Here is a 56872-nt window from a genome sequence, read left to right as displayed (position 1 = left end):
GCATGGTTGCGCGGTGCCGCACCGCACGGGTTCAGTTCCCCGCCGGCGGAGGCGCGAGCACCTCGCGGGCGCCGTTGGTGCCCATGGTGGAGACAACCCCGGCCATCTCCATGGCCTCGACCAGGCGGGCGGCCCGGTTGTAGCCGATCTTGAAGCGGCGCTGCACCGCCGAGATGGAGGCCCGGCGCGACTCGGTGACGAAGGCCACCGCCTCGTCGTAGAGGGCATCCTGCTCGGCATCGTCGCCGTCGACACCTTCGGCCTCCAGGCCTGTGAGTGCCTCGGCGGAGACGCCGCCGGAGAGGATCTCGTCGATGTACTCCGGCTCGCCGCGACGCTTCCAGTCCTCCACCACCCGGTGCACCTCGTCATCGTCGACGAAGGCGCCGTGGACCCGGGTCGGCAGGCCGGACCCCGCCGGCAGGTAGAGCATGTCGCCGTGGCCCAGCAGGTTCTCGGCGCCGCCCTGGTCGAGGATGGTGCGCGAGTCGACCCGCGAGGAGACCTGGAAGGCCATGCGCGTGGGAATGTTGGCCTTGATCAGGCCGGTGACCACGTCCACCGAGGGACGCTGGGTGGCCAGTATCAGGTGGATGCCGGCGGCCCGGGCCTTCTGGGCCAGGCGCGCGATCAGTTCCTCGACCTTCTTGCCGACGATCATGAACATGTCGGCGAACTCGTCGATCACCACGACGATGTAGGGGAGCTTCTCGAGCACGGGTGGCGTCTGGTGCATCTCCCAGGGCTGGGGCTCCCACAGGGGGTCGGCCACCTGGGCCCCCGCCCGCTCGGCCTCGTCGAGCTTGGCGTTGAAGCCGGCGATGTTGCGCACGCCCATGGAGGCCATCAGCTTGTAGCGGCGCTCCATCTCGGCCACGCACCAGCGCAGGGCGTTGGCGGCCTCTTTCATGTCGGTGACCACCGGCGCCAGCAGATGCGGGATGCCGTCGTAGACCGAAAGTTCCAGCATCTTGGGGTCGACCATGATCATGCGCAGCTCGTCGGGGGTGGCCTTGAGCAGCATGGAGATCAGCATGGCGTTGACCCCCACCGACTTGCCCGAGCCGGTGGTGCCCGCCACCAGCAGGTGGGGCATCTTGCCCAGGTTGGCCACCACCGGGCCGCCGCCGATGTCCTGGCCCAGCGCCAGGGTCAGGGCCGAGGCCTCCTGCTGGTAGCGGTCGGAGTCGATCACCTCGCGCAGGCGGATCATCGCCCGCTTGGGGTTGGGAATCTCGATGCCCACCGTGGGCCGGCCGGGGATCACCTCCACCACGCGCACGCTCTTGACCATCAGCGAGCGCGCCAGGTCCTTGGCCAGGTTGCTGATCTTGGAGACCTTCACCCCCGCCGCGGGCTTGATCTCGAAGCGGGTGATCACCGGCCCCGGCCAGGTGTCGACCACCTCGGCCTTGACCCCGTATTCGCGCAGCCGCACCTCGAGCAACTCGGCCATCTCGGCCAGCTGCGCATCCGTGTAGTTGGGCTGGTGGGCCTGGGGCGGCGTCAGCAGGCGCAGGCTCGGCAGCTCGCCGTCGGGGTCGGGCAACTCGTCGAACAGCGGGCGCTGGCTCTGCAGGTGTTCCACGGTCCAGAGGGTGGGGCCATCGGGCTGGTCGGCCGCCTCGCGCCCCTGCTCGGCGGTGGCAACCCGCCCCGGGGTATCCGCCTCGGGGGCGTCCCTGCCGGCCACTCCCCCGGCATCGTCGGCGGGTGCAGCGGCGACCGTCGGCCCGGAGGTCGACAGTTCGTCCTCTTCCTGCGGCTCTTCCCAGCCCAGTCGCGGTTCGTCGCCGTCGTCCTCCCAGTCGGCCTCCTGCCAGTCGACCAGGCCCGGCTCACGCCGCCCGCCGTCGCGCACCGGCGAATGCGGGGACGAGCCCGAGGAGGCCCAGGCCGGCGGTGGCGGTTCGACCTCCGGGTCCGCGGCAGTAGAGGCAGGCGCCTCCCGCTGCTCGTCGACAGCGGCCGGGGCCGCCAGGGGGTCGTCGTCGCGGCTGGCCCGCAGCGACGGCCCGCTCCAGGCCGGGGGCGCCTCGTCGTCGTCGGGCAGCACCGGCTCGGGCACCGTCTCCGGCACCCGCCGGGGACCGCCGGCCTGGGACTCGCGGAAGGGATGGGCGGCACCGGGGCCAGATGCCGCCGCGGCGGCCGCTGACGCCGTGCCTGCGGCCACCCTGCCGTCCGGTGACGGGGCGGACGCACGGGCGCTGTAGGCCGCCTCCGGGCGCTTGGCGGAGGGGGTGTGCTCGGGCACCTCCCAGGGAATCTCGGTGTCGCCATCGTTGCCGAAGCCAGGCTCGCGGCGAGCCGCCCCCGCCAGCTCGAGGGCCGGCTCACCGCGGCGACCGGGCAGCAGGCGCTGCCACCAGCGTCGCCGAGACGGCAACTCCTCCTCGGTATCGGCCTCGGGCACCTCGGCCGGGGCCGCCCTGGCCTCGGCCTCGTCACGCTCGGCCTGACGCGGCTCGCGCCGGTCGGAGGAGAAGCCGAAGGGGACGGCCAGTCGCTGCCAGAGCCCCAGGGCTCGGTGGCCGAGCTCGTCCATCACCATGAACCATGACAGCCCGGTGAACAGCGGGAAGCCGCAGAGCATCGCCGCCAGCGCCATCAGGCCGGTGCCGCCGACCCCGACCAGCGGCACCAGGGCACCGACCAGCCCCTCGCCGAGGATGCCACCCGATGAGTAGGGCAACAGGCTGTCCGGGTTGTAGAAGTGCAACGCGCCGAGGCTGGTGGTGCCGAGCAGCAGCAGCACCAGGCCACCGCTGCGCACCGCCAGGGCGGTGGCGTCCCACTCCAGGTGCACCTGCCGGGAGCGGATCAGCCACCAGGCAGCGACGCCCAGCATGCCGGGCCACCACAGGGCACTGACGCCGAACAGCGAGTAGAGCACGTCGGCGAGCCAGGCACCGATCGGCCCCATCCAGTTGGCGACGTCGGTTTCCGGGCCGCTGCGCGACCAGCCCGGATCCCCGGGCTCGAAGCTGAACAGCGCCAGCAGCAGGAAGACACAGGTCGCCAGCAGCATGATCGCCACGCCTTCCCGTGCCGCCCCCTGCAGCCGCAGGCCGAAGCGCTTCGCCGTTTCCCTGGCATGGGCCGCACTCACGCGACGTGGCGAGACCTTCTTATTGACACTCAAGCGGCCATCCCCCTTGCGCCACAGTTGGCGTCTTCCGTTTCCATCGCACCAATCATACCGAGCAAGTGCTTGCCATCACAGGGGCCCGCGCCATCGCGAAGCATCTTGAGCCGTGTCGCGGCGGGCGTCACACTTGGGGTCCCAGTCCCGCGAGGATTCCATCCACGATGCTGCCCTGGCTTGCCGATCATCCCGTGCACTTCCCCCCCGTCGACCAGGCCCTGCGCGATCCCGACGGCCTGCTGGCCGTGGGGGGAGGCCTGAGCCCGGCCTGGCTGCTCGCCGCCTATCGCCGCGGGATCTTCCCCTGGTACAGCGACGACCAGCCGATCCTGTGGTGGAGCCCCGACCCGCGCATGGTGCTGTTCCCCGGCGAGATGCGCGTCCGCCGCAGCCTCGCCAAGCGGTTGCGCAACGGTGGCTTCCGTGTCACCGCCGACACCGCCTTCGACGAGGTGGTCGCGACCTGTGCCGGCCCCCGGCATCACCAGCCCGGCACCTGGATCACCGATGCCATGCGCGAGGCCTATGGACGCCTGCATCACCTCGGCGCGGCCCACTCGCTGGAGGTGTGGCGCGGCGAGCAGCTGGTGGGCGGTCTCTATGGCGTCGCGCTCGGCCCGGTGTTCTTCGGTGAATCGATGTTCTCCCGGGAGCCGGATGCCTCCAAGGTCGCCCTGGTGCACCTGGCCCGGGCCATGCAGGAGGGCGACGGCCGGCTGATCGACTGCCAGATGCACACCGCCCACCTGGCCAGCCTCGGTGCCAGGGACATCGCCCGGGCCGACTTCATCGGCTATCTTGAGAAGTGGCTGGGCAAGCCACCGGAGGTTGCGGAGGAAGGCGCCTCCATCATCCCGCCCCGCTGGTCATTCGAGCGCCTCGGTGCGGCACGCCAATCGACGCTAGAGAGGGGGTAGCCGTGAGCAGCAACACACCCCGGCAGCCGGTGCGAGACCTGCGCTTCTTCCTCACCGTGCCGCATGCCTGCAGCTATCTCGAGGGACGCGAGGCGACCACCCTGTTCCTCGATCCCCAGGAATCGCCCGGCCAGGGGGTCTACGACGCCCTGGCACTGCTGGGCTTCCGGCGCAGCGGGCGACACCTCTATCGCCCGCACTGCGAGGGCTGCAGCGCCTGTATCTCGGTGCGCATCCCGGTGGCCGACTTCGCCCCGAGCCGTAGCCAGCGCCGGCTCGCCCGGCGCAATGCCGACCTCAGCCTCCACGTGCGCCCGGCGATCTTCGACAGCGAGCACTACGCGCTCTACGCCCACTATATCCGCACCCGCCATGCCGATGGCGACATGTACCCCCCGAGCCACGAGCAGTACCGCACCTTCCTGACCCTCGACCAGGAGTATGCCCGGCTGCTGGAGTTTCGCCTCGACGGCCGGCTGGTGGCCGTGGCGGCCTACGACCAGCTGGAACACGGGCTCTCGGCGATCTACACCTTCTTCGATCCCGACCCGGAGATGGAGCGGCGCTCGCTGGGCACCTTCGCCGTGCTCTCGCTGGTGGAGCGGGCCCGCGCCCTGGGCCTGCCCCACGTCTACCTGGGCTACTGGATCCGCGAGTGCCGCAAGATGAACTACAAGCAGGCCTTCCGCCCGCTGGAGATGCTCGACGGACGCCACTGGCGGCGCACCATTCCCCTCTGACCGCCTTTCCGCGGCCCGCCGAGCCACGCTTTTTTGCCTTGGCGCCCGGCATGCGGCACAATACCGCGCTATTCTGTCGGCACGGGCATCTCATGCATGCCGCTGTCGCATCGCACCATCATCATCAGCGAGGAACCGCCTATATGGCACGTGAAGACCATATCGAAATGGAAGGCGTCGTCGTCGATACCCTTCCCAACACCATGTTCCGCGTGGAGCTGGAAAACGGCCACGTGGTGACTGCCCATATCTCGGGCAAGATGCGCAAGAACTACATCCGTATCCTCACCGGCGACAAGGTCAAGGTCGAGCTGACTCCCTACGACCTCTCCAAGGGTCGCATCGTCTACCGTTCACGCTGACCCTGCACGCCCGGCGCTGATCACCGCGCCTGCGCTCGCGACCACGAAACGAGCAGCGCCCCGTCCGCAGACAGGGCGCCGTGTCGTCGTGCAGCCGCACCGTGATCAGGGGGCGTCGGCAAGCTCCGCCTCGGTGGAGAGGTGCAGCTCGCCGTCCTCCAGGCTGACGTGCACCACCCCGCCGTGCTCGGAGAGCTCGCCGAACAGGATCATCTCCGCCAGCGGCTTCTTGAGCTTCTCCTGGATCAGGCGACCCATCGGGCGGGCCCCCATGTCGGGATCGTAGCCCTTCTCGGCCAGCCAGTCGCGAGCCGACTCGTCCACGTCGAGCTGGACCCGCTTCTCGTCGAGCTGTGCCTGCAGTTCCACCAGGAACTTGTCCACCACGCTGCGCACCACCGAGGTGGGCAGGGAGTGGAACTGGATGATGCCATCCAGGCGATTGCGGAACTCCGGCGAGAAGGTCTTGCGGATCGCCTCCATGGCGTCGGTGGAGTGATCCTGGTGCTGGAAGCCGATGGAGCGACGCGTGGCCAGCTCGACCCCGGCATTGGAGGTCATGATCAGGATCACGTGGCGGAAGTCCGCCTCGCGACCGTTGTTGTCGGTCAGGCGGCCGTGGTCCATCACCTGCAGCAGCAGGTTGAAGACTTCCGGATGCGCCTTCTCGATCTCGTCGAGCAGCAGCACGCAGTGCGGGTGCTTGGTGATCGCCTCGGTGAGCAGGCCGCCCTGGTCGTAGCCGACATAGCCCGGGGGCGCGCCGATCAGCCGTGACACCGTGTGGCGCTCCATGTACTCGGACATGTCGAAACGCACCAGCTCGATGCCCATGATCCTCGACAGCTGGCGAGCCACCTCGGTCTTGCCGACGCCGGTGGGACCGGCAAACAGGAAGCTGCCCACCGGCTTGTCCGGCGACTTGAGGCCGGCCCGCGACAGCTTGATGGCCGCCGCCAGGCTGTCGATCGCCTCGTCCTGGCCGAATACCAGCATCTTGAGGTCGCGATCGAGGTTCTCGAGCAGCTTGCGGTCGGAGCTGGAGACGCTCTTCGGCGGGATCCGCGCGATGGAGGCCACCACCGCCTCGACCTGGTCGACGTCGATGGTATCGACCCGCACCTCCGGCGGCAGCAGCCGCTGGTGGGCACCGGCCTCGTCGATCACGTCGATGGCCTTGTCGGGCAGGTGGCGGTCGTTGATGTAGCGATCCGCCAGGCGCGCCGCACTCTCCAGGGCCGCATCGGTGTACTTGAGCTGGTGGTGCTCCTCGAAGCGCGACCGCAGCCCCTTGAGGATACGGATGGTGTCCTCCACCGAGGGCGCCATGACATCGACCTTCTGGAAACGGCGCGCCAGCGCCCGGTCCTTCTCGAAGATGCCGCGGAACTCCTGGAAGGTGGTGGAGCCGATGCAGCGCAGCTCGCCGGAGGAGAGCAGCGGCTTGAGGAGGTTGGAGGCGTCCATCACCCCGCCCGAGGCCGCCCCGGCGCCGATCACCGTGTGAATCTCGTCGATGAAGAGGATGGCGTTGGGCTGCTTCTTGAGCTCGGCGAGCAGGCCCTTGAGCCGCTTCTCGAAATCGCCGCGATACTTGGTGCCGGCCAGCAGCGCACCCATGTCGAGGGCATAGACCACCCCATCGCCGATCACCTCGGGGACGTCCTCCTCGACGATGCGCTTGGCCAGCCCCTCGGCGATGGCCGTCTTGCCCACGCCGGCCTCGCCGACCAGCAGCGGGTTGTTCTTGCGCCGGCGCGCGAGGATCTGCACCACCCGCTCGAGCTCGTGCTCGCGACCGATCAGCGGGTCGATCTTGCCCATGCGGGCCTGCTCGTTGAGGTTGGTGGCATAGCCGGTCAGCGGGTTGGCGCTGGTCTCGCCATTGCCCTCCTCGGCCTCCTCGGACTCGGGAGAGGGGGACGAGGGGCTCTGGCCGTGGCCGGCCACCTTGGAGATACCATGGGCGATGTAGTTGACGGCATCGACCCGGGCCACGTTCTGCTGCTTGAGGAAGTAGACCGCCTGGCTCTCCTGCTCGGAGAAGATCGCCACCAGCACGTTGGCGCCGGTGACCTCGCTCTTGCCCGAGGACTGCACATGGAAGACGGCGCGCTGCAGCACGCGCTGGAAACCCAGGGTCGGCTGGGTCTCGCGATCACTCTGGTCCTCGGGGATCAGCGGTGTCGTGGAGTTGATGAAATCCTGCAGGTCGGACCGCAGCTTGTCGAGGTTGGCCCCGCAGGCCCTCAGCACATCCGCCGCGGAGGCATTGTCCAGCAGAGCCAGCAGCAGGTGCTCCACGGTCATGAACTCGTGGCGCTTGGAGCGCGCCACGGTGAAGGCCGTGTTCAGGGTCAGTTCAAGTTCTTTGCTCAGCATGGCAGTCCCCTTCTCGCCGCCTAGGGCTTGCGTCGGATCTTTCAAGGTCCGGCATCATCAACATCGGGCACAAACGCTGCCGTTGCAAGTCTCCTCGCCCAACGGCCCACATCCATCTCCCTTCGCGACCATGTCCGGGATCAGTCCACCGCCTCGATGTCGCTCAGCAGCGGATGCTGACACTCTCTTGCGTATTGATTGACCTGATGGCTTTTGGTTTCCGCGATGTCGCGGGTAAAGATGCCGCAGGTGGCCTTGCCCTGGGTGTGCACCGTCAGCATGACCTGCACCGCCGTCTCGCTGTCCATCTGGAAGAAGGTCTGCAACACCTCCACCACGAACTCCATGGGGGTGAAGTCATCGTTATGCAACACCACCTTGTACATCGGCGGGCGCGCCAGCTCCGGCTCGGCGCTCTGCACCGCCAGGTCGTCGTCGCCCTCCTCGCCGGGCTCGGGAGGACGGGTCATGCCTCCACGGATCGAAGCGTGCCACTCACGCCACGCTTCCCCTTCTGTCTTGAACATAAGAGCCACTATCCATCTCGACAAGCCGGCCGCCAGGGTAGGCCTCAACCGTGTTTGGACGCCACGGGGCCGACGGGGTTCACTCACCGGGGTTCAACGCAAAGGGCCCCCGCCCACCATGCGGCGGACGGGGGCCCCGGGCTCGACGCCGCGACTTACATGTTGTCGGCGACGGCCTGGCCGAACTCGGAGCACTTGAGAAGCTTGGCATCGTCCATCAGGCGATGGAAGTCATAGGTGACCTCGCCCTTGGAGATGGCCTTCTCCATGCCCTTGAGCACCAGGTCGGCGGCCTCGACCCAGCCCATGTGGCGCAGCATCATCTCGGCGGAGAGGATCAGCGAGCCCGGGTTGACCTTGTCCTGGCCGGCATACTTGGGTGCGGTGCCGTGGGTGGCCTCGAACATGGCCACGGCGTCGGAGAGGTTGGCGCCCGGCGCGATGCCGATACCGCCCACCTCGGCCGCCAGCGCGTCGGAGAGGTAGTCACCGTTGAGGTTCAGGGTGGCGATGACGTCGTACTCGGCCGGACGCAGCAGGATCTGCTGCAGCATGGCGTCGGCGATGACGTCCTTGATGACGATGTCCTTGCCGGTCTTGGGGTTCTTCATGGTCATCCAGGGGCCGCCGTCGAGCAGCTCGGCGCCGAACTCCTCCTTGGCGAGCTCGTAGCCCCAGTCCTTGAAGGACCCTTCGGTGAACTTCATGATGTTGCCCTTGTGCACCAGGGTCAGCGACTCACGGTCGTTGTCGATGGTGTACTGCAGGGCCTGGCGCACCAGACGCTTGGTGCCCTCGACGGAAACCGGCTTGACGCCGATGCCGCAGTTCTCGGGGAAGCGGATGTTGGTGACCCCCATCTCCTCGCGGAGGAACTTGATCACCTTGTCGGCTTCCGGGGTGCCGGCCTTCCACTCGATGCCGGCGTAGATGTCCTCGGAGTTCTCGCGGAAGATGACCATGTCCACGTCGGCCGGCTTCTTGACCGGGCTCGGCACGCCCTCGAACCAGCGCACCGGACGCTGGCAGACATAGAGGTCCAGCTTCTGGCGCAGGGCCACGTTCAGGGAACGGATGCCACCGCCCACGGGGGTGGTCAGCGGGCCCTTGATGGAGACGACGTAGTCCTTGACGGCTTCCAGGGTCTCTTCCGGCAGCCAGGTGTCGGCATCGTAGACCTGGGTAGCCTTCTCACCGGCGTAGACCTCCATCCAGTGAATCTTGCGCTCGCCGTTGTAGGCCTTCTGCACGGCGGAGTCGATGGCGATCTTCATGGCCGGCGTCACGTCGACGCCGATGCCGTCACCCTCGATGAACGGGATGACCGGCTCATTCGGCACGTTCAGGGTGTTGTCGGCGTTGACGGTGATCTTCTGGCCGCCCTCAGGGACGACGATTTTCTGGAACCCCATTGAGAACTCCCCTGTCTGGTCTGTTCAGTGGAGCGCGGAGTATAGCATTCACCCGATCGATCGGAGTAGGCTTGGAGGCAGATTTGTCGACAATCCATGGTAGCAAGACCTTGGTCGAATGAGCGCTCTCTATCTGCTGCACAAGCCCTATCGCATGCTCTCCCAGTTCACCGACCCCGGGGCCGGTGACGGCGAACGCCGCGCCACCCTGGCCGACGTGATCGACGTGCCCGGCATCTATGCCGCCGGCCGCCTCGACTACGACTCCGAGGGCCTGCTGCTGCTGTCCGACGACGGCGAGCTGATCCACCGCATCAGCGACCCCCGCCACAAGCAGCCCAAGACCTACCGGGTCCAGGTGGAAGGCCACCCCAGCGATGCCGCCCTGCAGGCGCTGCGCGACGGCGTACGGCTGAAGGATGGCCGCACCCGGCCGGCGAAGGTCCGACGCCTGGCGGCCGGAGGGCTCCCCGAGCGCGACCCGCCGCTGGAGGCGAAGCGCCACCCGGTCACCAGCTGGCTGGAGCTGACCATCAGCGAGGGGCGCAATCGCCAGGTGCGGCGCATGACCGCCCATGTCGGCCACCCCACCCTGCGCCTGGTGCGCGTGGCCATCGGCCCCTGGCGGCTCGACGGCCTGGCCCCCGGCGAGTGGCGCCGCGAGACCCTGCATGCACCCCGCGCCGGCAGGCCCCGTCCCGGCGGGACCACTCCGACACGCCACAGGGGAGGCCGCCGATGAGTCGCTGGCATCCCCATGTCACCGTGGCCTGCGTGGTGGAGCGCGCCGGCGCCTTCCTGATGGTCGAGGAGGATCATGGCGGCCCCCACACCCTCTTCAACCAGCCGGCGGGCCACCTCGAGCCCGGCGAACGCATCAAGGAGGCCGTCCTGCGGGAGGTGGGCGAGGAGACCGCCTGGCGGGTCGGGGTCACCGACTATCTCGGCATGTACGTCTTCGAGGCTCCCGACGGCAGCACCTTCCACAGCCATGGCTTCTTCGGCATGGCGCTGGCCCACCTCGGCAACGACCTGGACCCGGCCATCCACGCCGTGCACTGGCTGACCCTCGAAGAAGTCGAGGAGCTGGAACGCCAGGGGCGGCTGAGAAGCCCCCTGGTGCTGCGCCGCATCCGCGACGCCCTGGCCGGGAAGTTCTTTCCCATGGACGTGATCCACGAGCGCTAGCCGCGCCTCGCGCGGACCCGCATGATCGCGCCAACTCCGGGGTCAAGGTTTTTTCTTCCAGCTTCCAGGTGCGAAGCGCCGCTCTTACAGCTTCGAGCTTCACGCTCGATTCAGGTATAATCTCGCCCCATTTAGCATCCACCGATTCCGAGAGCGCCCATGACCGCCACCCCAGGCAAGGTGATCGTCGGCATGTCCGGCGGCGTCGACTCGTCCGTTTCCGCCCTGCTGCTGCTCGAGCAGGGCTACGACGTGGAAGGCCTGTTCATGAAGAACTGGGACGAGGACGACGGCACCGAGTACTGCACCGCCAAGGCCGACCTGGCCGACGCCGAGGCCGTCTGCGAGAAGCTCGGCATCCGGCTGCACACCGCCAACTTCGCCGCGGAGTACTGGGACAACGTCTTCGAGCACTTCCTGGCCGAGTACCAGGCGGGGCGCACGCCCAACCCGGATATCCTCTGCAACCGCGAGATCAAGTTCAAGGTGTTCCTCGAGTACGCCGAGATGCTCGGCGCCGAGAAGATCGCCACCGGCCACTATGTGCGCCAGGGGGTCAGGAATGGCCGTCCCCGGCTGCTCAAGGGCCTCGATGCCAACAAGGACCAGAGCTATTTCCTGCATGCCGTGCCCGAGGCCGCCATCGCCCGCACCCTCTTCCCGGTGGGCGAGCTGGAGAAGCCCGAGGTGCGCGCCATCGCCGAGCGCCACGACCTGGTGACCGCCAGGAAGAAGGATTCGACAGGCATCTGCTTCATCGGCGAGCGCCGCTTCCGCGACTTCCTGCAGCAGTACCTGCCGGCCCAGCCCGGCGTGATCGAGACCCCCGAGGGCGAGGTGATCGGCGAGCACATGGGGCTGATGTACTACACCCTGGGCCAGCGCCAGGGCCTGGGCATCGGCGGGCTCGCCAACCACCCCGAGGAGCCCTGGTACGTGGCCGCCAAGTACCTCGAGCGCAACGTGCTGGTCGCCGTGCAGGGCAAGCACCACCCGCTGCTCTACACCGACGCGCTGGCCACCGAGGCCATGGACTGGGTGGCCGGCGAGCCGCCCGCCACCGAGGGGCGCTTCACCGCCAAGACCCGCTACCGCCAGTCCGATGTGCCCTGCGCGATGCACACCCGGGACGATGGCGGCGTCGAGGTCCATTTCGACGCCCCGCAGCGCGCCGTGACCCCGGGCCAGTCCCTGGTGCTCTACGATGGCGAGATCTGCCTCGGCGGCGGGGTGATCCGTGACACCTGGAACGCCAAGGAGCGTGCCGAATGACCGCCTCGACCCCGATCCACCGCGCTCCCGACACCCCGGTGGCCAGGCAGGCCCTGGCCCTGGCCGGCGTCTTCCAGGCCGCCAGCCTGGTCGACGAGCTGGCCCGCACCGGCCAGGTCGACCCCCGCGCCTGGGAGACCCTGATCCGCGCCACCCTGGACACCAACCCCGACAGCTTCGAGGCGATCTACGGCGGTCACCCCAACAACCTGCGTCGCGGCCTCGAGGTCCTCGAGGCCGTGGTGGGCCGCAAGCAGGCCAATCCCGTGGTACTGCGCTACGGCTTCTCGCTGCTGCTGCTGATGAACAAGCTGCGCAGGAGCGATGCCATGATGAGCGACCTCGGCAGCCGCCTGACCCGCATCCAGGGCCAGGCCGAACACTTCGACGCGACCCACGAGAACGTCATCGCCAGCCTCGGCGAGGCCTACCAGGAGACGCTCTCGACCTTCAAGACCCGCATCGTGGTCCAGGGCGACCCGTCGCTGCTGCAGAGCCGCATGATGCCCGAGCGGGTCCGCGCCATCCTGCTCGCCGGCATCCGCTTCGCCCTGCTCTGGCACCAGCAGGGTGGCCGACGCTGGAAGCTGGTCTTCCAGCGCAGTGCCCTGAAGAAGGCCCTGGACCAGCTGGGCTGACCCCATTTCCCGAGCCCGTCCATCTCCACACCGCACCGGAAACCCGACCCATGCACCTGCCTCTCTCCGCCCTTACCGCCCTCTCCCCCGTCGACGGCCGCTACGCCGCCAAGGCCGAGACCCTGCGCGAGCACTTCAGCGAATTCGGCCTGATCCGCGCCCGGGTCATCGTCGAGATCCGCTGGCTCCAGCGCCTCGCCGAACTGCCAGGCATCACCGAGGTGCCGCCGCTCTCCGCCGAGGCCACCGCCTTCCTGGAGGCGATGATCCGCGACTTCTCGGTGGCGGATGCCGAACGCATCAAGGAGATCGAGCGCACCACCAACCACGACGTCAAGGCGGTGGAGTACTTCATCAAGGAGCGCATCGCCGAGTCCCCGGAGCTGCATGCGATCACCGAATTCGTGCACTTCGCCTGCACCAGCGAGGACATCAACAACCTCTCCCACGGCGTGATGCTGACCGACGGCCTGCGGAGCCTGCTGCCGGTGATGCACCGGGTGGCCGATGCCATCGCCACACTGGCCCACGAGCACGCCGCCCTGCCGATGCTCTCGCGGACCCACGGCCAGACGGCGAGCCCCACCACCCTGGGCAAGGAGATGGCCAACGTCGCCTATCGCCTGCGTCGCCAGCTCACGCTGATCGAGGGCGTCGAGATCCTCGGCAAGATCAACGGCGCGGTGGGCAACTACAATGCGCACCTGGCCACCTACCCGGAGGTGGACTGGGAGGCCAACGCCCGCACCTTCGTCGAGGGCCTGGGGCTGACCTTCAATCCCTACACCACCCAGATCGAGCCCCACGACTACATCGCCGAGCTGTTCGACGCCGTGTGTCGCTTCAACACCATCCTCATCGACTTCGATCGCGATGTCTGGGGCTATATCTCGCTGGGCTACTTCAAGCAGAAGACCGTCGAGGGCGAGATCGGCTCCTCGACCATGCCCCACAAGGTCAACCCCATCGACTTCGAGAACTCCGAGGGCAACCTGGGGCTGGCCAACGCCATCCTCGGCCACCTGGCCCAGAAGCTGCCGATCTCCCGCTGGCAGCGCGACCTCACCGACTCCACGGTGCTGCGCAACCTGGGCGTCGGCCTGGCCTACGGCCTGATCGCCTACGAGGCCTCGCTCAAGGGGATCGGCAAGCTCGAGGCCAACCCGGCGCGTATCGCCGAGGATCTGGACGCCAGCTGGGAGGTGCTCGCCGAGCCGATCCAGACGGTGATGCGCCGCTACGGCATCGAGAAGCCCTACGAGAAGCTCAAGGAGCTGACCCGCGGCAAGCGCATCGACCAGGCCGGCTTCGCCGCCTTCATCGATACGCTGGAACTGCCGGACGCGGTGAAGACCGAACTGAAGGCATTGAGCCCGGCGACCTACATCGGCAACGCCAGCGAGCAAGCTCGCAAGCTTTAAGCTGGAAGCTGGAAGCTGGAAGCTGGTGGCCATGGCATGCGGCGCCGGGGACAGGCCGAAGAGGAGGTCCGATTCCAGGAAAGGAATCGGTAGCGCCCAGGGATGGGTTCACAGCGCCTCCTCGAAGGCCTGTCGCCGGGAAAGCCGCGATTCTGAACACCCAAGCGGTTCAACATATCCCGGACACAGGTGGTCCTCATGTCCTCTGATTCGCCTCTCCCGATGCTCGGCGGCCTGAGCGCCGCCGAGTTCCTGCGCGACTACTGGCAGCAGAAGCCGCTGCTGATCCGCGGCGCCCTTGCCGACTTCGAATGCCCGCTGGACCCCGACGAGCTGGCCGGGCTCGCCTGCGAGGAGGGCATCGAGGCCCGCCTGGTGGAGGAGCACGGTGCCGACGGCCCCTGGCAGGTCCGCCACGGTCCCTTCGACGAGGGCACCTTCGCCCGGCTGCCCGAGCGGGACTGGACCCTGCTCGTGCAGGCCGTGGACCACTACGTGCCCGAGGTGGCCGAGCTGCTCGAGGCCTTCACCTTCCTGCCCCGCTGGCGCCTCGACGACATCATGATCAGCTACGCCCCGCCGGGCGGCAGCGTCGGCCCCCATGTCGACCAGTACGATGTCTTCCTGCTGCAGGGCAGTGGCCAGCGCCGCTGGCAGCTGGGCGGGCGGGTCGGCGACGACGCCCCGATCCTCGACGGCATCGACCTGCGCATCCTCGAGCGCTTCGCGGTGGAGGATGGCGACGACTGGGTGCTGGAACCCGGCGACCTGCTCTATCTGCCCCCCGGCTGGGCCCACCACGGCGTCAGCCAGTCCGACGACTGCCTGACCCTCTCGGTGGGCTTTCGCGCCCCCTCCGCCGACGAGGCGATCACCTCGTTTGCCGACTACCTGGGCGAGCAGCTGCCCGCTTCGAGGCGCTACTCCGACGCTGGCATGGCCCCGCCGATGGATCCGGCCGAGCTCGACGACGCCGCGGTCGCACGGATGCGTGCCCTGATCCTCGAGACCCTCGACGACCCGGCCCAGCTGGCCCAGTGGTTCGGCCGGGTGATGACCCAGCCCAAGTACGTCGACCAGCTCGTGGCCAGCGAAACGCCCACCGAGCCCGACGCGCTTGTTGCTGCACTACAGGAAGGCGAGGCACTGCAGCGCAGCCCCGGTTCGCGCTTCGCCTGGCGAGCCCTGGACGACGAGCACGCCACGCTGTTCGCCGACGGCGACGGCGTCGCCTGCGCCCTGCCGCTGGCCCGGCACCTGGCCTCCGACGCCCCGCTGGACGCCGAGACGCTGGCCCTGCCCGGTGCCGCCGAGCTGCTGGCCGCCCTGCTGGATGCCGGCAGCCTGGCCTGGGCGGACGAGTTCGAGGAGTGACGGCCTGCCACCGCATCAGCCCCGAGCATGCAGAGAGGTGAGAGATGGCGAAAACCGAGCTGGAGATCCACGAGGGTGACTGGGAGGCGCTCGGCGAGGCTGCCGGTGAGATACGCCGGGTGGTCTTTATCGAGGAGCAGCGCGTGCCCCTCGAGGAGGAGTGGGACGGCCGCGACGGTGACTGCCGCCACTTCCTGGCCCTGCTCGACGGCGCGCCGGTGGGTACCGCACGGCTGCTGCCCGACGCCCATATCGGCCGGGTCGCCGTGCTGGCCGAGGCCCGCGGCCAAGGCATCGGCGCGGCCCTGATGGCGGCCGCCATCGAGGCCGCCCGCCGCGACGGCCACGCCACCGTGGAGCTCGCCGCCCAGACCCACGCCCTGGCCTTCTACGCACGACTCGGCTTCACGGCCTTCGGTGACGCCTTCATGGACGCCGGAATTCCGCATCGCAACATGTCCCTGCCACTGACCGACGACTGACCCCACCCGCCCGACCTCAAACGAAAAATGACTACAGGATCAAGGTATCCCGACGCCGTCTTGTAGTCGGGTTACAACGCCTCCTCCCCCAAAGAGACCATTGTTGAAGCCCGCAGCCATGGGCCATAGTGCTTGCCAAGGCGATCAACAAAAACGACTGTTTGGTGATTCCCGAAAGGGGGACTCATACAATCGTTTCAAATCCGCCAGGGTTCGACCAAGGCAGCAGAGACAAGCTTCCAGCGATGGACGAACCTGAGCTTACTTCGCAGGTGCAGCATAGACGGCCACCGGCAAGCAATCGAACAGACCCGAGGGAGGATGGTTCCATGTCATACAAAGACGATATCAAGGCACTGACTCAACTGCGCGAGGCCATGCAGGGCAAGTGGGCCGACATCAGCCCCGAGAACGTCGCCCGCATGCGTGCCCAGAACCGCTTCAAGACCGGCCTGGACATCGCCAGGTACACCGCCAGGATCATGCGCGACGACATGGCCGCCTATGACGCCGACACGGCCCAGTACACCCAGTCGCTGGGCTGCTGGCACGGTTTCATCGGCCAGCAGAAGATGATCTCCATCAAGAAGCACTTCGGCAGCACCCGGCGCCGCTACCTCTACCTCTCCGGCTGGATGGTCGCCGCCCTGCGCTCCGAGTTCGGCCCGCTGCCCGACCAGTCCATGCACGAGAAGACCACCGTGCCGGGCCTGATCGAGGAGCTCTACACCTTCCTGCGCCAGGCCGACGCCTGGGAGCTCAACCACCTGTTCCGCGACCTGGAAGAGGCCAACAAGGCCGGTGACAGCGCCCGCGCCGAGGAGCTGATCACGAAGATCGACAACCACGAGACCCACGTGGTGCCGATCATCGCCGACATCGACGCCGGTTTCGGCAACGCCGAGGCCACCTACCTGCTGGCCAAGAAGATGATCGAGGCCGGTGCCTGCTGCATCCAGATCGAGAACCAGGTCTCCGACGAGAAGCAGTGCGGCCACCAGGCCGGCAAGGTCACCGTGCCCCACGAGGACTTCCTGGCCAAGATCAACGCCGTGCGCTACGCCTTCCTGGAGCTGGGCGTCGACGATGGCGTCATCGTCGCCCGCACCGACTCCCTGGGCGCCGGCCTGACCCAGAAGATCGCCGTGACCAACGAGCCGGGCGACCTGGGCGACCAGTACAACAGCTTCCTCGACGGCGAGGAGATCACCTCCGCCTCCGACATCGACAACGGCGACGTGGTCATCAAGCAGGAAGGCAAGCTGGTCAAGGTCAAGCGCCTGGCCTCCGGCCTCTACGAGTTCAAGCCGGGCACCGGCGAGGACCGCGTGGTGCTCGACTGCATCACCAGCCTGCAGAACGGTGCGGACCTGCTGTGGATCGAGACCGAGAAGCCCCATATCGGCCAGATCAAGGGCATGGTGGATCGCATTCGCGAGGTCTGCCCGGACGCCAAGCTGGTCTACAACAACTCGCCCTCCTTCAACTGGACCCTCAACTTCCGCCAGCAGGTGTTCGACGCCTGGGAGGTCGAAGGCAAGGACGTCTCCGCCTACGACCGCGCCAAGCTGATGAGCCCGGAGTACGACGACAGCGAACTGGCGGCCGTGGCCGACGAGTGGACCCGCAACTTCCAGCGCGACGCCTCCCGCGAGGCCGGCATCTTCCACCACCTGATCACTCTGCCGACCTACCACACGGCGGCGCTGTCCACCGACAACCTGGCCAAGGGCTACTTCGGCGACGAGGGCATGCTGGCCTACGTGGCGGGCGTGCAGCGCCGCGAGATCCGCGAGGGCATCGCCACCGTGAAGCACCAGGACATGGCCGGCTCCAACATCGGTGACGACCACAAGGAGTTCTTCCACGGCGAGGCGGCCCTCAAGGCCGGCGGCAAGGACAACACCATGAACCAGTTCGGCTGAGCGACGCATGGTGTCTCGGTAGAATGACTGGAACCCTTGGGGAGGCTGACGCCTCCCCTTTTTTGTGCGTTCCGGATTTCACATTGTTTGCCCATCTCACACGCTACACTGGTGGGCACTCATACTCGGGTGACTGGTCAAACAGGTCACGGTTCGGTAGATTGGCAAACGGTGTTCTGTAACAGTTGCGATTCCCGACAGGATGTCGACGGGCTGTCCCGACGAGCGCCCAGCATGAATCCCCCAGGAGGTCACACATGAAACGTCTTCTTCCCATTCTGGCCATGAGCGCCCTGACCCTGGCCGGCTGTGCCAACACCGCCCCCTATGGCGGCGATGTCTATCGCGGCAGCCAGGCAGGTACCGGCCAGACGGTCACCTTCGGCACCATCACCGCCCTGCGCCAGGTGCAGATCCAGGCCGACAGCCGCGCCGGCGGCATCATCGGCACCGGCGGCGGCGCCGTCATCGGCGGCCTGCTGGGTCGCCAGGTGGGTGGCGGCTCCGGTCGTGACCTGGCCACCGCGGCCGGTGTCATCGGTGGTGCTGTGGCCGGCAGCAACATCGAGGAGTCCGCCAACCGCGTGGCCGCCTGGGAGATGGAGATCCGCCGCGACGACGGCCAGAACATCGTCGTGGTACAGAAGGCCGACCGTCAGTTCCAGACCGGCCAGCGCGTGCGCCTGATCGGCAGCGGGGCCAACCTGACCGTCGCCCCCTACTGAACGAGCCCCTCGAGAACCAGGGTGCCTTGCCCATGCAGAGGGCCCGCGGAGTGATCCGCGGGCCCTCTGTCTGGTTCGATGGTCGGGGTGCCGGGCACCGGTCGGCTACATGTCGACCTTGTTCATGGCCCAGCCGGCGAGTTTCCTGCCGACCAGCACCAGCAGTGCGATGACGATCACGGTCAGCAGCATGTCCACCGGACGAACCAGGGTCGTGGCACCCAGCACCGCCAGGGCCAGGCTCCATACCAGACGGTTGTCGCCATGGGTCTTCATCACCGCCGGCAGCACCTTGTCGAGACCGGGGCTGACGCTGGTGTCCCAGCGGTGGTAGCAAAGGAACAGGATCGCGACGAAGGCGATCAGCCAGATCAGGAAAATGGTCATCGGCGTTCTCCGGAAGAGGGTGAGTGCAGTGGGCAATAAGGGTGTGTCGCAAGGGTATCCCTGCCCGCGGAGGCACGCAACTGTCCAAAAGTCAGCCGGGCCGCAAGGCGTGAATGTGTCTCAGGATCGACGCATGCATCCTGAAATTCACCCATCCCCCTGACAGCCCCCCGACCGGCGCGTTACCATGGCTTCTACATGCACTCACCGAAAGGTTCATCAATGCAGATTGCGCAGAATTCCGTTGTCGCGTTCCACTACACCCTGACAAACGACGCAGGTGAAGTGCTGGACAGCTCGGAAGGCCGCGAGCCGCTGACCTACCTCCACGGCGCCGGCAACATCATTCCGGGCCTCGAGAAGGAGCTTGAAGGCCGCGCCGCCGGCGACAAGCTCACCGCCACCGTGGAGCCCGCCGAAGGCTATGGCGAGCAGCAGCCGCAACTGGTGCAGGAAGTGCCGTACGATGCCTTCCAGGGCGTCGACAACGTCGAGCCCGGCATGCAGTTCCAGGCCCAGACCCAGGGTGGTCCGCTGATGGTCACCGTGACCAAGGTGGAAGGCGACACCGTCACCGTCGACGGCAATCACCCGCTGGCCGGCCAGACCCTGAACTTCGACGTCGAGATTGCCGAGGTACGCGAGGCCAGCCAGGAAGAGATCGAGCACGGTCATGTGCATGGCGCCGGTGGCGTCGAGCACTGAACGCGGCCAACGGTCGATCGGGAAAGGGGCAGCCGGTGGCTGCCCCTTTTTCGTTTCACCGGGACGGCGACCGCTCGAAGGCACGCAGGGTATGGTAGCCGCCCCACAGGCGGGTGGCGGCGGTGACCAGGCAGGCCAGGGCGAAGAGCACCGCGAGCAGCGGGAATTGTGCCGGCCAGAGGCAGAATGCCACGAAGGCCAGGATCGTTTCGGTCCCCTCGGTCAGCCCGTGCAGGTAGTAGAAGGCCTTCTGCTGGAAACGCGGCCGCGTGAGACCATGGCGGGTGGCCATGATGGCAAAGGCCAGGAAGGAGGTGCCGGTGCCGATGAAGGCGAACAGCAGGAAGACCGCCGCCAGCGCATTGGCGCCGGGAGCGGCCAGGGCGAAGCCGAGCACCACGGCCGCGTAGAAGACGAAGTCCAGTCCGATGTCGAGGAAGCCTCCGGCATCGCTGGCCCGGCCCGCCAGCCTGGCCAGGGCACCATCGATGCCATCGCCCAGCCGATTGACCAGGATGGCCACCAGTGCCGGCAGGTACCACTCCAGCGCCAGCAGCGGCAGGGCCAGCATGCCCACCAGGAAGGCCGCCACCGTCACCTGGTCGGGGCGAATCCCCCCGGCATGCAATCGCCTGGCCAGCCAGGTCAGCGACGGCTGGGTCAACGGCATGGTCCAGCGATCAAGCATTCTGGCGCCTCGTCGATCCTGCCGACTCACGGCGCTTCCCCTCCCGCCGCCAGTTGAAATAGCGCGCCAGCCACCCCAGCAGCCGTTCCGGCTTGTGGGCATTCTTCCAGACGCCCGCCGCGGCCTTCACCGCCTCGCTGCGGGTCGGGTAGGCATGGATGGTCCCGAGGAGCTTGTTCAGCCCGATGCCGCGGGTCATGGCCAGGGTGAACTCGGCGAGCATCTCGCCTGCCCCGTGACCGACGATCGTGGCGCCGAGGATCCGGTCCTTGCCGGGCGGCGTGAGGACCTTGACGAAGCCGTCGGTCTCGCCTTCGGCAATGGCCCGGTCCAGCTCGGCGAGATCGAAGCGCGTCACCTCGACCTCCACGCCCCTCTCCCGGGCCTCGCGCTCGTTGAGTCCCACCCGGGCCACCTCGGGGTCGGTGAAGGTCACCGCCGGGAGGGCACGATAGCTGACCCGGAAGCGCTTGAGCTCGCCGAACAGGGCATTGACGGTGGCATGCCAGGCCTGGTGCGCGCTGGCATGGGTGAGCTGGAAGGGGCCGGCCACGTCGCCGCAGGCCCAGACGTTGGGCAACACGCTCTGCAGTGTCTCGTCCACGGCCAGGGTGCCGTCGTGGCGCGTCGCCACGCCCAGCGCCTCGAGCCCCATGCCCTCGACATTGGCCTGGCGCCCCACGGCCACCAGCAGGTGCGTGAAGGGCAGCCGCTCCGTGACGGCCTCCCCGGCGGCATCGCGGTGCTCTACCTCCAGAGCATGGTCTCCCTGCCCGGTGGCCACCACACCCAGGGCCCGAGTGGCGAGATGCAGCTCGACCCCTTCCGCCCGGAAACGGGCCTCCACCTCGGCCGCCACCTCGCGGTCCTCCCGGGGCAGCAGTTGCCCGCCCATCTCGACCAGAGCCACCCGGCTTCCCAGGCGGGCGAAGCTCTGGCCAAGCTCGCAACCGATGGGGCCACCGCCCAGCACCACCAGGCGCCCGGGGAGTGACTCGAGCTGCCAGAGATTGTCCGAGGTCAGCACCTCGATCCCGTCGAGCCCGGGCAGGTCGGGCATCCGCGGCCGCGCCCCGCTGGCGATGATCACGTGGCGGGTGGTCAGCAGCCGCTCGCCGACACGTACCCGCCAGGGGTCCTCGAGGCAGGCGTCACCGGCGATGACCTCGACGCCGAGCCCCTCGTAGCGCTCGCGGCTGTCGTGGGGTTCGACATCGCGGATCGCCCGGTGGACATGGCCCATCACGGCGGGAAAGTCCACCCGGGGCTCGCCGGCCGTGACACCGTAGCGAGAGGCCCCGCGGATCTCGCTGACCAGACGCGCAGCACGAATCAGGGCCTTGGAGGGTACGCAGCCGGTATTGAGGCAGTCGCCGCCCAGGCGGTCACGCTCCACCAGCGCCACCTTCGCCCTCACCGCCGCGGCGATGTAGCTCGCCACCAGGCCCGCGGAGCCCCCGCCGATCACCACGATATCGTGGTCGAAACGGGTGGGCCGATGATGCCGCCTGGCCAGGCGCCGCCGCTTGGCCACTGCCACCAGGCCACGCGCCAGCCAGGGGAAGAGCCCGATCAGGACGAAGGAGCCGATCAGCCCCGGGGACAGGATGCCCGAGAGCGACGTGAGGTTGCCGAGCTCGCGGCCCGCGTTCACGAACACCGCCGTCCCGGGCAGCATGCCGACCTGGCTGACCCAGTAGAAGGTCCCCAGGCGCATCCGCGTGAGCCCCACCACCAGGTTGATCACGAAGAAGGGGAAGAGCGGAATCAACCGCAGCGTGAACAGGTAGAAGGCCCCCTCGCGCTCGATGCCGGCATTGATGCGCTCGAACTGGGGGGCGAAGCGTCGCTCCAGCGGGGCCCGGGCCAGGGTGCGGGCGACGAGCGCTGCCAGGGTGGCCCCCAGGGCACTCGCGAAGGAGATGATCAGCAGGCCCCAGCCGAAGCCGAACAGGGCGCCGCCGAGTACCGTGAGCAGCGTTGCCCCGGGCAGCGAGACGGCGGCCATGACCACGTAGATCAGGAAGAAGCCCCCGGCGACCGTCCACGGCTCCGCGGCCAGCCAGTCCCTGAAGCGGGACTGCTCGGCCTGCAGGTTCTGCAGGGTCAGGGCCTCGTCGGCCCCGCTTAGGAAGTAGGCCGCGACGATCATGGCGATCACGGCCGCGAGTATCAGGCGACGTGGTGTCAAGGGAAGGCTCCTGGTGGTGGCCACAGCCGGGTGGCGAACGAGTGCGCCCTTGTGTCGTCGCCGGCCGAGACTCCTTACAGCCTGGGCAGGATTAAACAGGTGTTGTACGGAACCCCAGCCATGCGACAACCTCCAATCTATCACCCCTGCATGATGGAGCCACCCCCGATGCCCACGCCTGCTGCCCTGCCCATCCGCTGGTTCGCCCTGCTCGCCCTTCCACTCGGGCTTCCCGGCCATCTGGTCGCCGATGAACACATCGCCAGCGCCGTGTTCGCCGGCGGCTGCTTCTGGTGCGTCGAGGAGGCCTTCGACCCGGTCGACGGGGTGATCGCCACCACCTCGGGCTTCAGCGGCGGCCATGTCGAGAATCCCAGCTACAACCAGGTGGTGGCCGGAGGAACCGGTCACGCCGAAGTGGTGAAGGTGGAGTACGATCCCGAGGTGGTCGACTATCGGTCGCTGCTGCACGTCTTCTGGCGCAACATCGACCCCTTCGCCGTGAATCGCCAGTTCTGCGATGCCGGCGAACCCTACCGCAGCGCGATCTTTCCCATGAACGACGCGGAACGCGAGCTGGCCGAAGCCGGCCGGGAGGCCTTGGCCGAACGCTTCGGCCGCGAGATCGCCACCGAGATCAATGACTTCGAGGCCTTCTACCCGGCCGAGGAGTACCACCAGGGCTACTATCGCAAGAACCCGGTACGCTACAACTTCTACAAGTCGGCCTGTCGCCGCGAGGAGCGGCTCAAGGAGGTCTGGGGCGACGAGGCCGGCGGCCTAGCCGGCGACCTGGCGACAGCCCGCTGAACGCTCGCGCTGCCACAGCCAGGCGGCGATGCCCAGGGTGCCCCCCAGCACCAGCCAGGAGCCGAGTGCGACCCCGGGCCAGGCGGCCAGCTGCCAGAAGGGCTCGAGCCAGAAGCCCCCGAGGCTGGCACCGCTGTAGTAGAACACCAGGTAGAGTGCCGAGGCGCTGCCCCGGGCCCGCTCGGCGTGGCGCCCCACCCAGCTCGAGGCCATGGAGTGGGCCAGGAAGAAGCCGAAGGCATTGATGGTAAGGCCGACGATGATCAGCGACAGCGCCCCGGCCAGGGTCACCAGGGTGCCGGCCATCAGGATCAGGATGCCGATCATCATGCAGGCCGGCTGCGACAGCGAACGGGCCAGCCGACCGGAGAGCATCGAACCGAAGGTGCCACCCAGGTAGGTGAGGAAGATCAGTCCCAGCAGGCTCGCCCCCAGCCCGAAGGGGGCATCGGCCAGGCGAAAGGTGATGTAGCTGTACTGGTTGATGAAGATGAGGAAGTTGAGACCGCCGAGCAGGTAGGCCGACAGCAGCAGCGGGTTGCGCAGGTGGCCGGCCAGGTCGGCCAGGGCACCCCGCAGCTCGAAGCGCCGCGGGCTGAAGGCCCGGGCGGGCGGCAGCAGCTTCCAGAACAGGACCACGCCTACCAGCGTCATGGCGCCCACCACCAGGAAGCTGGCCGGGGCTCCCCCCACCTCGGCCACGGCCCCGCCGATGACCCTGCCGCTGATGCCGCCCAGGGTGTTGCCGCTGATGTAGATTCCCACCGCCGAGAGCAGCGCCGGACGCTCGAACTCGTCACCCATCCAGGCGATGGCCACCGCGGGCAGCCCGCCCAGCACGAACCCCTGCACGGCCCTCAGCAGCAGCAGGCTCTCGAAGTTCGGCGCCAGCGCCAGGGCCAGCGAGAGCGCGCCCGCCGCCAGCAGCGTCAGTCGCATGATGCCGGCGCGGCCGATGGCATCCGACAACGGGCCGAAGACCAGCAACGAGACCGCCAGCGACAGCGTCGCCACCGACATCACCAGTCCCGCCGCCAGGGTGGATACCCCATGGTCGGCGCGCAGCTCCGGCAGCAGCGGCTGGGGCGCATAGAGATTGATGAAGACGAGGAAGGACCCCAGACACAGGGCCAGGGTGGCGCGCCACCAGGCGCGGGAATGCACTTCGATCATGTTGCCCTCCAGCTTGGCAAGGCATGATCCCCCGCGCACAATGATAAGCCAAACAGAATATCCAGATACGAACGATCTGAATTGCTTATGGCCAGCATCCATCCCCTGGAGTACCGATGAGCCTGCCCTTCGACCTGCGTGCCCTGCGGGTCTTCCTGACCGTGGCCGACCGGGGTGGCTTCAGCGCCGCGGCACGGGAGCTGCACGTGGCCCAGTCGGCGGTGAGCCAGACCATCGCCAACCTGGAGAAGCGCCTGGAGCTGACCCTCTTCCAGCGCCATGAGCGGCGCATCAGCCTGACGCCGGAGGGCGAGAGCCTGCGCCAGCACGCCCGGGAGCTGCTGGACCGGGCCGAGGCCACCCATCTGGCCATGCGCGAGTTGCACGGCCTGGTCAAGGGGGAGCTGCGCATCGGCATTCCCTCGATGCTCGGCTCCTACTACTTCCCGCCCCTGCTGATGGGGTTCAAGGCCCGTCACCCCGGGATTCGCCTGACGGTGGTGGAGGCCGGTGCCCGGCGGCTGCAGCGCATGATCGCCGACGGCGAACTGGACCTGGGGGTGGTGATCGACGACGAGGCGAGCCACCACCTGGAGCGACGGCCGCTGATCCGCGAGGAGATGGTGGTCTGTGTGCCACAGGGGCACCCCTTCGCCGGGTGCCGGAGGGTGACGGCAGAGGCGTTCTTCCGTGAGCCGCTGGTGCTGTTCCAGGACGGCTACTTCCATCGCGAGTTCGTCGATGCCCTGTCACGACAGACCGGGCACACCGCGGACATCGCCTTCCAGTCGAACCTGATCCCGCTGACCAAGGCGATCGTGCGCCAGGGCTTCGGCATCACCACCTTCCTGCGTCGCGTGGTGGACGAACCGGAGCTGGCCGCCGTCTCGTTCGACCCGCCGGCCTGGCTGGACCTGTCGCTGGCCTGGGCCCGCGGCGCCTACCTGTCCCGCGCCGAGCAGGCCTTCGTGGACTTCGTCATGGCTCACCGCGAGGTGCTCTGACCCTCAACCCTCGCCGGAGGCCACGACGCGCTGTGCCAGCCGGGTCGGTTCCAGCGCACGCCGGGCCTGCCAGTAGTGGCGGCGCCAGTAGCCATTGTCGAGTTTCGAGAGCTTCACCCCCTGCGACGTGGAGGCATGGAGGAAGTAACCGTCGCCGACGTAGATGCCGACATGGTCATAGGCGCCCGGCGGACGGAAGAAGACCAGGTCACCGGCCTGCAGCTCGTCGCGCGGTATGGACGTGCCTTCGTGGACCTGCTCGCCGGTCGAGCGCGGCAGTGCCAGGCGGAAGGTATCATTGAAGACATGCTGGACCAGCGCCGAACAGTCGATGCCACTCTCGCCGCTGCCTCCCAGGCGATAGGGAGTGCCCACCCAGCGCTCGTGCTGGGCCAGCAGGGCCTGGCGAACCAGTACCGGTGGCGGGGCATGCAGGCTGCGTACCTGGCGAACGGGATTGTCCACCGGGGACATCATCGGGTCCCAGCCCCCGGGCAGCCCCGGTAGCTGGCGAGCGAAGTAGTCGTCGGGCGCCTGGGGCGCGGTGTCCCGCGAAGGGGCGGCACAACCGGCCGACAGGACCAGCGAGACGATGACCAACAGGCTACGACACGACCGCGTGACGACCATCCTGCGACGACCTCATTCCCTGAGCCGCACCCGTCCCGGGCAACAGCCGCTGGGCTGTTCCGGGCCACCGGGTTGTCGCTGTGGGAGTGACGCCTGACGCCCTCGTCGGTATCACTGCCAGAGCGGCCGGCCTGCGGCTCGCTGAGTGGCTGGGGCCCCGCCGGGGAGGCGCCCCATCATCAAACCCGATGACTATAAACCAGCCTTCCGGCTCATGGCGAGCCCCATGTGGTGCCGACGGCACCCGACACCTCCGGAAGCGCTCAGTGGAGCGTCCGGCTGTCCCCCGGCAGGGTATCGATATGCAGCGGCGCCCAGTGGCGTGGCCGGGCGCCGGGGAAATCGAGGCTCGCCCAGGGACCGGCCAGCGGTGGCGCCCCGGCCAGCCAGGCCACCAGCGCCTGGCGGAAGCCGGCCAGGAAACTCTCGCGTTCCGGCGTCTCCCCCATGAAGAAGGAGAAGCCGGCATACAGGCCCCGGGCATACTCCTCCCAGCCGGCATAATGCGCCGCCGCGAGGGCGTGGGCACGCTCGAGGATGCGGGCGAAGGCCGACGCCTCGAGCCAGCCCAACTGGCGCCCGGCGATGGCCAGGTCGACGGCCTGGGCGATGTCCCAGGCCGCCAGGTCGGTGTCGTTGCAGCCATCCTCGTTATCGCGCACCCGTTGCAGCCGTAACAGGTGGCTGCGCTCCTCCTCGCTGCACTCGCCGGATTCCAGGGTGGCGATCTCCGAGCCCAGGCGAGCATCGTTGAGGGTATAGGGAGCGTAGTTGATCTGGTACTCCTGGCGATCGCCGGCCTCGAGCAGGAAGTCGAGGAACTCGGCAAGCTCGGCCGCCGCATGCAGGCCATAGTGGCCATCGACCCAGTCACGGATCGCGGCGCACTCGCGCTCGCTCTCCGGCTGCGGCAGGCTCCAGGCGGGACCGTTGAGCGGGCCGACCAGGGCCATCGCGGTGAAGTGGGGCAGGCTGGGCCGCCGGCCCGGCTCCTGCCACTCCCCGGCGCGCCAGTCGAGCCAGTGGAAGGGGCTGCCGGGATCCTCCAGGTGCCAGCGAATCTCGCCGGTCAATGGCGGCTGCTGTTCCTCGGGCAGCAGCGACTCCCAGCTCGCCCAGGCGTCCAGCAGGCGGCGGGCATCGGGATAGAAGCGGCACAGCGACCCCTGCAGCGCCTCGGCCAAGGCCTCGAGCCCGGCGGCATCGAAGGCCTCGCTGTCCATGGCCATCTGCAGGTAGAAGGCGTACTTCTCGGCCATATGGATGGTGGCGGAGTGACGGCTCGCCCGGCGCAGGCCATCGCGCTGGGCGAGGTCGTCCGATGCGGGGTGGCCGAAGGGGGTCTCGGCGGCGGGCAGGGCCCCGTGGGCAGCGTCGGCGGCCAGCTGATTGAGGTGATGGGCCTGGGCGGGCAGCCAGTAACGCGAGAGGGCCTCGACGCCTTCATCGGCATGCAGGTCGAGCGTGTCGCGCAGGTACTGGCGGGCATCGTCGCGCCTTGCCGCATCCACCGGTGCCGGCGGCCCCTGGCGAGCGGCGAGTTCGGGCTCGCGTACCGAGGCCAGCGCCAGCACCCAGTGGCGCGGCTCCCGCCGCCAGCGGCAAATGGCATCGCGCGATGCCTCGAGCCGAGCGGGGGGAATCAAGCCCTGCAGGGCCGGGCGCCAGGGGCTCACCGGCGACTGCAGCAGCAGCTTCCAGTCGGCCTCGAGGGCGGGCAGCAGGTTGCGCCCCTCGAACAGGCTGCGGCCACGCTGGTAGGCCCGGGCCAGGGCCGCCCAGTCGCTGTAGCGGTGCAATACCAGGTCCGCCCCGTGCAGGGCGAAGTCCCGCGATTCGTCCTCGTCGAGCCAGCCCAGGCAGGCGCCGGCCCAGGCGAGGTCGATCAGACGCAACCAGTCCCAGGCCGCCCACTCCAGTGGCTCGCCATGGCCGACGAAGTCCAGCAGCACGCGTCCGTAGGCGCGTTCGGAGCCGGCCAGCCGTTCCAGCCAGGCGTGTTGCCCAGCGCCATCCATGTCCAGCAGGCGGGAGGCATCCAGGTCCCAGCCCTGGCGGTCGCCCTGCCCGGCCAGCCACAGCAGGGACCGGATCAGATCGTCGCGCCCCCTGACCTGCCAGGCCTCCCCCAGCCACTCCTCCACACCGGCCCAGTCGGCCCGTCCCGCCGGCAGCTCGACGACAGGAGCGAAGCCGGCCCGCAGGCACCAGACCCGCGCTTCCTGCGCCTCCGGCCACAGCGTCAGGTGCCGGTCATGGATGGCCAGCCACTCGCCGAGCCGTTCCCAGGTAATGCCAGCGCCCTCGTGCTCGAGCGCGGCGAGGGCCTCGCAGGCCTCGCTGAAGCCATCGTCGCCGCGCACCCAGCCCTCGGCACTGCGTGCACGGAGCAGCGCCTCGAGCCAGGCATCGAGGCTGGAGTAGTGAGCGCTGATCTCCCCGGCCAGCCGCTGGGCCCAGTCCCTCGAGCGCTGCTCGGAGAGCCAGCCGGCACCGCCGGCCAGGGCCACCAGCTCCAGGCCGGCCAGCATCCTGGCCGGATCCGCGACCGCCCCGCCGGCGCCCAGGGTCTCCACCAGGCGCCAGCCCAGCTCGCCACGATCGGACACGCCCAGGGCCACCAGTCGCGACACCGCGGCCTCGGCATCCACCGACAGCGGGTCCGGTTCGAAGGCCCAGTCACACAGCACCAGCTGCTGGGCCCACCAGGCATTCAGGGTATCGATCAAGGCTCACCTCGACATCCAGGGAAGACGGACGGCACGCGGGGCGCGCCGGGAATTCGGCGCACTAGTGTAGCGGAAAGCCACGCCCAGGCCGATGGGCCGGGATCAGGAAATCGCCAGATTCTCCTGCTCTAGCCCCCGCTGGCATGGCCGGAGGAGGGACTTGGCGAGCCGTTTTAAATAATGCACACTCGTGCAACATGATGACCACCGCCCACAGGAGGCGTACATGACCCGGGAAGACGAACTGATCATCGACAAGGCCTATATCGCCGGGCAGTGGCGCGACGGGCCGCGCCGCTTCGCCGTCACCAATCCCGCCAGCGGCGAGCTGCTGGCCGAGGTGCCGGACCTCGACGCCGACGCCGCCCGCGAGGCGGTCGCCGCCGCCGACGCCGCCTGGCCGGCCTGGCGGTGCAGGACCGCCAAGGAGCGCACCGGCCTGCTGCGGGCCTGGTTCGACGCCATCATGGACAACCAGGAGCCACTGGCCCGGTTGATGACCCTGGAACAGGGCAAGCCGCTGGCCGAGTCCCGGGGCGAAGTGAGCTATGGCGCCTCCTTCGTGGAGTACTACGCCGAGGAGGCCAAGCGCGTGGCCGGCGAGACCCTGCCGAGCCACGGCATCGACAAGCGCATCCTGGTGTTCCGCGAGCCCATCGGCGTGGTGGCGGCGATCACGCCCTGGAACTTTCCGCTGGCGATGATCACCCGCAAGTGCGCCCCGGCCCTGGCCGCCGGCTGCCCGGTGGTGATCAAGCCGGCCGAGGCCACCCCGCTGACCGCCCTCGCCCTGGCCAGGCTCGCCGAGGAGGTCGGCTTCCCCGCCGGGGTGATCAACGTGGTCACGGCCTCGCGCCCGGCCGGGATCGGCGAGGTGCTGACCACCGACCCGCGGGTGCGCAAGATCTCCTTCACCGGCTCCACCCCGGTGGGCAAGACGCTGCTGGCCCAGTGCGCCGGCACCGTCAAGAAGGCCTCCATGGAGCTGGGCGGCAACGCCCCCTTCATCGTCTTCGACGATGCCGACCTGGATGCCGCCGTCGAGGGTGCCGTGGCCTCCAAGTACCGCAACTCCGGCCAGACCTGCGTGTGTACCAACCGCCTGCTGGTGCAGGCCGGCGTCTACGATGCCTTCCTCGACAAGCTGGCCGCCCGGGTGGCCGAACTGAAGGTCGGGAACGGCCTCGAGGAGGGCGTCGCCCAGGGCCCGCTGATCAATGCCGCCGCCGTGGACAAGGTCCAGGCGCACATCGCGGATGCGCTGGACCAGGGTGGCCGCCTGGTGTGCGGCGGCGCACCCCATGCGCTGGGCGGCACCTTCTTCCAGCCCACGGTGATCGCCGACGTCACCGACAGGATGCGCGTCGCCACGGAGGAGACCTTCGGCCCGCTGGCCCCGGTGTTCCGCTTCGACACCGTCGACGAGGCCATCGCCATGGCCAACGCCACCGAGTTCGGCCTGGCGGCCTACTTCTATGCCCGCGACTACCGTCGTATCTGGCATGTCATGGAAGGCCTGGAGTATGGCATGGTGGCGGTCAACGAGGGGATCCTGTCCACCGAACTGGCCCCCTTCGGCGGCGTCAAGGAGTCGGGGCTGGGACGCGAAGGATCGCGCCACGGCCTGGATGAGTACACTGAACTAAAATACGTCTGTGTCGGCGGACTCTGAACACGCGTCACTCCCTTTCTCCATGGAGGCATCATGAACAACGCTCAGCTCAACGAACTCAAGCAACGCTATGTGGCCAACGGGGCCGCGAGCCCGGCGACCCAGTTCGCCGACCGCGCCGAGAACGCCCTGGTCTGGGACGCCGACGGCAATCGCATCATCGACTTCGCCGGCGGCATCGGCGTACTCAACATCGGGCATCGCCATCCCAAGGTGGTCCAGGCCGTCAAGGATCAGCTCGACCGCGTGATGCACACCTGCCAGACCGTGATGCCCTACGAGGGCTACGTGAGGGTGGCCGAGAAGCTCAGCCAGATCACCCCGGTGCGCGGCCATGCCAAGGTGATGCTGGCCAATTCCGGTGCCGAGGCCCTGGAGAACGCCGTCAAGGTCGCCCGCGCGGCCACCGGCAGGAACAACGTCATCTGCTTCGACGGCGGCTACCACGGCCGCACCTTCATGACCATGGCCATGAACGGCAAGGTCGCCCCCTACGCCTCCGACTTCGGCAGCATGCCGGGCAACGTCTTCCGCGCCCCCTTCCCGGTGCCCTACCACGGCGTCAGCGAGGACGAGGCGCTGCGCGGCCTGAGGATGGCCCTCAAGACCGATGCCAATCCGCGCGACACCGCCGCCATCGTGCTGGAGCCGGTGCTCGGCGAGGGAGGCTTCTACCCGGCGCCGACCAGCTTCCTCGAGGCGATCCGCGAGATCTGCGACGAGCACGGCATGCTGATGATCGTCGACGAGGTGCAGTCGGGCTTCGGCCGTACCGGCAAGCTGTTCGCCATCGAGCACAGCGGCGTCGAGCCGGACATCATCACCATGGCCAAGAGCATGGCCGACGGCATGCCGATCTCCGCCGTGGTGGGCACCGACAAGCACATGGACGCCTCCGGCCCCAACTCGCTGGGCGGCACCTACACGGGCAGCCCGGTCTCCTGCGCCGCCGTGCTGGCCGTGCTGGAAGTCTTCGAGCAGGAGGGCATCCTCGAGAAGAGCCAGGCCCTGGGCGAGAAGCTCGGCGAGCGCTTCGCCCAATGGGAGCAGGCGTTCGACTGCGTGCACAACGCCCGCCACATGGGGGCCATGGCGGCCTTCGAACTGGTCACCGACAAGGCCAGGCACACGCCGGACGCCAACCTGGCCGCGGCGCTGTGCAAGCGGGCCCGCGAGAAGGGCCTGATCCTGCTCTCCTGCGGCCTCTACGGCAATACCATCCGCTTCCTGATGCCGCTTACCATCGAGGACGAGGTGCTGGAAGAAGGGCTCGCCATCGTCGAGGCCTCCCTCAAGGAGTTGGTGGGCAGCCAGACGGCCGCCGCCTCCTGACCGAGCGGTCTCGCTTTCGCAACGACACCGCCCGGCTGGAGACAGCCGGGCGGTGCGTCGTTCGAGGGGCGTTGACCCGCCGCGTGGCCTTGACCCACTATCCCGTTCCAGAACCGAGGGCCGGCTGCCTCGGATGCTGACAGGGAACTCCGATGCTTCGCACCCTTTCCATGCTGCGCTCGCTGATGAGCGCGCACCACACTCTGGATGACGCCCGATCCACCATTCAGCTGGCCTGCGACTATCGCTGGCTGAAGGACGAGCTGCCGCATGGCGTGATCACCGCCACGGCTGCCGTGCTGGACGACGGAACGCCCGCGCTGACCATCACCCTGGCCTACCCGGCCACCCCCCGGCGACGCCGTGGCGGCAGATGGCCGGAGGATCCTGTCGAACGGGAACGGTGCTACGTGGAGGGACTCGGCGCCTGCCGTGCCGCCGGCGCCCCGGCCTACCGCACGCTCGAGAGCCTCTCCCAGGGCCTGGTGCATGGCGCCGCCTCGGTGCTCACCGACGCGGCCCGCCTCCAGTACCTGCTCGACCGGCAGGCCCTGCGACTGACCTGGCGGCGGGCCGACCGCCTCGAGCCCCCGCTGGCACGATGCCTCGGCAACCGCCTCGCCCGGGACAAGGCCGGTAGCGAGGGCGTCTTCCTGCTCGAGCTCCAGGTGCCCGGCCGAGCCGAGGAGGCCTCCCTCGATGGCGCCTGGCTGGACCGGATGCTGGACCGCTACCGACGCATCCTCCCCACGCCGGCGGCCCGCTAGGAGGCCGCAACGACAGCGCCCGGCCTTGGCCGGGCGCTGTCCTGTCCGCTCGTCGACGGGTCGGTCAGGCCTCTCGAACCTTGGAGATCACCCACAGCAGCACCACGGCCCCGACGATGGCGGTGACCAGCGAGCCGACAAAGCCACCGGCCTGCAGCCCGAGCAGGCTGAACAGGAAGCCGCCGATCACCGCGCCGACGATCCCGACCCCGATGTTGCCGAGGATGCCGAAACCGCCACCGCGCATGATGTGGCCGGCGATCCAGCCGGCCAGGCCACCGATGATCAACCAGGCAATCAGTCCCATGGAACGCTCCTCGTGCGTATGGTCAGGGGGTGGTCTCGATGGTGCCCCAGTCCGGGCAGGGACGAAAGGGCCGGGAGTCAGAAGGACGAGCCGGGTTGCCGGAGAAAGGCCAGCTCCTCGGGAGTCGACTCGCGCCCGAGGATGGCGTTGCGGTGGGGATAGCGGCCGAAACGTTCGATGACCTCGCGGTGGCGCTGCTCGTAGAGCAGGTTCTCCTCCAGCCCGGGCTGGTCGAACAGGCCCAGCGCCTCGTCATGGATCAGCAGCGATTCACTGTGCATGAACGGCATGTAGAGGAAGGCCCGCCAGGGGACCTCGAGATGATGGTCGATGCGATTGGCCACCGCCTCCTGGGCCAGCACCAGGGCGATGGGGTCATGGGCGAAGGCGAGCGGGGTATCGCGATGGATGTTGCGCGAGAACTGGTCGAGCACGATCACCTCGGCCAGTCGCCCGCGGGCCGAGAGGCGCCACGACCAGAGCTCGCCGCGGCCGGCGGCCTCGAGCAGCGCCCCGAAGCGCTCGCGGATGGTCGCATCCAGGCCCGGGTCCTTGCGGAACCACTGGGCCGGCTCGAGCCCGTGGAACCAGAAATCGATCACGGCATTCACGTCGGGCAGTGTCTCGGCCATTGCGGGTCTCCTCGTGCGAGTCGGCTTCGGCCGCCCCGCCATGCCTGATATCATCCAGCCTAGCACGAACCCGCCGCGAGCCGGCGGCCAGCCGAGGAGTCCCCATGTCACCCCAGCATTTCCTGGAAATGGCCACCTTCGCCTTCAACCTCGTCGGCCTGGTGGTCTGCATCATCGGCCTGACCCTGGCCCATCGCACGCGGCACCGCTGGCCCGGCTACCTGCTCGCGGCAAGCGGCTTCCTGATCGCCGCCTCGCCGGTACTCTACCAGCTGATCGCCGGCCCGGCCCTCTGACCCGCCACGGAACCCAGACCATGCGCCAGTCCCTGGCCCGCGAACTCCATGACCTCCTCGAGCGCGGCCGCGACCGCCAGCTTCGCCTGGCCGTCACCGGCCTGTCGCGCTCGGGCAAGACCGCCTTCCTCACCTCCCTGGTCAACCAGCTGCGTCATGCCGGACTGGAGGCGCGGCTCGACCTGCTGCCGGCGGCCCGCGAGGGACGCCTGCTCGGTGCCCGCCGGGTCAACCAGCAGGACCTCGGCGTGCCCCGCTTCCCCTATGACCAGGCCATGGCGGCGCTGGATGCCACCCCGCCCCACTGGCCGGAGCCGACCCGCGGCATCAGCGAGTTGCGCCTGACGATTCGCTATCGCCCGGCCAGGCGCGGCTGGCTGGGTGGCGAGGCGCGCCAGCTGAACCTGGACCTGTTCGACTACCCCGGTGAATGGCTGCTCGACCTGCCCCTGCTGGAGCACGACTACCCCAGCTGGAGCCTGGCACAGCGGCCGACACGGGGGCACGCGCGTAGCGCCCTGTTCGCCGCCTGGCACACCGCGGCGGCCAGGCTGGACCCCGCCGCCGAGGCCGACGAAGCACAGCTCGCCGAGATCGCCGAGCTCTATTCCGAGGCCCTGCGTGCCGCCCGGGAGGCGGGCTTCGCCGACCTGCAGCCGGGGCGCTTCCTGCTGCCCGGCGAACTGGCCGGTGCCCCGGTGCTGCAGTTCTTTCCCCTGCCGGGCATCGAGCAGGCCGACCCCGGCGAGCTGGCGAAACTGCCCCCCGAGAGCAACTACGCCACCCTGGCCAGGCGCTTTCGCCACTACCAGCAGCACATCGTGCGCCCCTTCTACCGCGACCACTTCCGCCGCTTCGACCGCCAGATCGTGCTGGTGGACCTGCTCGGCGCCCTGAATGCCGGCCCGGAACGGTTCGAGGACCTCTCCCGGGCGCTGGCCAACCTGATGCAGAGCTTCGACTACGGCAAGCGCAGCCTGCTGTCGCGGCTGTTCGCCCCGCGCATCGACCGCCTGGCCTTCGCCGCCACCAAGGCCGACCACGTCACCCCCGAACAGCACCCCCGGCTGGTCACCCTGCTCGAGACACTGCTGGCCGAGCCACTCAAGGACCTGCGCTTCGCCGATGTGCCGGTCCGCGCCCTGTCGCTGGCATCGATACGCGCCACCGAGAGCCGCGAGGTCAGCCATCGGGGGCGACGCACCCCGGCCCTGCGCGGCACCGGCCTCGACGGAGCGGCGTTGCTGCTGTTTCCCGGCGAGGTGCCCGACCGGCTGCCGGACGCCGGCTTCTGGACCCGCCAGGGTTTCGACTTCCCCGCCTTCCGACCGGCCCCTCGGGAAGGCGGTGCCCTGCCCCACATCCGCATGGATGCCGCCCTGGACTGGTTGATCGGAGACAAGCTGCAATGAGCGACACCCGCGACCCGGACCCGCGCCCGGGGCAACACTTCAGCCTCGATGAGCCAGCGCCGGACACCGAACCGGACAGCCAGGACCCTCGCCCCGGCGAGCCGTTCACCGCCGACCTGCCCAGCGAGCCCCTGGAGGCACCCGAGGCCGGCCCCACGGAACGTGCCCTGGAGGCTAGCCTGGTCCCGCCACGCAAGCGCCGTCGCGGGCTCCTCGCCCTGCTCGCCGGCGGCCTGGGCCTGGGGGCGGTGGAGGCCGGCCGGACCCTGTACGCCGCCAGCCTCGGCGGCGACTGGCTGGCCGGGGCCTGGAGCCTGCTGCTGCTGCTGGCCCTGGGGCTCGGCGGTTCCGCCCTGGCCCGCGAGCTGTGGCGCCTGCGCCGGCTGCACCGTCACGCCCGCCTGCGCGAGCGTCTCGCCAGGCTTCCCGAGGCCACCCCGGCGCAGGCCATGGCCCTCGCCGAGCGACTCAGGCGCAGCCTCGACCTCGATGACGACCACCCCCACTGGCAGGCCTTCAGCGCCGCCCGCCAGCCCCACCACGATGGCCGCGACATCCAGTTGCTGCTCTGTCACCACCTGCTGGCGCCGCGCGACCGGGAAGCGCGCCGGCTGATCTCGCGGATGTCCGGCGAGACCGCGGTGATGGTGGCCGTCAGCCCCCTGACCCTGGTCGACATGGCACTGGTGGCCTGGCGCAACCTGGCGATGATCGACCGACTCTGCCGGCTCTACGGCCTGGAGCTGGGCTACGCCAGCCGGCTGCGCCTGTTGCGGAGCGTGCTCCACAACATGGCCTTCGCGGGGGCCAGCGAGCTGGCCGGCGAGGCAGGCATGGAGATCCTCTCGCTGAACCTGGCCGGACGGCTCTCGGCCCGGGCCGGCCAGGGGCTGGGCATCGGCCTGCTCAGCGCCCGGCTCGGCCTGCGTACCCAGCGCCTGACCCGGCCGCTGGCCTTCACCGCCGATCAGGCACCGCGCCTGGGCGACCTGCGCGGCGAGCTGTGGCAGCAGCTGCGACGGCTGGAGTCCCGGACCGAACGGCAGAAAGGGGATCATGCTTGACCCCGGTCATGACATCCTGAACGCGAACGGCTAGGCTCGAAGTATCTTCCTCTCACCCATGCACAAGGAAACTCCGCCCATGTTCACCTCCATCCTGGTTCCCGTCGACGGTTCCGAACACGCCAGGAAGGCCCTTTCCGTGGCCTGCCAGCTGGCCCGGCAGGAAGGCAGCACCCTGCACCTGCTGCACATCCCCGAGGAGCTCTCCCACGAGACCACCCTGGTATGGGGCATCGGTGCCATCGCCATCGAGGCCTCGCGGGAGGAGCGCGAGAATGCCGGCAAGCAGGTCATCAGCCGTGCCGCCGAGGCCGCCCGCGAGCAGGGTGTCACCGAGGTCGAGACGGTCATCGGCCAGGGCGATCCCGCGCGGACCATCCTCAGCGAGGCGAAGCGGCGCGGCGTCGATGCGATCGTCATGGGCAGCCGTGGCCTCAGCGACCTGCAGGGCTTCGTGGTCGGCAGCGTCTCCCACAAGGTCAGCCATACCGCGGAGTGCACCGTGATCACGGTGCGCTGACCCGCCCGGGATCATCGGCCGCTTCCTTCAGGCGAGGCGCCGTTCGGTCTCGCCGTCGAAGAGCACCGCCCGGCCCATGTCGACGCGCAGCGCAAGACGCTCGCCGGCGGCCACCCGGCAGCCGGGCCCCACCCGGGCCGTCGCCTCGCCCTCGCCCAGGGGCAGCTGCAGCAGGATATCCGCCCCGGTGGGCTCGACGACCGTGATACGGGCGGTGATCCGGGTGCCCTCGTTCCGGTCACCGAGGCGCGCATCCTCCTCGCCGAAGTGCTCGGGGCGCAGCCCCAGTATCACCTCCCGCCCCACATGCCCGGCCATGTCCGGGGTCTCCCGCGCTGCCGGCCAGGGCAGCAGCAGGTCCTCCTCGCCCGGCGTGGCGATGCGCAGGCGGTAGTCCCCCGCCCCGCCCTCGAGGGTCGCGACGATGAAGTTCATCGACGGCGAGCCCATGAAGCCGGCGACGAAGATGTCCACCGGGTCGTTGTACACCTCGTCGGGCGTGCCCAGCTGCAGGATGCGCCCGTCGCGCATCACCGCGATGCAGTCGGCCAGGGTCATGGCCTCGATCTGGTCATGGGTCACATAGACGATGGTGGTGCCGAGCCGCTGGTGCAGCTTCTTGATCTCGGTGCGCATGTCGACGCGCAGCTTGGCGTCGAGGTTGGAGAGCGGCTCGTCGAACAGGTAGATCTTGGGTTCCCGGGCGAGAGCCCTGCCCATGGCCACCCGCTGCCGCTGACCGCCGGAGAGCTGCGACGGCTTGCGGTCCAGCAGGTGCGAGATCTGCAGCAGGTCGGCGACCCGTTCGACGGCGGCCTCGCGCTCGGCCCTGGGCACCTTGCGCATCTCCAGCCCGAAGCTGATGTTGCCGCGCACCGTCATGCTCGGGTAGAGCGCGTAGGACTGGAACACCATGGCGATGTCGCGCTCCGCCGGGGTCTGCCAGGTGACCTCCTCGCCGGCGATGCGGATCTCGCCGGAGGTCACCGGCTCCAGGCCGGCGATGGCGTTCATCAGGGTCGACTTGCCGCAGCCCGAGGGCCCGACCAGGATCAGGAACTCACCGGAGTCGATGGCCAGGCTGACGTCGCGCAGCACCTGCTCACTCCCGAAGTCCTTGCACACATTGCTGATTTCCAGTGCCGACATGCTGTACACCTCTTAATTATTGTCCTGATATCCATGATTAGGGGAGCCGTGTGTCCCTACCCTTTGACGGAGCCGGCGGTCAGCCCCCGCACGAAGTACTTTCCGGCCAGCACGTAGACCACCAGGGTCGGCAGTGCCGCGATCATCGCCGCCGCCATGTCGACGTTGTATTCGCGGACCCCGGTGGAGGTGTTGACCAGGTTGTTGAGCGCCACCGTCACCGGCTGGGTGTCGTGGGCGGAGAAGGCCACGCCGAACAGGAAGTCGTTCCAGATCTGGGTGAACTGCCAGATCACCGAGACCACGATGATCGGCGTCGACACCGGCAGCAGGATGCGCCAGAAGATGCGGAAGAACCCCGCCCCGTCGAGCTTGGCCGCCGAGACCAGCTCGCTGGGTACCGCCACGTAGAAGTTGCGGAAGAACAGGGTGGTGAAGGCGATGCCGAACACCACGTGGACCAGGATCAGTCCCGCCCGGGAGCTCGACAGCCCCAGCCAGCCCAGGGTCTGTGCCATGGGCAGCAGTACCACCTGGAAGGGAATGAAGCAGCCGAACAGCATCAGCGCGAAGAGCAGTTCCGAACCGCGGAAGCGCCACTTGGTCAGGGCGTAGCCGTTGAGCGCCCCGATGACCGTGGAGATGGCCACGGCCGGCACCACGATGGCGATGGAGTTGAAGAAGTAGCCCCCCACCCCCTCGCAGCGCATGCCGGTACAGGCCTCGCCCCAGGCCTTGGCCCAGGGGGCCAGTGTCGGCGACTGGGGCAGTGCCAGCAGGGTGCCGGCGCTGATCTCGTCGAGCGGCTTGACCGAGGTGATCAGCATCACCGCCAGGGGCAAGAGGTAGAAGAGCGCGGCCAGCAGCAGCACGGCGTGGAGTGCCAGGCGCCACAACCGGGCCGCCGGCGTGCGACGACGAATCACGTTATCCATGCTGACGACTCCGCAGTTCCGAATAGAGGTAGGGGATCAGGATGGCCAGCACGCCCCCCAGCATCAGCATGGCACTGGCCGACCCCAGGCCGATCTGCGCCCGGGTGAAGGCGTGGGCATACATGAAGGTGGCCGGTAGGTCGGAGGCATAGCCGGGTCCCCCGCCGGTGAGCGCCACCACCAGGTCGAAGCTCTTGATGGCGATGTGGGACAGGATCATCACCGCGCTGAACACCACCGGACGCAGGCAGGGCAGGATCACCCTCAGGTAGATGCGTGGCAGGCTGGCGCCGTCGAGCTGGGCGGCCTTGATGATGCTGTCGTCGATGCCGCGCAGCCCGGCCAGGAACAGCGCCATGACGAAGCCCGAGGCCTGCCACACCGCGGCGATCACCAGGGTATAGACGGCCATGTCGGGGTTCACCAGCCAGTCGAAGGTGAAGCTCTCGAATCCCCAGCTGCGCACCATGGCCTGGAGACCGAGCCCGGGGTTGAGCAGCCACTTCCATACCACCCCGGTGACGATGAACGACAGGGCCATGGGGTAGAGGTAGAGGGTGCGCAGCGCCCCCTCGTGACGGATGCGCTGATCGAGCAGGATGGCCAGGCAGGCCCCCAGCACCAGGCAGATGGCGACGAATAGGCCGCCGAACACCACCAGGTTGGTCGAGGCCACCCACCAGCGGTCGTTGGCCATCAGCCGTGCGTACTGGGCGAGGCCGACGAAGTCGTAGCTCGGCAGCATGCGCGAACTGGTCAGCGACAGGATGAAGGTCCACAGCATGAAGCCGTAGACGAAGAACAGCGACACGGCGACGGACGGGGCCAGCACCAGGCGCGGCAGCCACTGCTGCAGGCGTGCGGCCGGGGTGTGCCGGGCCGCGACGCGTACCGAGCGTGCCGGAGCGGAAAGGATCGACATGGGAATCTCCTCGCATGACACCGCCGGGGGCCCCGCCGGGGCCCTCGGCGGACGGGGTCAGATGGCGGCCTGGGCGGCAGTCACCATGCGCCGGGCGGCCTCCTCGGCGGCCATGTCGCGGGAGTTGAAGTAGTTGGTGACGACATCGAAGATCGCCCCCTGGACGTCGGCACGGACCGCCATGCCGTGGGCCATGCTGGGCACCAGGCCACCCGCTTCCGCGGTGTGCTGGAAGTCGGCCAGCGACTGCCGGGCGCAGCTGTCGAAGTCGCTCATGTCGAGGTCCGGACGGGCGGGAATCGACCCCTTGGCCAGGTTGAAGGCCTCCTGGAAGGTGGGCTCGAGCACGAGTCGCGCCAGGGCCTGCTGGGCCTCCCGCTCGGCCTCCTCGGTGACCCGGAACATCGCCAGGCTGTCGATGTTGAAGGTGAAGGCGTCCCCGGTGCCCGGTGCCGCGGCACACAGGTAGTCTTCCCCCGCCGTCAGGCCCGCGGCGGTGAACTCGCCCTTGGCCCAGTCACCCATCAGCTGCATGGCGGCATCGCCACCGATCACCATGGAGGTGGCGATGTTCCAGTCACGGCCGGGCATGTCGTCGTCCATCAGCTCGCGCAGGCGCTTGAAGGTGGTCAGCGCCTCGATCATCGTCGGGCTGCCCAGCGCCTCCGGGTCGAGGTCGACCAGCGCCCGGCGGTAGAACTCGCTGCCGCCACTGGCGAGCAGCACGGACTCGAACACCGTGGCGTCCTGCCAGGCCTGCCCCCCGTGGGCGAGCGGCACGTAGCCCGCCTCGCGGATCGCCTCGGCGACCTCGAACAGCTCGTCGAGGGTGGTGGGCATCGCCACCCCGGCGGCGTCCAGCACCTCGGGGTTGGCCCACAGCCAGTTGACCCGATGGACGTTGACGGGCACGGCCACGTACTGGCCATCGTGGCGCATGATCTCGGCGACGGTCTCGGGCAGCAGGCCGTTCCAGTCCTCGGCCTCGGCCACGGTGTCAAGGTCGCCGAGCAGGCCGAGCTCGCCCCACTCCTGGATCTCCGGCCCCTTGATCTGCGCCGCGGAGGGCGGATTGCCGGACATGGCACGGGACTTGAGCACGGTCATGGCCGTCTCGCCGCCACCGCCGGCCACGGCGAAATCCTGCCAGTCGTGCCCCTCGGCCTCCATCAGCTCCTTGAGCACGTTGGCCGCACGCGCCTCGCCACCGGAGGTCCACCAGTGCAGTACCTCGACTTCACCGGCCTGGGCGCTGGTCATGCCGATGGCGGCCACCAGGCCGGTGGCCAGGGCGAGCGTGGTCTTGTCGAAGCGGGTCGTCTTGAAGGAAGGCATGGCGTGACTCCTCGTGTTGTTGTCGTGCCCGGTGCATCACCGGGATGACGACACGCTACACCAGGTGCCCCGCCGGCAGGGGTTACCTAGTCCTGCATAGTATTGGCGGATCATTGCAGCTCGGTAATATTCTCCGGGCGGGGCAGCGACAACCGCACCAGCAGGCCGCCGCCGGGGGGCGTGTCGAGGGTGATGTCGCCCCCCTGGGCACGGGCGATGTGCCGCGCGATGCCGAGCCCCAGGCCACTGCCACCGGTGTGCCTGCTGCGTGACGGCTCGAGGCGCACGAAGGGGGTGAAGACTCGCTCGCGCTGCTCCCGGGGAATGCCTGGCCCGTGATCGCGGATGGTGATGACCAGCTCGGATGCGCCCTCCTCGAGCAACACCTCGGCTCGCCGGCCGTAGAAGACGGCGTTCTCCAGCAGGTTGGACAGGCAGCGCTTGAAGGCCAGCGGCTTGACCGCCAGGGGGGCGGCGCGCCCGCTGATCGCCACATCGCCGCCCTGCAGCCTCAGCTCCTCGGCCAGGCCGTCGAGCACGTCGCGCGGATCGACCACTTCCACCGCCTCGTGCAGGTCCAGCCCCTTGACCGAGGCCAGGGCCCCCTTGACCAGCAGGTCGAGCTCGTCGAGCGAGGCGCAGAAACGCTCGCGCTGGTGAGGGTCGTCGAGCATCTCGGCACGCAGCCGCAGGCGGGTGATCGGCGTCTTGAGGTCGTGGGAGATCGCCGAGAACAACCGCTCGCGCTCCTCCACCTGCTCACGGATATGCTCCTGCATGCGGTTGAAGGCCACCGCGGTGGCCACCACTTCCCGCGGCCCGCTCTCGCGCAGCGGCGGTGCATCGAGATCCCGGCCCAGCTGCCGGGCCGCCCGCGACAGCCGTGCCAGCGGCCGGGTCGCGCTGCGGATACCCGCCAGCGACAGGCCGAGCACGGTGAGCAGCACGATCAGGCCCGCCAGCAGCCGTTCCTCCGACAGCCAGGCGTTCTCGCCCAGCAGGTCGGGCACCGGCAGCAGGGTCGCCACATAGAGCCAGACCCCGGGCTCGAGTTCCAGCTGCACCACCAGGATCGGCGGCGACAGGGGCTCGAGCAGCAGGCTGTGCTGCCCCCAGCGCGCCGGAAGGTCGTGCAGCAGTATCTCGTTGTTGAACACCCTCAGCGTCTCGGGTCGCGAGAACTCGACGACCATCTCGTCGAGATTGAGCTCCCGCGACAGGACATCCCGGAAGTTGCTCACCACCAGCTGCTTGGCGGCCCCGGCGCCGACGTCCTCGACCTCGATGCGTCGCTCGTTGACGCTGACGAAGAAGCGCGTGCCCCCCATGTCGCGCAGCTGGTCCAGGACGATATGGCGGTACTCGACGGGGAGCGACCGGAAGAAGCGCACCGTGGAGGCGACGCTGAAGGCCACGTTGCGGGACAGCTCATCGAGCTGCTCGAGCTGGCTGGAGCGCACCTGGGTCGTCCAGATGGTGTAGCTGGCCAGCTGCGCGCCCAGTACGCCGACCACCATGATCAGCACGAAGCGCCCGCGCAGGCTGCCGGGCAGGCAACGGGCAAGGCGGCGGCGCCACAGGCGCCAGTGTCCCGCCTCCCTCACGACAGGACATCCACCGACGCGGTGAGCACGTAGCCGGCCCCGCGCACGGTGCGGATCAGCTGGGAGTGCTGGGCGTCCTCGCCGAGCCGCTGGCGCAGCCGGCACACGTGCACGTCGATGGAGCGATCCAGCGGCGGCGCGGGCCTGCCGCGCGTCAGCTCGAACAACGCCTCGCGGGAGAGCACCCGGCCGGGGTGCTCGAGGAATACCTGCAGCAGCTGGAAGTCGGCGCCGGAGAGGGAACACCGCGCGCCTTGCCGGTCCACGAGCTCGCGGGTCATGCGATCGAGTCGCCAGTCGCCGAAGGCCACCAGTCGGGCCTCGGCGGGCGGGCACGGTGTGGCCGGGCCCCGGGTACGGCGCAGCACCGCCTTGATGCGCGCCAGCAGCTCACGGGGATTGAAGGGCTTGCCCAGATAGTCGTCGGCACCCAGTTCCAGGCCGAGGATCCGATCGGTCTCGTCGGCACTGGCGGTGAGCATGATGATCGGCACCTCGCTGTCGCGACGCAGCTCGCGACAGATGGTGAAGCCGTCGTCGCCGGGCAGCATCAGGTCGACGATCAACAGCTCCGGGGTCTCCCGCGCCAGCAGGCGATGCAGTGCCTCGGCGTCTTCGGCGACCAGGGCTCGATAGCCGTGGCGACCGAGGTAGTCGGCCAGCAGTTCGCGGATCTCGGGGTCGTCGTCGACCACGATCAGGGTGGCGGGGGTCGTCGTCATCGCAGCCTGGTGGCAGTGGCCAGGGCGGTATCGCCCCTGGCGTGTTGTCGTTATGGGGACTCGATGATGGTCAAGGGCGACGGCGACGGCAAGCCACCTGCGACCAAGGTGGCATTCCCTTCACAGGCCGAAGCGCTCACGCAGCCGCCCGGCCACGGCGGCCTCGTCATGGTGGCCGATGCGGCGTGCCCGGGGGACACGTTCGGCCAGCTCGGGATGGGCATTGGCCATGACGTGGGCCTCGCCGGCGAGCCGCAGCATCTCGGTATCGTTGAGGTTGTCGCCGAAGGCCAGGCAGGCCTCGGGCCCGAGTCCCAGGGCCTCGAGCAGCGAGGCCAGGGCGCTGCCCTTGTTGACCCCTCCGGCCATGACCTCAAGCGAGTACGCGGTCGAGTAGGTGACGTGCAGCCGCTCGCCATGGCGCTCGCGGACAGAGGCCTCGAGCCCGGCAAGCCGCCGCGGCTCGCCGATATAGAGCACCTTGCCCACCCCCTCGCCATGGAGTTCGCCGGGCCCGGCGACCCGATAGCCGAACCCGGTATGGGCATGCATGGCCAGCAGCTCCGGGGCCGGGGCGTCGATCAGCCACTCCTCGTCGCGATAGAGGTTCAGCCGCACGCTGGAGTGACGCTCCAGGGCGATCAGCTCCCGGGCCAGCCCGGCCTCCAGATGGCGGGCGGCGACCAGCCGGTCGTCGGGGCCGTGCAGGTAGGCGCCGTTGGTGCTGATCACATGGACCGGCACCCCGACTCGCTCGCGGAAGGCCAGCATATCGCGGAAATGGCGCCCCGAGGCGAAGGCCAGGTGGTGCCCGCGGCCCGCCAGCGACCGTAGCGTCTCGATGGTCTGCGAATGGAGGTCATGATCGGCACCGAGCAGGGTACCGTCGAGATCGGAGACGATCAGGCGTGGCGTCATGCGCTTTCCTCGAGTGATCGGGCGAGGGGCAAGCCTACCCCATACCGCCATATACACAAGTGTGGACCCCGGGGGCCCACGCCGGTTCGGGCCCGGCGGCTCCGCAAGGTGCTGATTCCCGGCGGCCCCGGTCTGCATGTTTGGCGCCACGCGCGGGAATCCGTATAGTGACCCCCTTATCCCGCCACCCGATCGTGACCATGCTGCAGAACAACTCGGTGCTTGCCCAGCTCAAGCAACAGATCCGCGAGACCACGCCCCGCGTCGAGGGTGTGATCAAGGCCACCGACCGAGGCTTCGGCTTCCTCGAGACCGACGAGGGCGATTCCTGGTTCGTGCCGCCTCCCGCCATGAAGCAGGTGCTGCATGGTGACCGGGTGGAGGCCATCCTCCACGAGGAGGGCGAGAAGAAGAGCGTCGAGCCCGACACCCTGATCGAGCAGGGACTCAACCGCTTCATCGCTCGGGTGCAGAAGCGCGAGGGGCGTCTCGCCGTGGTGCCCGACCACCCCTCGATCAAGAACGTGCTCAAGGCGCGCATCAAGCGCAGCCTCGACGAGGCGAGCATCGCCGACGGCGACTGGGTCGTGGCCCGCCTGGTGCGCCACCCCCTGAAGCCCGATGATCGTGCCTTCTTCACCCAGATCGACGAGCTGGTGGCCAAGGCCGACGATCCCGCCGTGCCCTGGCGGGTGACGCTCGCCCGACACGCCCTGGAGCAGGAGTGCCCGGATGCCGGCGACGACTGGCCGCTGCTCGACGAGGGCCTCGGGCGCGAGGACCTCACCGCCGAGCCCTTCTTCACCATCGACGGCGAGAAGACCCGTGACATGGACGATGCCCTGCGCATCGTGCCCCGCGAGGATGGCGGCTGGGACCTGAGCGTGGCCATCGCCGACCCCACCGCCTATGTGGAAGAGGGCCATGCGGCGGACCTGGAAGCGCGTACCCGCGCCTTCACCGTCTACCTGCCGGGCCAGAACGTCACCATGCTGCCCGAGCAGCTGGCCGACGACCTCTGCTCCCTGTGGGAGGGCAAGGAGCGTCCGGTACTGGCCTGTACCCTCACCGTGCACGCCGATGGCAGCCTGGGCGACTATCGCTTCTTCGCGGCCACCGCGCAGTCCCACGCCAAGCTCGCCTACGACCGCGTCTCCGACTGGCTGGAGGGCCAGGGCGACTGGGCGCCGGACGAGGCGATCGGCGAGCAGCTCAAGGCGCTGCGCGACCTGACCGAGGCACGGAGTGCCTGGCGAGCCGAGCACGCGCTGGTGTTCAAGGACAGCCCCGACTACGTCTTCGACCTGGACGAGGCGGGCAACGTGCTGGACATCCGTACCGAGGAGCGGCGCATCGCCAACCGCATGATCGAGGAGTCGATGATCGCGGCCAATGCCTGCTGCGCCGACCTGCTCGCCGAGCACGTGGGCCACGGCATCTTCAACGTGCACCGCGCCTTCGAGCCCGAGAAGGCCGAGGCGGCCCAGGAGTTCCTGGCCAGCCAGGACATCCAGGTGGAGCGCGAGCAGCTCACCGAGCTGTCCCGCTACACCGAGCTGAAGCGCGAGCTCGAGGGGCGCGACGACGCCTGGCTGGACGTGCGCCTGCGCCGCTTCCAGGGCTTCACCAGCATGTCGGCCCGGCCCGGCCCGCACTTCGGGCTTGGGCTGGCCGCCTACGCCACCTGGACCTCGCCGATCCGCAAGTATGGCGACATGGTCAACCACCGGCTGATCAAGCGCGTGCTCAAGGGGGAGCAGGCGCCCGCCGAGGCGAGCCTCGAGCTCACCGAGCAGCTCACCGAACGCCGCCGGCTCAACCGCATGGCCGAACGCGACGTGAAGGACTGGCTCTACGTGCGCTACCTGAGCCCGGCCGCCGAGGCCCAGGAGACCTTCGACGCCGAGATCATCGCCATCAACCGCGGCGGCATGCGCGTGCGCCTGACCGCCAACGGCGCCACCGCCTTCATCCCGGCCCCGCTGATCCACAGCGACCGCGACAAGGTGGTGATCGACGACAAGGAGGGGCGTATCCAGGTGGAGGGCGAGGAGCGCTTCAAGCTGGGCGACCACCTCCGCGTGGCGCTGACCGAGGCCCGCGAGGAGACCCGGTCGCTGGTGGGGCGTCCCGCCACCTGAATCGACGCGGAGTCCACACGACGGCGCCCCGGCCACTCTGGTGGCCGGGGCGCCGTCGTTACGGGCCCACCCGGGCAGGGCGGCTATTAGCCCCCGCCGAAGCGCCGCGCCTTCTCCGCCGTCCAGTCGATGGCCGGGCCGCGCAGCCCGTGACCGCCGGCGTAGGGTGACGGCTCGGGCGACCGCCACCCCTGCAGCAGGGCATCATCCAGCCGGAACACCTCGACGCCGATGGGGTGGCAGGTGGCCAGCGGATCCCGCGCCTCGGGACCCCAGAGATCCACCGACAGGTCGCCGCCAGGGCAGCAGGAGAGCGCGCAGAGCAGGTCGATCTCGGCGAACAGCTCCAGGTAGTCGCCCTCCCTCGCCGGGCAGGCCTTCATGAAGTACTGATCGTCATCGTTGAGACCGGTGCACTGGAAGACGTTGAGCACGTCGTGGACGTCGAACTCGGTGAGACCCAAGGGGGCCACCGCACGCACCAGGTTGGAGTGGCAGTGGTGGTCGAAGTCTTCGCCGGTGAGCAGTCGGTTGACATAAGGGTCGCAGCGGGTGCCGAGCAGGTCGTGCACCCGACCGCCCTCCTCGTCCACCCCGTAGCCGGCCAGGGTGTCGTCGATGATGGTCGCCATGGGCCGGAGGTAGGGCAGGGTCGACCACAGCCGGTCGAAGCGCGAGACATGCGCCCGCTGCAGTTGCCGGGTGCGCGAGGCCCAGAAGCGCTCGCGCGGGTTGTGCAGGTGCCAGAGGTTGAGATCGCCCACCTGGGGCCCGTCCAGGGTCGACAGGCGCAGTACATGCCCCGCCGGCACCCGCCAGGCGCATCCCTCGCGGATCGGCACCACCAGCGAATCGATGCGGGCACGGGCACCCGGGGCGGTGAGCCGGGCGTAGAAGTCGCGGTCGACCTCCAGTATCGAGCCTCGTGTCGCCTGGTAGGCGGCGGGTACCTTGGCCATCTGGTCCTCCCTGGGGGCATTGCTCCTCGGCTGCTACATCCAGCCTAGCAGCAATGCCTCACCCGGAGAGGCCCTGCCGGTCAACGTCAACTCCCGCGCATCGCCCTCGCCAGCATGTCGGCGACGGGCTTGGCGAGATAGCTGGCAAAGGTACGCTCCCCGGTCCGGATCATGACCTCGGCCGGCATCCCGGAGAGCAGCCGGCTGTCCATGGGTACCGCCCGGCCTGCGGCGTCCTCGACCCGGATGCGCGCCCGGTAGTAGCGCGTAGCGTTCGAGGCATCCTCGAAGCTGTCGGCCGAGACATGGATCACCTCGCCCGGAATGACATCGCTGCGCTGCCGGTCGAAGGCGGTGAAGCGCACCTCCGCCGTCTGGCCGGGGTAGATGTTGCTGATATCCCGATCGGCGATGCGCGCCTCGACCACAAAGCCATCGTCACCCGGCACGATCTCCATGAGCGTCTCGCCCGGGTCGATCACCGTACCGCGCGTCCGGGGCTGCAGCCCGACCACGGTACCCGCCACCGGTGCCGTCACCGTGGTCCGTCGCACCTCGTCGTCCAGGGCGGTGATACGCTCTTCCGCATCGGCGATGCCGGCCTGCACCTGGCGCAGCTGCTCGCCGACATCCCGGTGGAACTCCTGCAGGCGAGTCTGTTGCCGAAGCCTGTTCTCGCTGAGCTGCGACTGGATCTGCGCCATCCCCGACCGACTCTCGGCGATCTCGCCACGGTACTGCAGTATCTCCCGCTCCAGCTCGCGCACCCGCTGGTTGTCGCCCTGGCCCTGGGCATAGAGGGAGCGGTGATCCTCGACCTCTTCCTGCAACGATGCGACCCGTTGACGATTGATCTCCACCAGGGCCTGGAGTCCATCATGCTGCTCCTGCAACTGCCGCGCCCGCTGGTCGAGCGCATCCAGCCCCCCCTGCAATGCCTGTCGACGGGCAGCGAACAGACCACGCTGGACGGCGAGGAAATCGGCGACGCGTCGGTAGGGGCTCTCGCGCAGTTCGTCGGGAAACACCAGCCGCTCCCGCCCCGACAGTTCGGCCAGCAGCCGGACCTCGCTGGCACGATCGATCAGGTAGCGTGCCCTGGCGCTCTTGAGCTGCGACAGCGCCCGGGTGTCATCGAGCACCAGCAGCACGTCGCCGACCTCGACACGGTCCCCATCCTCGACACGGGTGGCGCTGACGATCCCCCCCTCGTAGTGCTGTATCGTCTGCTTGAAGGAGGCCACCGACACCTTCCCGGGGGCCACGACCACCACGGCCAGGCTGGACGCCAGTGCCCAGCCGCCGAAACCGCCGAAGCAGAGTAGCACCAGGGCGAGGCCGAGCCGCCGACAGCCCCGATCGCTCACCGGCAGGCGCCCCTCGTCACCCCGCGGCCGCCCCCCCATCAGGCCTGCACCTCCAGGTCTCCACGGTGGGGCCTTCCCGCCGTGGCTCTGTCCTCCGAGGCGGTGGCGTCCTGCCGCTTCAGCCTGGCGAGCACCCGCTCCCGCGGCCCGAACAGGCTGATCCGCCCCTGGTCGAGCACCATCAGCCTGTCGACCCGCCTGAGCACGCCGGTTCGGTGGCTGATCACCAGCAGTGTCACCCCCTCCTGCCTCAGGCGCGCCAGGGTCTCTGCCAGGGCTCGCTCGCCGCCGGCATCGAGGTTGGAGTTGGGTTCGTCGAGCACCACGAGCACGGGGTTGCCATAGAGGGCACGCGCCAGGCCGATCCGCTGCCGCTGACCTCCCGAGAGCCCCCGCCCCCCGGCGGTGAGCAGCGTGTCATAGCCTTCGGGCAGCCGCAGGATCATGTCATGGACCCCGGCCCGCCTCGCCGCCTCGACCACCCTGCCCGCATCGACGGGCCCGAAGCGGGCGATGTTCTCGCCGATGGTGCCGTCGAACAGCTCGATCTCCTGAGGCAGGTAGCCCAGGAAGGGCCCCAGCTCGTCACGGTTCCAGCGGGTGATATCCGCGCCATCGATCCGCACCTTGCCCACCTGGGCCGGCCAGATACCCAGCACGACCCTGGCCAGTGTCGACTTGCCGGACCCGCTGGCGCCGATGACTCCCACCTGTTCGCCCTGCTCGATCCGCGCACTGATCCCCCGCAGCACCGGGAATGTCACCTCCGGTGGTGCGGCCGACACCCCCTCGATGTCGATGGCGCCCGCGGGGGCGGGCAGCGACAGCCGCGCCGGATCGTCCGGCGCCTCGCTGAACAGCCGCTCGAGGCGGCGGTGGGCGTCGCGCGCCCCGACGAAACCCTTCCAGCTGCCGATCATCTGGTCGATAGGGGCCAGGGCACGGCCCAGCAGCAACGAGCCGGCGATCATCATGCCGGGCGTCATGCGCCCCTCGAGCACCAGCAGTGCCCCCAGGCCCAGGATCAACGACTGGCTGAGCAATCGCAGGCTCCTGGAGAGATTGGACAGCAGCCCGGCGCGGTCGCTCGCCAGCGACTGCTTGAGCAGGTAGCCCTGGTGCCGGACCGACCAGCGCTGCATGATCCCCGGCATCATGCCCATGGCATGCAGCACCTCGGCATTGCGCAGATTGCGGTCCGCCAGTTCGCGCGCCCTGACCTGCTCGCTCGCCGCCTCTGCCAGCGGCCTGCGGGTGGCCTTCTCGCTGGCGACCGCCAGGACCAGCAGCAGGCCACCGGCCAGGCTGGCGAAGACCCCGAACCAGACATGGAAGAGGAACAGCAGGGCGAGATGGATGGGTAGCCAGAAGGCATCGAAGAAGGCGAACAGCCCGCCCCCGGAGAGGAACTGGCGCAGGGTGGCGAGATCGTCGAGGGGACGGGCCGTCTGCTGCCCGGAAGCGCGAATCCGGTGTCGGAAGATGGCTCGGTACAGGGGGCGGGCGAGGCGCGTATCGAGGCGATTGCCGAGGCGAACCATGATGCGGGAGCGCACCATTTCCAGCCCGCCCAGCACCGCGAAAAGGAACACGACGACCAGCGTCAGCATGAACAGGGTCTCCCCGCTGCGCGAGGGAATGACCCGGTCATGGACCTGCAGCATGTAGAGGGCCGGACTCAACATCAGCAGGTTGATGAAGAGGCTGAATCCCGCCACCGAGACGAGCGAGGCGCGACACGCCTTCAGCGCATCCGACACCTCGGCGGGTTCCTTGCTTGACGCCATGGCACACCATCGGATCCTGGCTGGACAGGGGCGATCACGGCGCGCATCGCCGTGATGATGTCCGCCGCGAGAGGCGCCAGAGTACCAGTCAGGATGATACGTGATGATGAGTTTTATAGTACTTTTGTAATTGTCATGTAGGCATTTTTCAGTCTAAAGGGTGATACGAAACTCACCTCGATGATGAATACCCTGCGCCATCAAGGCAGTGTGAACAGCGGAAGGGTGACGCCGGCCTGCAAGGCCGGTAACACACGCCTTCCGGCCGTCCTGCATGGCCGGTTGTAGGGTACGCCTTTCGGCCCTTAGCATTCCCCCGCGTCCAGACCGACACCCGGACATCGCCTCCCCTGGAGGACGATATGCCCTCGTCGTGACCACTGATTTTCCGGAGGTATTGCATGAGCGAGCAGGACGACATCATCCGCGTCGATACCGGCACCACCGCCGCCGATCTCGCGGCGTTGATCGAGGAAGCCCCCGCGGGTGCCACCCTCGAGCTCGAGGCCGGTCGGTACCTGCTGGATGACGCCCTCACCATCACGCGATCCGACGTCACCCTGAGCGGCGCGGGCTCCGGCGAGACCACCCTCACCTTCAGCGACACGGCACTCGCACGCAACGATGCCTACGGCATCCGGGTGGATGGCAGCGAGAGAGAGCCCATCGGTCAGCTGTCGCTGGACCACCGCGAGGGTACGCGCCAGGTGACCCTCGACCGGGATCATGACCTGGCCCCCGGCGACAGCATCCGGGTCTGGCAGGACAACGACGATGCCCTCTTCGACGAGATCGGCGACACCTCCTGGCGCAAGGTCCAGTACGCCGAGTTGCGTACCAGCATGGCCCGGGTGGAGGCCGTGGACGGCGACACCATCCACCTCGACCGCGGGCTGCACTTCGATTTCGAGGGCGGCGAGACAAGTGTCGAGCGCCTCGACACGGCCGATGGCGTCACCCTGACGGGCTTCAGCATCGACTTCGAGCTGGGCACGCCCGACAACGCCGCCTTCGAGAATGCCCTGGAGGAGCTGACGGGCTACCAGGCCGTCGTTCTCGACGGCACGGTCGATGCCCGGCTGGACGACATCCAGGTCCTGGATGGGCCCTCCAAGGCCTTCCATCTCGCCAGGTCCCTCGATATCGAGGCCACCGACCTGCAGGCGCATGGTGCCTTCAACAAGGGCAGTGGCGGCAACGGCTATGCCTATGAGTTGCGGGAGAGCTACGACGGGACCTTCAACGGCCTCGAGGACAGCGGCATGCGCCATGGCCTGTTGTTCGACTCCTGGCGGTCCTCGGTGGGCAACGACGTCGTCGTGGCCTTCACCGACCGCGACATCAACTTCCACGGCGGCCTGGACCATGACAACAGCGTGAGGGTCGAACGCTCCATCCGCGATCCCGATGCCGACCTGATGTCGCCCAGCCTGTGGGTCAATGCCGGCGGTGAGAGCTTCGGTGCCATCACGGATGCCGAGGCCAATGAGGTGGTCTTCGATCATGTGATCGGCTCGCGTCGCGACGACATGCTCCAGGGCTCGGACGACGGGGTCTTCCTCAGCGGCGGCCTGGGCCACGACACCCTGCTCGGGGGCGACGGCAACGACATCCTCCAGGGGGCTCCCGGTGACAGCTGGTACGGTGGCCACAACCTGCTCGACGGCGGCAAGGGCACCGACACGGCCCGCTACACCCAGGACTACGCTCATTACGACATCAGCTTCGCCGACGACCATGTCGTCATCGAGGGCAAGGGCAGCATCGATACCCTGGTCGACATCCAGTACGCGGTCTTCGGCGACGGTACCACGCTGCATATCGCCTCGGGCAACGCCTACCGGGGAGAGCCCCTGGAGCGCCCCTCGCCGGAGGAGACCCTCGCCGGCAACGGCCGTCTGCCGGCACTGATCGACGACGGCGCCGACCTCGTCGTCACCGGCAACATCACCAGCACCTGGTCGATCGGCCATGTCGCCGAGATCTTCGTCGAGAATGCCTCGGACGACGATATCATCGACCCGGAGGTTCGCTTCGACCTGGCTGCCGACATCGATACCCTGTGGAACGGCGACATCACCCGGGACGGGGATGGCTATCGGGTCAGCAAGGATTCACCGCAGGTGCTGGAGCCCGGCGAGGCCTGGCGCTTCGCCTACAAGGCCTATGCAGACGAGCCCGCGCTTGCCGAGGACATGGCGGCCGAAGCGGCCGGCAGCGACCTGCAGGTACAGTTGCTGGGACTCGGTGATGCCTCGATCGACGAGATGGCCGGCTGAGCCGTGGCGACCCACGGGTCGCCCTTCTACCTTGGTCCCGTTCCCTCGCAGTGGTGGCAGGGATATGGCATCGTGGAGGAAAAAACGTATCGCTGGTCCGGGGCTCTCGCGGCATGACGCCATCCGGACACACGCAAGGGACGCTCCTTCATGGCCAATCGCTGGGGACTGCGCGGCAAGTCCACCCTGACGCTTCTGCTGGCGTGCCTGGTCGCCCTGATACCGGCACTGCTCATCGGCTGGCAGGTCATCGACGAGGTCCGGCGCCATTTTGCCGGCGCCTATGCCGAACAGTACACCCGGCTGCAGATGCAGCAGATCCGGGCACCACTGGCACGCGAACTCGCCCTGTCGCGACGCCTGGCCAACTCGGTGGTGACCCGGGAATGGCTGGAAGCGCCGCACGACCCGGAGCGTCGCACCCGCTTCTTCGAGGAGGCGGAAGGCTTCCGGCAACAGTTCGGCAGCACCACCTACTTCGTCATCGATCACGCCCGCGGCGACTACTACCTCGGCGACAGCCCGAACGGCAGCGCCACCTCCCCGCGCCACCGCCTGTCCACTGCGTCGGCGCAGGACGCCTGGTACTTCGCCACCATGGGCAGCAGTGCCTCCTACACCATCGAGGTCACCGACGACCCGCCCCTGGAGCGGCCCATGATCCGCGTGGGGGTCAAGGTGCGCGATGGCGACCGGCTGCTGGGCCTGGCCGGCGGCGGACTCGACCTCCAGCACTTTCTCGACCGCTTCATCCGCGACAGTGCACCGGGGATGACACCGATGCTCGTCGACCCGCGCGGCGTGCTGCAGGCCCATCCCGAGCAGGCGCGCATGGCCCTGGGAACCACCGTCAATCCCTTCGACGACACCAGCGGCCAGCGCATCCAGTCGCTGGTCGACGATGAGGCCCAGCGGGAAGCGGTACGCCGCGCCCTGCAGCACGCCCTGCGCAGCCCCGGCGACATCGTGACCCTGGATGTGGATATGGCCGGCGAGCCCCGGCTGCTCTCGGTGGGCTACCTGCCCGAGCTGCAGTGGCTACTGGCGACGGCGCTGGATCTCGAGGCCGCCCCCCTGCTCAACAGCCGCTGGTTCTGGCCGCTGGTCACCACCCTGGTCCTGGTCCTGGCCACCTTGATGGCGGTCTTCGCCTATGCCACCCACCGCCTGATCCTCGCGCCGCTCGACCGTCTCAAGCACTCCGCCCGGGCCATCGCCGATGGCGACTTCGCCACCCGGCTGCCCACCGAACGCCGTGACGAGATCGGCGAGCTCTCCCTGGCGTTCTCGCACATGGCCCACCAGGTCGAGCAGCATACCCAGCAGCTGGAGGAGAAGGTTCGCCAGCGCACCCTGGACCTGCAGCGGGCCAATACCGAGATGGTCGCGGCCAGGCGCCAGGTCGATGCCTCCCTGGAGTACGCCAGCATCATCCAGCGCGCCATCCTACCGGCTCGCCAGCTCAGCGATCACCTGCCCGAGCATCATGCCGTCTTGTGGCAGCCCCGCGACCAGGTCGGCGGCGACTTCTACGTGTTCCGCGCCGCGGATCGGGGCTACCTGATGGGGGTGATCGACTGCGCCGGCCACGGCGTGCCCGGCTCGCTGATGACCATGCTGGCCCGGGCGATCATCGACCATGCCATCCTGCGGGTGGGGATTGACGACCCGGCCGCCATCCTCAACGAGACCGACCGCCAGAACCGTGCCACCCTGCACCGGGACACCCTGCCCCGCTCCATCGCCACCAACATGGATGTCGGGCTGGTCTGGGTCGAGCCCGCCGCCGGTCGGCTCACCTTTGCCGGCGCCAAGATGTCGCTGCATGCCAGCGACGGCGAGCAGCTGGAGGTGCACCCCGGCGGCAAGCGTCCGCTGGGCCACAAGCGGCCGATGACCTACCGCAACCAGGTCATGCCGCTGAAACGGGGCTGGACCCATGTACTGAGCACCGACGGCTTTCTCGACCAGGCCGGTGGCGAGCATGGTTTCGGCTTCGGCACCCGCCGCTTCGAGTCGATGCTGCGCCGCCACGCCCGGGCGCCCCTGGCGCAGCAGATCGCCGCCTTCGAGGCGGAACTCGAACGCTACCGCGGCGAGCACCCCCAGCGCGACGATATTACCCTGCTATGCTTTCGCTTTGACATGACCGACACAGAGGAGACGGCATGGACCTCTTGACCCTGCGCGACAGCTACCTGCAGCAGCAGATCATGCTCTGCTTCAACGGCCCGATCTCGCGCAGCCTGATCGAGGAGATCGGCAATGCCCTGCGCAACTACCTCAATGGCCAGCCGACCTCCCCGTCCTCGGCCATGGACGTCTTCGCCGTCTATATCGAGATGACCCAGAACATCCGCCACTATGCCCGCACCAGGGAGTACAGCGACAAGCAGGCCACCGCCACCATCGCCGTCGCCCGGGACGACGAGGGCCACTACCTGGTCTCCGCCGGCAACCTGGTGGAGATGGCTGACGGACGCCGGCTGGTCGAGATCATCGAGGGTCTGGCCGGACTGGACGCCGTCGCGCTGAAGCAGGCCTACAAGCAGCAACTGCGCCGCCCCCGGGATGAGACGTTACCCAGCGGCGCCGGCCTCGGGCTTCTCGACATGGCCCGCAAGTCGAGCCGCCCGCTGCAGCCGGTCCTGCAACCGTTGCCTTCCGGCCAAGGCTTCTTTAGCCTGACCGCCACTATCTAAGCAGACTTCGACGCTCATGACTCACGACCTGAACATCCCCGGCAGTCAGTCGACGCCATCGATCCACAGTGACTGGCAGGCCGGCCGACTCACCATGCAAGGCGACTCCTACCCGGAGAACTCCTATGAGCTGTTCAGCCGGGTGATCGACTGGACCGAGGCCTTCCTCGCCGACGCCACACACCCGCTGGTCCTCGACCTGGAACTCATCTACCTCAACACCAGCTCGGTGAAGGCGATGATGGATATCTTCGACCTGCTCGAGGAATCCCATGTCGCGGGCCGTCGCGTCAGCGTGGTGTGGCGCTACGACGTGCGCAACGAGCGCATCGCCGAACTCGCCGAGGAGTTCCGCGAGGACTGCACCTTCGACTTCGCCATCAAACCGATACGGATCACCACGTGAGCCTCCACGATGACAGGCTGCTCCAGGAGATCGCCGAGTTGCTGGACTCGCCGCTCTACCGCGACCATCCGCTGCGCGACGCACTGGAGCGCCTCTACTGCCTCCACCTGGAGCAGGAGAACCGCCTGGAACGGCTGGTCGGCATCGCCGACGGCTTCCAGCGCACCGCCCAGCAGGACCTCTACGCCACCCGCCATGAGCTCGAGCGCCAGCTGCGCCGCCAGCGCAAGCTGTCGCGCATCGCCGACCGCTACCAGTCGCTGCTCAGCGAACGCAACCGGGAACTGCTCGAGGAGTCGAACCACGACGCCCTGACCGGGCTGGCCAACCGCCGCCTGATGACCGAGCACCTGGAACGACTGGTCTCCGTCAACCAGCGCCACGAACGCCCCTTCAGCCTGGCCATGGTCGACATCGACCATTTCAAGCAGGTCAACGACGAGCACGGCCACAAGTCCGGCGACCAGGCCCTGGTCCAGGTGGCCGAGGTCCTGCGCAGCGCCCTGCGCGGCCATGACCACTGCGGCCGCTGGGGAGGCGAGGAGTTCCTCATCCTGCTCCCCGACACCACGATCCTCCAGGCCGGGCCCCTGATGACCCGGCTGTGCCAACGGCTACGCACCCTGCAGATCGCCTGCGAGGGCACCCGGCTGAGCCTCACCGCCAGCATCGGGATCGCCGAGCACCAGGCCAGCGAGACCTTCGACCGGACCCTCCAGCGCGCCGACGAGGCACTGCTGCAGGCCAAGCGCCAGGGGCGCGATCGCTGGCTTGCGGCCGGCTGACCCCTGCCGAGGCCCCGTCCAGGATCGAA

50 protein-coding genes are annotated in these 56872 nt (G+C 68.6%); 28 read left to right on the top strand and 22 right to left on the bottom strand.

Going from position 1 to position 56872, the window contains the following annotated elements; genetic code table 11:
- Positions 1–31: 31 nt before the first annotated feature.
- A complete protein-coding gene (locus tag ACOMD9_RS13785; RefSeq protein ID WP_421415880.1) occupies positions 32–3145 on the bottom strand; it encodes a DNA translocase FtsK in 3114 nt (1037 codons plus the stop codon).
- A 167-nt stretch (positions 3146–3312) separates the two neighbouring features.
- On the opposite strand from ACOMD9_RS13785, the gene aat reads away from it, so the two are divergent.
- The 3 genes from aat (at position 3313) to infA (ending at position 5167) form a co-directional block, all read left to right on the top strand.
- Positions 3313–4065, top strand: a complete 753-nt coding sequence (gene aat, locus ACOMD9_RS13780) for a leucyl/phenylalanyl-tRNA--protein transferase (RefSeq protein WP_421415877.1) — start codon at positions 3313–3315, stop codon at positions 4063–4065.
- A 2-nt stretch (positions 4066–4067) separates the two neighbouring features.
- Complete coding sequence (locus tag ACOMD9_RS13775; RefSeq protein WP_421415874.1) at positions 4068–4805, top strand: arginyltransferase; 738 nt, start codon at positions 4068–4070, stop codon at positions 4803–4805.
- A gap of 143 nt (positions 4806–4948) precedes the next feature.
- Positions 4949–5167: a translation initiation factor IF-1 gene (gene infA, locus ACOMD9_RS13770; RefSeq protein ID WP_013332816.1), complete on the top strand. Its 219-nt coding sequence runs from the start codon at positions 4949–4951 to the stop codon at positions 5165–5167.
- Between the two features lie 105 nt (positions 5168–5272).
- Here the strand turns inward: infA and clpA are convergent, their stop codons facing one another.
- From clpA to icd, 3 genes are all read right to left on the bottom strand, one after another.
- Positions 5273–7549, bottom strand: coding sequence for an ATP-dependent Clp protease ATP-binding subunit ClpA (gene clpA / locus ACOMD9_RS13765; protein WP_421415869.1), 2277 nt, complete (start codon positions 7547–7549; stop codon positions 5273–5275).
- A gap of 140 nt (positions 7550–7689) precedes the next feature.
- Entirely contained in the window at positions 7690–8019 is a 330-nt protein-coding gene (clpS, locus tag ACOMD9_RS13760; RefSeq protein ID WP_421415867.1) for an ATP-dependent Clp protease adapter ClpS, read from the bottom strand.
- Between the two features lie 212 nt (positions 8020–8231).
- On the bottom strand, positions 8232–9488 hold the full coding sequence (icd, locus tag ACOMD9_RS13755; RefSeq protein WP_421415865.1) for an NADP-dependent isocitrate dehydrogenase: 1257 nt from the start codon (positions 9486–9488) through the stop codon (positions 8232–8234).
- A gap of 118 nt (positions 9489–9606) precedes the next feature.
- On the opposite strand from icd, the gene ACOMD9_RS13750 reads away from it, so the two are divergent.
- From ACOMD9_RS13750 to ACOMD9_RS13710, 9 genes are all read left to right on the top strand, one after another.
- Positions 9607–10230, top strand: coding sequence for a pseudouridine synthase (locus ACOMD9_RS13750; RefSeq protein ID WP_421415864.1), 624 nt, complete (start codon positions 9607–9609; stop codon positions 10228–10230).
- The gene (locus ACOMD9_RS13745) at positions 10227–10676 is read left to right on the top strand and encodes an NUDIX domain-containing protein (protein WP_421415861.1); all 450 of its coding nucleotides are present in this window, start codon (positions 10227–10229) and stop codon (positions 10674–10676) included. The genes ACOMD9_RS13750 and ACOMD9_RS13745 overlap by 4 nt, the downstream gene beginning before the upstream one ends.
- Before the next feature lie 159 nt (positions 10677–10835).
- Positions 10836–11948, top strand: a complete 1113-nt coding sequence (gene mnmA, locus ACOMD9_RS13740) for a tRNA 2-thiouridine(34) synthase MnmA (protein ID WP_421415858.1) — start codon at positions 10836–10838, stop codon at positions 11946–11948.
- Positions 11945–12586: a high frequency lysogenization protein HflD gene (gene hflD, locus ACOMD9_RS13735; RefSeq protein ID WP_421415856.1), complete on the top strand. Its 642-nt coding sequence runs from the start codon at positions 11945–11947 to the stop codon at positions 12584–12586. The genes mnmA and hflD overlap by 4 nt, the downstream gene beginning before the upstream one ends.
- A gap of 56 nt (positions 12587–12642) precedes the next feature.
- Positions 12643–14007 (top strand): adenylosuccinate lyase, encoded by a 1365-nt coding sequence (gene purB, locus ACOMD9_RS13730; RefSeq protein ID WP_421416002.1) that lies wholly within the window; start codon positions 12643–12645, stop codon positions 14005–14007.
- A 198-nt stretch (positions 14008–14205) separates the two neighbouring features.
- The gene (locus ACOMD9_RS13725) at positions 14206–15381 is read left to right on the top strand and encodes a JmjC domain-containing protein (RefSeq protein ID WP_421415853.1); all 1176 of its coding nucleotides are present in this window, start codon (positions 14206–14208) and stop codon (positions 15379–15381) included.
- Between the two features lie 44 nt (positions 15382–15425).
- On the top strand, positions 15426–15863 hold the full coding sequence (locus ACOMD9_RS13720; protein WP_421415851.1) for a GNAT family N-acetyltransferase: 438 nt from the start codon (positions 15426–15428) through the stop codon (positions 15861–15863).
- 329 nt (positions 15864–16192) lie between these two features.
- On the top strand, positions 16193–17788 hold the full coding sequence (locus ACOMD9_RS13715; RefSeq protein WP_421415848.1) for an isocitrate lyase: 1596 nt from the start codon (positions 16193–16195) through the stop codon (positions 17786–17788).
- Positions 17789–18045: 257 nt separating this feature from the next.
- On the top strand, positions 18046–18513 hold the full coding sequence (locus ACOMD9_RS13710) for an outer membrane lipoprotein (protein ID WP_421415845.1): 468 nt from the start codon (positions 18046–18048) through the stop codon (positions 18511–18513).
- 105 nt (positions 18514–18618) lie between these two features.
- On the opposite strand, the gene ACOMD9_RS13705 is transcribed toward ACOMD9_RS13710, so the two are convergent.
- The gene (locus tag ACOMD9_RS13705) at positions 18619–18900 is read right to left on the bottom strand and encodes a hypothetical protein (protein WP_421415844.1); all 282 of its coding nucleotides are present in this window, start codon (positions 18898–18900) and stop codon (positions 18619–18621) included.
- Between the two features lie 222 nt (positions 18901–19122).
- Here ACOMD9_RS13705 and ACOMD9_RS13700 point away from each other — a divergent pair, with 222 nt between their 5' ends.
- Positions 19123–19605: an FKBP-type peptidyl-prolyl cis-trans isomerase gene (locus ACOMD9_RS13700; protein WP_421415842.1), complete on the top strand. Its 483-nt coding sequence runs from the start codon at positions 19123–19125 to the stop codon at positions 19603–19605.
- 55 nt (positions 19606–19660) lie between these two features.
- On the opposite strand, the gene ACOMD9_RS13695 is transcribed toward ACOMD9_RS13700, so the two are convergent.
- On the bottom strand, positions 19661–20293 hold the full coding sequence (locus tag ACOMD9_RS13695) for a CDP-alcohol phosphatidyltransferase family protein (protein ID WP_421415840.1): 633 nt from the start codon (positions 20291–20293) through the stop codon (positions 19661–19663).
- The gene (locus tag ACOMD9_RS13690) at positions 20286–22484 is read right to left on the bottom strand and encodes an FAD-dependent oxidoreductase (protein ID WP_421415837.1); all 2199 of its coding nucleotides are present in this window, start codon (positions 22482–22484) and stop codon (positions 20286–20288) included. Before ACOMD9_RS13690 ends, ACOMD9_RS13695 begins: the two co-directional genes overlap by 8 nt.
- 168 nt (positions 22485–22652) lie before the next feature.
- On the opposite strand from ACOMD9_RS13690, the gene msrA reads away from it, so the two are divergent.
- On the top strand, positions 22653–23294 hold the full coding sequence (gene msrA, locus ACOMD9_RS13685) for a peptide-methionine (S)-S-oxide reductase MsrA (protein ID WP_421415834.1): 642 nt from the start codon (positions 22653–22655) through the stop codon (positions 23292–23294).
- On the opposite strand, the gene ACOMD9_RS13680 is transcribed toward msrA, so the two are convergent.
- The gene (locus ACOMD9_RS13680) at positions 23265–24467 is read right to left on the bottom strand and encodes an MFS transporter (RefSeq protein WP_421415831.1); all 1203 of its coding nucleotides are present in this window, start codon (positions 24465–24467) and stop codon (positions 23265–23267) included. The genes msrA and ACOMD9_RS13680 overlap by 30 nt on opposite strands.
- A 116-nt stretch (positions 24468–24583) precedes the next feature.
- Here ACOMD9_RS13680 and ACOMD9_RS13675 point away from each other — a divergent pair, with 116 nt between their 5' ends.
- Complete coding sequence (locus ACOMD9_RS13675) at positions 24584–25471, top strand: LysR family transcriptional regulator (protein WP_421415829.1); 888 nt, start codon at positions 24584–24586, stop codon at positions 25469–25471.
- 3 nt (positions 25472–25474) lie between these two features.
- On the opposite strand, the gene ACOMD9_RS13670 is transcribed toward ACOMD9_RS13675, so the two are convergent.
- Together ACOMD9_RS13670 and ACOMD9_RS13665 are read right to left on the bottom strand one after the other, a co-directional pair.
- Positions 25475–26101, bottom strand: a complete 627-nt coding sequence (locus tag ACOMD9_RS13670) for a C40 family peptidase (protein WP_421415828.1) — start codon at positions 26099–26101, stop codon at positions 25475–25477.
- A 263-nt stretch (positions 26102–26364) separates the two neighbouring features.
- Complete coding sequence (locus ACOMD9_RS13665; RefSeq protein ID WP_421415827.1) at positions 26365–28830, bottom strand: DUF1266 domain-containing protein; 2466 nt, start codon at positions 28828–28830, stop codon at positions 26365–26367.
- A 226-nt stretch (positions 28831–29056) separates the two neighbouring features.
- Here ACOMD9_RS13665 and ACOMD9_RS13660 point away from each other — a divergent pair, with 226 nt between their 5' ends.
- From ACOMD9_RS13660 to ACOMD9_RS13650, 3 genes are all read left to right on the top strand, one after another.
- Complete coding sequence (locus ACOMD9_RS13660) at positions 29057–30502, top strand: NAD-dependent succinate-semialdehyde dehydrogenase (protein WP_421415825.1); 1446 nt, start codon at positions 29057–29059, stop codon at positions 30500–30502.
- A gap of 33 nt (positions 30503–30535) precedes the next feature.
- Positions 30536–31834, top strand: coding sequence for a 4-aminobutyrate--2-oxoglutarate transaminase (gene gabT, locus ACOMD9_RS13655; RefSeq protein WP_421415824.1), 1299 nt, complete (start codon positions 30536–30538; stop codon positions 31832–31834).
- Between the two features lie 152 nt (positions 31835–31986).
- Complete coding sequence (locus tag ACOMD9_RS13650; protein WP_421415822.1) at positions 31987–32601, top strand: hypothetical protein; 615 nt, start codon at positions 31987–31989, stop codon at positions 32599–32601.
- A 64-nt stretch (positions 32602–32665) separates the two neighbouring features.
- On the opposite strand, the gene ACOMD9_RS13645 is transcribed toward ACOMD9_RS13650, so the two are convergent.
- Positions 32666–32908 (bottom strand): GlsB/YeaQ/YmgE family stress response membrane protein, encoded by a 243-nt coding sequence (locus ACOMD9_RS13645; RefSeq protein WP_421415820.1) that lies wholly within the window; start codon positions 32906–32908, stop codon positions 32666–32668.
- 77 nt (positions 32909–32985) lie between these two features.
- Positions 32986–33540, bottom strand: a complete 555-nt coding sequence (locus tag ACOMD9_RS13640; RefSeq protein WP_421415818.1) for a DUF924 family protein — start codon at positions 33538–33540, stop codon at positions 32986–32988.
- 104 nt (positions 33541–33644) lie between these two features.
- Between ACOMD9_RS13640 and ACOMD9_RS13635 the strand changes: the two genes are divergently transcribed.
- The 4 genes from ACOMD9_RS13635 to ACOMD9_RS13620 all read left to right on the top strand — a co-directional run bounded on the left by ACOMD9_RS13635 (position 33645) and on the right by ACOMD9_RS13620 (position 36832).
- A complete protein-coding gene (locus ACOMD9_RS13635) occupies positions 33645–33836 on the top strand; it encodes a hypothetical protein (protein ID WP_421415816.1) in 192 nt (63 codons plus the stop codon).
- A gap of 20 nt (positions 33837–33856) precedes the next feature.
- On the top strand, positions 33857–35248 hold the full coding sequence (locus ACOMD9_RS13630) for a YcjX family GTP-binding protein (protein WP_421415814.1): 1392 nt from the start codon (positions 33857–33859) through the stop codon (positions 35246–35248).
- The gene (locus ACOMD9_RS13625) at positions 35245–36312 is read left to right on the top strand and encodes a TIGR01620 family protein (RefSeq protein WP_421415811.1); all 1068 of its coding nucleotides are present in this window, start codon (positions 35245–35247) and stop codon (positions 36310–36312) included. Before ACOMD9_RS13630 ends, ACOMD9_RS13625 begins: the two co-directional genes overlap by 4 nt.
- A 79-nt stretch (positions 36313–36391) precedes the next feature.
- Positions 36392–36832 carry a universal stress protein gene (locus ACOMD9_RS13620; RefSeq protein ID WP_421415808.1) on the top strand — a complete coding sequence of 147 codons (441 nt, stop codon included), beginning with the start codon at positions 36392–36394 and terminating at the stop codon, positions 36830–36832.
- Positions 36833–36859: 27 nt separating this feature from the next.
- On the opposite strand, the gene ACOMD9_RS13615 is transcribed toward ACOMD9_RS13620, so the two are convergent.
- From ACOMD9_RS13615 to ACOMD9_RS13585, 7 genes are all read right to left on the bottom strand, one after another.
- A complete protein-coding gene (locus tag ACOMD9_RS13615) occupies positions 36860–37981 on the bottom strand; it encodes an ABC transporter ATP-binding protein (RefSeq protein WP_421415805.1) in 1122 nt (373 codons plus the stop codon).
- A gap of 56 nt (positions 37982–38037) precedes the next feature.
- Positions 38038–38916: a carbohydrate ABC transporter permease gene (locus tag ACOMD9_RS13610; protein ID WP_421415802.1), complete on the bottom strand. Its 879-nt coding sequence runs from the start codon at positions 38914–38916 to the stop codon at positions 38038–38040.
- Positions 38909–39838 carry a carbohydrate ABC transporter permease gene (locus ACOMD9_RS13605; RefSeq protein WP_421415800.1) on the bottom strand — a complete coding sequence of 310 codons (930 nt, stop codon included), beginning with the start codon at positions 39836–39838 and terminating at the stop codon, positions 38909–38911. The genes ACOMD9_RS13610 and ACOMD9_RS13605 overlap by 8 nt, the downstream gene beginning before the upstream one ends.
- Before the next feature lie 57 nt (positions 39839–39895).
- Positions 39896–41173, bottom strand: a complete 1278-nt coding sequence (locus ACOMD9_RS13600; RefSeq protein WP_421415797.1) for an ABC transporter substrate-binding protein — start codon at positions 41171–41173, stop codon at positions 39896–39898.
- Between the two features lie 110 nt (positions 41174–41283).
- Entirely contained in the window at positions 41284–42690 is a 1407-nt protein-coding gene (locus ACOMD9_RS13595; RefSeq protein WP_421415999.1) for an ATP-binding protein, read from the bottom strand.
- Positions 42691–42773: 83 nt separating this feature from the next.
- The gene (locus ACOMD9_RS13590) at positions 42774–43499 is read right to left on the bottom strand and encodes a response regulator (RefSeq protein ID WP_421415795.1); all 726 of its coding nucleotides are present in this window, start codon (positions 43497–43499) and stop codon (positions 42774–42776) included.
- 120 nt (positions 43500–43619) lie between these two features.
- Positions 43620–44417 (bottom strand): Cof-type HAD-IIB family hydrolase, encoded by a 798-nt coding sequence (locus ACOMD9_RS13585; protein WP_421415793.1) that lies wholly within the window; start codon positions 44415–44417, stop codon positions 43620–43622.
- Positions 44418–44617: 200 nt separating this feature from the next.
- Between ACOMD9_RS13585 and ACOMD9_RS13580 the strand changes: the two genes are divergently transcribed.
- Complete coding sequence (locus ACOMD9_RS13580) at positions 44618–46558, top strand: exoribonuclease II (RefSeq protein ID WP_421415997.1); 1941 nt, start codon at positions 44618–44620, stop codon at positions 46556–46558.
- 86 nt (positions 46559–46644) lie between these two features.
- On the opposite strand, the gene ACOMD9_RS13575 is transcribed toward ACOMD9_RS13580, so the two are convergent.
- The 3 genes from ACOMD9_RS13575 to ACOMD9_RS13565 form a co-directional block, all read right to left on the bottom strand.
- Positions 46645–47517, bottom strand: coding sequence for an urea carboxylase-associated family protein (locus ACOMD9_RS13575; protein ID WP_421415791.1), 873 nt, complete (start codon positions 47515–47517; stop codon positions 46645–46647).
- Between the two features lie 86 nt (positions 47518–47603).
- A complete protein-coding gene (locus ACOMD9_RS13570; protein WP_421415788.1) occupies positions 47604–48923 on the bottom strand; it encodes an HlyD family type I secretion periplasmic adaptor subunit in 1320 nt (439 codons plus the stop codon).
- A complete protein-coding gene (locus tag ACOMD9_RS13565) occupies positions 48923–50671 on the bottom strand; it encodes a type I secretion system permease/ATPase (RefSeq protein WP_421415785.1) in 1749 nt (582 codons plus the stop codon). The genes ACOMD9_RS13570 and ACOMD9_RS13565 overlap by 1 nt, the downstream gene beginning before the upstream one ends.
- 401 nt (positions 50672–51072) lie before the next feature.
- Here ACOMD9_RS13565 and ACOMD9_RS13560 point away from each other — a divergent pair, with 401 nt between their 5' ends.
- From ACOMD9_RS13560 to siaD, 5 genes are all read left to right on the top strand, one after another.
- Positions 51073–52950: an alginate biosynthesis protein gene (locus ACOMD9_RS13560; RefSeq protein WP_421415783.1), complete on the top strand. Its 1878-nt coding sequence runs from the start codon at positions 51073–51075 to the stop codon at positions 52948–52950.
- A 150-nt stretch (positions 52951–53100) separates the two neighbouring features.
- Positions 53101–55131 (top strand): biofilm regulation protein phosphatase SiaA, encoded by a 2031-nt coding sequence (siaA, locus tag ACOMD9_RS13555; RefSeq protein ID WP_421415781.1) that lies wholly within the window; start codon positions 53101–53103, stop codon positions 55129–55131.
- Positions 55119–55652 carry a biofilm regulation protein kinase SiaB gene (gene siaB / locus ACOMD9_RS13550; RefSeq protein ID WP_421415779.1) on the top strand — a complete coding sequence of 178 codons (534 nt, stop codon included), beginning with the start codon at positions 55119–55121 and terminating at the stop codon, positions 55650–55652. Before siaA ends, siaB begins: the two co-directional genes overlap by 13 nt.
- A 16-nt stretch (positions 55653–55668) precedes the next feature.
- Positions 55669–56058, top strand: coding sequence for a biofilm regulation phosphoprotein SiaC (gene siaC / locus ACOMD9_RS13545; protein ID WP_421415778.1), 390 nt, complete (start codon positions 55669–55671; stop codon positions 56056–56058).
- Positions 56055–56843, top strand: a complete 789-nt coding sequence (gene siaD / locus ACOMD9_RS13540; protein ID WP_421415775.1) for a biofilm regulation diguanylate cyclase SiaD — start codon at positions 56055–56057, stop codon at positions 56841–56843. Before siaC ends, siaD begins: the two co-directional genes overlap by 4 nt.
- Positions 56844–56872 lie beyond the last annotated feature (29 nt).

Origin of the sequence: Halomonas terrestris, from assembly GCF_049166755.1 — a bacterium.
In the GTDB taxonomy this organism is placed as follows: domain Bacteria; phylum Pseudomonadota; class Gammaproteobacteria; order Pseudomonadales; family Halomonadaceae; genus Halomonas.
Note: the sequence above shows the minus strand (reverse complement) of the source record. Positions and strands in the feature narration are given on the sequence as shown.

Coding starts and splice junctions, on each gene's coding strand:
- aat (WP_421415877.1), top strand. CDS start 3,313: ATGCTGCCCTGGCTTGCCGATCATCCCGTGCACTTCCCCCCCGTCGAC.
- infA (WP_013332816.1), top strand. CDS start 4,949: ATGGCACGTGAAGACCATATCGAAATGGAAGGCGTCGTCGTCGATACC.
- clpA (WP_421415869.1), bottom strand. CDS start 7,549: ATGCTGAGCAAAGAACTTGAACTGACCCTGAACACGGCCTTCACCGTG.
- clpS (WP_421415867.1), bottom strand. CDS start 8,019: ATGACCCGTCCTCCCGAGCCCGGCGAGGAGGGCGACGACGACCTGGCG.
- icd (WP_421415865.1), bottom strand. CDS start 9,488: ATGGGGTTCCAGAAAATCGTCGTCCCTGAGGGCGGCCAGAAGATCACC.
- ACOMD9_RS13750 (WP_421415864.1), top strand. CDS start 9,607: ATGAGCGCTCTCTATCTGCTGCACAAGCCCTATCGCATGCTCTCCCAG.
- ACOMD9_RS13745 (WP_421415861.1), top strand. CDS start 10,227: ATGAGTCGCTGGCATCCCCATGTCACCGTGGCCTGCGTGGTGGAGCGC.
- mnmA (WP_421415858.1), top strand. CDS start 10,836: ATGACCGCCACCCCAGGCAAGGTGATCGTCGGCATGTCCGGCGGCGTC.
- hflD (WP_421415856.1), top strand. CDS start 11,945: ATGACCGCCTCGACCCCGATCCACCGCGCTCCCGACACCCCGGTGGCC.
- ACOMD9_RS13725 (WP_421415853.1), top strand. CDS start 14,206: ATGTCCTCTGATTCGCCTCTCCCGATGCTCGGCGGCCTGAGCGCCGCC.
- ACOMD9_RS13720 (WP_421415851.1), top strand. CDS start 15,426: ATGGCGAAAACCGAGCTGGAGATCCACGAGGGTGACTGGGAGGCGCTC.
- ACOMD9_RS13715 (WP_421415848.1), top strand. CDS start 16,193: ATGTCATACAAAGACGATATCAAGGCACTGACTCAACTGCGCGAGGCC.
- ACOMD9_RS13710 (WP_421415845.1), top strand. CDS start 18,046: ATGAAACGTCTTCTTCCCATTCTGGCCATGAGCGCCCTGACCCTGGCC.
- ACOMD9_RS13705 (WP_421415844.1), bottom strand. CDS start 18,900: ATGACCATTTTCCTGATCTGGCTGATCGCCTTCGTCGCGATCCTGTTC.
- ACOMD9_RS13700 (WP_421415842.1), top strand. CDS start 19,123: ATGCAGATTGCGCAGAATTCCGTTGTCGCGTTCCACTACACCCTGACA.
- ACOMD9_RS13695 (WP_421415840.1), bottom strand. CDS start 20,293: ATGCTTGATCGCTGGACCATGCCGTTGACCCAGCCGTCGCTGACCTGG.
- msrA (WP_421415834.1), top strand. CDS start 22,653: ATGCCCACGCCTGCTGCCCTGCCCATCCGCTGGTTCGCCCTGCTCGCC.
- ACOMD9_RS13680 (WP_421415831.1), bottom strand. CDS start 24,467: ATGATCGAAGTGCATTCCCGCGCCTGGTGGCGCGCCACCCTGGCCCTG.
- ACOMD9_RS13675 (WP_421415829.1), top strand. CDS start 24,584: ATGAGCCTGCCCTTCGACCTGCGTGCCCTGCGGGTCTTCCTGACCGTG.
- ACOMD9_RS13670 (WP_421415828.1), bottom strand. CDS start 26,101: ATGGTCGTCACGCGGTCGTGTCGTAGCCTGTTGGTCATCGTCTCGCTG.
- ACOMD9_RS13660 (WP_421415825.1), top strand. CDS start 29,057: ATGACCCGGGAAGACGAACTGATCATCGACAAGGCCTATATCGCCGGG.
- gabT (WP_421415824.1), top strand. CDS start 30,536: ATGAACAACGCTCAGCTCAACGAACTCAAGCAACGCTATGTGGCCAAC.
- ACOMD9_RS13650 (WP_421415822.1), top strand. CDS start 31,987: ATGCTTCGCACCCTTTCCATGCTGCGCTCGCTGATGAGCGCGCACCAC.
- ACOMD9_RS13645 (WP_421415820.1), bottom strand. CDS start 32,908: ATGGGACTGATTGCCTGGTTGATCATCGGTGGCCTGGCCGGCTGGATC.
- ACOMD9_RS13640 (WP_421415818.1), bottom strand. CDS start 33,540: ATGGCCGAGACACTGCCCGACGTGAATGCCGTGATCGATTTCTGGTTC.
- ACOMD9_RS13635 (WP_421415816.1), top strand. CDS start 33,645: ATGTCACCCCAGCATTTCCTGGAAATGGCCACCTTCGCCTTCAACCTC.
- ACOMD9_RS13630 (WP_421415814.1), top strand. CDS start 33,857: ATGCGCCAGTCCCTGGCCCGCGAACTCCATGACCTCCTCGAGCGCGGC.
- ACOMD9_RS13625 (WP_421415811.1), top strand. CDS start 35,245: ATGAGCGACACCCGCGACCCGGACCCGCGCCCGGGGCAACACTTCAGC.
- ACOMD9_RS13620 (WP_421415808.1), top strand. CDS start 36,392: ATGTTCACCTCCATCCTGGTTCCCGTCGACGGTTCCGAACACGCCAGG.
- ACOMD9_RS13615 (WP_421415805.1), bottom strand. CDS start 37,981: ATGTCGGCACTGGAAATCAGCAATGTGTGCAAGGACTTCGGGAGTGAG.
- ACOMD9_RS13610 (WP_421415802.1), bottom strand. CDS start 38,916: ATGGATAACGTGATTCGTCGTCGCACGCCGGCGGCCCGGTTGTGGCGC.
- ACOMD9_RS13605 (WP_421415800.1), bottom strand. CDS start 39,838: ATGTCGATCCTTTCCGCTCCGGCACGCTCGGTACGCGTCGCGGCCCGG.
- ACOMD9_RS13600 (WP_421415797.1), bottom strand. CDS start 41,173: ATGCCTTCCTTCAAGACGACCCGCTTCGACAAGACCACGCTCGCCCTG.
- ACOMD9_RS13595 (WP_421415999.1), bottom strand. CDS start 42,690: ATGGTGGTCGGCGTACTGGGCGCGCAGCTGGCCAGCTACACCATCTGG.
- ACOMD9_RS13590 (WP_421415795.1), bottom strand. CDS start 43,499: ATGACGACGACCCCCGCCACCCTGATCGTGGTCGACGACGACCCCGAG.
- ACOMD9_RS13585 (WP_421415793.1), bottom strand. CDS start 44,417: ATGACGCCACGCCTGATCGTCTCCGATCTCGACGGTACCCTGCTCGGT.
- ACOMD9_RS13580 (WP_421415997.1), top strand. CDS start 44,618: ATGCTGCAGAACAACTCGGTGCTTGCCCAGCTCAAGCAACAGATCCGC.
- ACOMD9_RS13575 (WP_421415791.1), bottom strand. CDS start 47,517: ATGGCCAAGGTACCCGCCGCCTACCAGGCGACACGAGGCTCGATACTG.
- ACOMD9_RS13570 (WP_421415788.1), bottom strand. CDS start 48,923: ATGGGGGGGCGGCCGCGGGGTGACGAGGGGCGCCTGCCGGTGAGCGAT.
- ACOMD9_RS13565 (WP_421415785.1), bottom strand. CDS start 50,671: ATGGCGTCAAGCAAGGAACCCGCCGAGGTGTCGGATGCGCTGAAGGCG.
- ACOMD9_RS13560 (WP_421415783.1), top strand. CDS start 51,073: ATGAGCGAGCAGGACGACATCATCCGCGTCGATACCGGCACCACCGCC.
- siaA (WP_421415781.1), top strand. CDS start 53,101: ATGGCCAATCGCTGGGGACTGCGCGGCAAGTCCACCCTGACGCTTCTG.
- siaB (WP_421415779.1), top strand. CDS start 55,119: ATGGACCTCTTGACCCTGCGCGACAGCTACCTGCAGCAGCAGATCATG.
- siaC (WP_421415778.1), top strand. CDS start 55,669: ATGACTCACGACCTGAACATCCCCGGCAGTCAGTCGACGCCATCGATC.